The following is a 57,232-nucleotide window of genomic DNA, read 5'->3' on the forward strand; positions in this document are numbered from 1 at the left end:
GCAGGGCGAGCGGTCGTAGGCCAGCCCCGGGCACAGCACGAAATTGCGCGCCTGCCCGCTGCCGTCCGGCGCAGGGCCGTTGACTTCGATATGGTCGATTTCGCCGCCGTCGGCACCGGTGATCCCGGCGGCCTCCAGCGCCTGGCGGATCGCCTCGGTATAGGCAGTCAGCTCGCGTTGGTTGGCCAGTTCCAGCGCACAGGGCGACTGGTCGGTGATGTAGAACCAGTTGCCGCCCCAGGCGATGTCACCGCGCACCGTGCCATGGCCGGCGACCTCAACTTCAACGCCGGCCGCATGCCGGTAGCTTTCCACGTTGTCGACCGAGACGTTGCCGTCCGCGTCCAGCTCAATGCCGACGTTGCCCACCGGCGTTTCAATCAGATGCTGGCCCGGGCCGATCCGGCCGAGTTCGAGCAGCGTGCGGACCAGCCCGATGGTGCCGTGGCCGCACATGCCCAGATAGCCCACGTTGTTGAAGAAGATCACCCCGGCGACTGCCTTAGGGTCGCGCGGTGGCAGCAACAGCGCGCCGACCATGGTGTCCGAGCCCCGGGGTTCGCAGGCGATGGCGCTGCGCCAATGGTCGAACTCACGGCGGAAGCGCTCGCGCGAGGCGGCAAGGTCACCCTCGCCCAGGCTGGGGAAGCCGGAAATCACGACACGGGTCGGTTCGCCGGCGGTGTGGGAGTCGATCACGTCGATGGTGTGCATGGGATCGATGCTCCCACCCGGCCGGTCCCGACGACTAGCGCGGAATGGCGGTGGCAAATGCGGAAATCCGCACAATGCCCCGATGCCGCAGGAGCCGCGCTTTGCGCTAGGATCGGACCTACGTGCCCTCCAGCAGATCGCCAGTGGATTCGATGGACGTCAACCTTTCCGGCAAAGAAATGCAGTCGTTGTTCGATGAACTCCCTGAAGTGGTGTTCTTCATCAAGGACCAGGAGGGACGCTACACGCACTGCAACATGACCCTGGTGAGACGCCTCGGGCGCAAGCAGCGCAGCGACGTAATCGGCAGAACGCCACTGGAGCTTTTCCCGCTGCCATTGGGTGGCAGCTACACCATCCAGGACCGCCGCGTGCTGTGTGGCGAGGTGATCGACAACCAGTTGGAAGTGCATCTTTACCCCAACCGCATGCCCGGGTGGTGCCTCACCTTCAAGCGGCCCGTGTGCAACAGCGAAGACGTGTCCGGTGTGATCGGCATCTCCCGCGACCTGGGGCAGCCGGACAACAAGCACTCCGCGTTCGAGCGCCTGAACCGGGTGCTGGAGCACATGCAGAACCACTATGACGAGCAGCTGCGGGTGCAGGCCCTGGCCAATCTGGCAGAGCTTTCCGTGGCGCAGCTGGAGCGGCACTTCCGCCGCGTGTTCCAGGTGACGCCGCAGCAGCTGCTGACCAAGCTGAGAATCGAAGCGGCGATGCGGCTGCTGCATGGTGAGGAAAGCATCGCCAGCATCGGACAGCAGTGCGGATTCGCCGACCAGAGCGCGTTTGCACGCCAGTTCAAGGCAACCGTAGGGATGTCCCCCCGCGACTACCGAGGCATCAAAGGCAAGCTGTAACCGGCGCACGCCCCGCGCACGCACACGATCCCCCGTAGGGACACGCCATGCGTGTCCACACCATCCCTCACCAGGCGTAGACGCCCTGCGTGGCTGGCTTTCCCCATGAACCTTCCCCACCCCTGATCCGACTACTCCATCAACACATGACAGGAGAGCGCCGGTGGATGCCCCGGGCCAAGCCCCCAACCCACAAGACACCCTGGTCGTCATCCGCTGCCAACTAGGCGAACGGACAGCCTTCAACGATCTCATCTCCCGCTGGACCCCATCCCTCCACCGCTACGCCCTGAAGCTGGCCCAGGACCGCGACCTCGCCGACGACCTGGTCCAAGACGTCTGGCTGAAAGTCCTCCGAGGCCTGGGCCGCCTCCGCGAACCCGAGCGCTTCCGCCCTTGGCTGTTCGGCATAGCACACCGCACCTTCGTCGACCGTCTCCGCATTCGGTACACGCAGCCCGCAGACGCGAATGTGGATCTGAATGCCCTGCCCGATCCAAATGCAGGTGACGATCCGTTTGCGTTGCAGTTGGCCGTTCACCAAGGGCTGGACGCGCTCCCTGTCATCGAACGCGAAGTTCTCACGCTGTTCTATCTGGAAGACATGCCACACGCCGACATCGCGACGGCACTCGCCATCCCCATTGGCACCGTGAAATCACGGCTGCATCGCGCCAGAACGTTGCTGCGTAACCACCTGACTGCACTGGAGACCACCTGATGAACACGACGACTGACCATGCTGAATTGGAAGTCCGGCTTCGCGCGCTTACCCAGCGGACCTTGTCTTCGCCCGCACGATACTTCCATGTGGCTGTGCTGGTACTTGCGCTGATCATGTGTTCGCTGCTCGGCGCTTTGTTGGTCACTGAGACTGACCTGCCTGGGCGGACGCAACTGGCCTTCTCGGCCCTGCTGGCGCTTGGAATGGGTTGGGTCCTGTATGCCGGGTGGGTACTGACCCGCAGGAACACGCTGCTGGTGCATCAGCAGGTGGTGGCCGGGTGGATGGCAGTGGGTGGAACCGGTGCGTTCTTCATCTGTAGTGCGGTTGCTGCGTGGATCGCTACTGACGCGTTGGCGATGGCAGCGGTCGGGGCGGCTGCAACCCTGCTGGGCGGGGCTGTGTGGCTGCTGGCCCGATCGACTCATCGCTTGGGGGAGTTGAAAGCACTGCGCCGGACAATGGAGCGGACGTGAGCATTTTACGTCACTGAACTTGACTGGCCCTGCCCACCGAGACAATGCTGTGATCCGGCCTGAAATCGGGCAACTTGCACTTCGACCTCCCGAGGCAAGTTCATCCTAGGATCGAAATGGGGACCAGGACAATCACACAGCTTTTGTACAGCGCAGTCGGAGCGGCGGCGGTTTCCGCGTGCTCCGTCGCTCCCACAACCTTGTCACCTACACAAGAGTCTTTCAGCATGCCAACGAGCTCGCACACGGATTCTCAATCCCAGAACCCTACCGCAGAGTTCCTGCTGTTGCGGCTGATCGACCTCATCAAGCAAAGCAGGTCGATTCAGGACCTCACGCCTGACCGCGTTTCAGCAGTCATGCAGCAATCGGTCACGTTTTTCACGCCTGATCGATTTGGCTACAGGGGTCCACTCACTGCGGACTGGCGCTTCACTTTGGATGTTAGAACCGTCAACTCTGTAACCGAACGACTTGATCTTGACTTCATCGATAGAACTCCAAGCAGATCGGCACCCGCCACCGAAATATGCCAGATCGATTTCGACCGCTTTGCATCCGAGATGGCGAAAGCTGGATTCTCCCGAACAACAATCAACGGAGAACACGGCATCGTGGTGTACGACCGCTTCGATCGGCCAAACCTGAGCATCAAGGTTTCCACCAGAGGTGAGGCGCCCGAGCCTCTGGAGAAGGCACAGCACAGCTGTGTGCAACTAGTAACGGTCCAATAGGGAAATCATGATGACCACGTTGTCTCCACGAGCACAGGCCGTGCTGGAGCAGTTCGGGCAACAACCTGGGGTAACGCCTGATCAGATATCGAATCTGCAGCGCGTCATTCGCAACTCTCCACCTCTTGCCGTGCAGATCGAGGCCGCAATCTCAGAAGGCCACCTTCGACAATTCGCATTGCTCCCACACGGATCAAACGCCGGGGGAACCTACGACGGCTCGACGAAAACCATCAACCTACCCGCCTCAATCCTCTCCACACAAGCCTCCAACGGAGTACACGATTCGGCTGAGCTGGCCTTCGTGCTGGGACACGAAATTCAGCACGGCTTCAATTACTCCGCGACATCACAAGCGTATCAGCAGTTTGGTCTCGACGTACGGTCTACGGCATCCTCCACTCATGACTACACAGATGCAATCGGAGCCTTGATTGCCAGCAATCGACGAGATGAGGCCTCCGCTCAGATAGCTGGCTGGAACGCGTTGGTTGGGCTGATCAAGACTGAAAGACCTGATGCTGGTTTCAGCGATATCTACAATGCAAGTCGCCGAGCCGGTGATTTCGTAGAAATCATTGACGACCCGCAGAGACCGCATGTGCCTCGCTCCAACCTTTCCTTTGAACCGGATCTAACACTCAGGGCTTCGAGTGTTAATTTGGAGGGTATGGGTCAGAACTATTTCGACAAGTCTGGCGAGATAAGTCGCCTCGGATACCACGGTCGATCGGACTATCCCAATTACTACGGCGCTTACGCCGTAGGCGTTGTCAGCCGATTGGAAGCCGCCAATGCTCAGCCAGGAGCCCCTCCTCGGATGACGATCAATATGGATCGTCTGGGATTGAGCGAACAGCTACTGGAAGAAAACGGCATTCATCTTGGCTCCGGAGAACCCCGCCCGCAGCCGTACTGGGACACCAGCACAACACCCCCGACGCTGCATCATTTTGATCATACGCACACGACGCACACCCATATACCGATCGCAGCACAGGAGCACATGGCGCGGCAGAACGAGCCGCAGGAACACCTGAACAACGTTCCACAAGTTCAAGCAGAGACCGGTGCTTATAGCCTGACTCCCATGGATCAGCGCTTGCACGATCAGATTCGGGCCGGCGTGGAGGCGCTTGATGCTCGAAACGGACGAAGCTTCGATGATACGAGCGAGAGGTTGACGGCCAGTCTTCTTGTGCTTGCGAAGGAACGAGGGCTTGATCGGGTGGACCATGTGCTTCTCAGCAATCAGACCAAGGACTTCCCAGCTGCACACAACATTTTTCTGGTCAAAGGCGAGCTCGGTGATCCTGCTGCCCAGCGTGCGGTGATGGCAACAAGCGAAGCTGCGGTGAAGTCGATCCAGCAGAGTCATGCAGAGATTGAGGCAATCAATCAGCGGCAAGCTGCAGCGCCTGAGCCTTCCCAGGCAAGGGAACAGGATCTGTCCCAGGCAGCCCCGAGCATGAGCCGATAGATGAGTGATACGTAAAACGTCCCTTTTCGGGGCGCTTTGCGTATCCGCTTGACGAGCTGACGGTTGGTCGGCAGCCCGGGATTGTGAGGCGCATCCATGCGCCTCACCCTTGGCCTGCGGCCAAGGGCCAGCCATTCGGCTGTCCGGATTCGCTCCGGGCGAATCCGTCGAACCCGCGCGGGGTCGGCACCCATCTCTCTCCGCCAGATACGCAAAACGCCCCTTTCGGGGCGCTTGGCGTATCTGGCGGAGAGAGTGGGATTCGAACCCACGGAAGGTTTGACCCTTCGCCGGTTTTCAAGACCGGTGCCTTAAACCGCTCGGCCATCTCTCCGTTCGGGCGGGCATTCTCGCATTTCCGGGGCAACTTTGCGCGCCCCGGTGGCGCAATCAGCCTGCATCCACCGCCAGAGCCCCCAGGGCGCTGGCCTTGATCTTCTCCTTGGCCCGCTCGCAGGCTCCACCGCAGTCCAGGCGCGAAGCCTCCAACTGGGGCGGCAGGTGCTCGGCCAGGAAGTCGATGAACACCCGCACTGCCGGCAGCAGGCCGCGGCGCGAGGCGAAGACGGCGTGGCAGATGCCCTGCGGCAGCGACCAGTCCGGCAGCACCACTTCCAGCTCGCCGTTGCGCACGGCTTCAGCGCAGACGGTTTCCGGCAGCATGGTGATGCCGAAGCCGTCCTTGACCATGCTCTGCAGCAGCGGGAAGTCGAAACCGGCCACGCGCGGCTGCAGGTCCACGCGGCGCACTGCGCCTTCGGGGCCGTGCAGTTCCCAGCGCTGACGGGCTTCGTCTTCGCTGATGCTCAGGGTGACGTGGTTGGCCAGCTCATCCGGGTCCTTGGGGCGGCCGGCGCGGTCCAGGTATTTGGGGCTGGCAACCAGCAGTTCCTGCACCTGGCCGAAGCTGCGCATCACCAGGCTGCCGTCGTCATCCAGGCGCGAACGCACGCGCAGGGCCACGTCGTAGCCTTCATTGATGATGTCGACGCGGCGGTTGCTGATGTTCAGCTGCAGCCGCACCTTCGGGTACTGGGCGAGGAACTTCGGCAGCAGCTTGGGTAACTGCATCTGCGCCAGCGACACCGGCACACTGGCGCGGACCACGCCGCGCGGCTCGGCGCTGAGGCGGTCGACCACCTCGCGCGCGGCCTGGGCTTCGGCCAGCATGGTCTGGGCATGGCGGTGCACGCTGGTGCCAACGTCAGTGACCGCGAAGCGGCGCGTGGAGCGCTGCAGCAGGCGCACGCCCAGGTCGGTTTCCAGCTGGCTGATGCGGCGGCTCAGGCGGGACTTCGGGATGCCCAAGGCGCGTTCGGCAGCGGCAAAACCGCCGTGGTCCACCACCATGGCAAAGTAATAGAGGTCGTTCAGGTCGTGCATGACGGCAGTTCCACTCATAGAACAATACGTGGCATTCAACCACCTTTATTCCAAATTGGCAACAACCTATCGTTCTCTCCGTCGGCGGCTAGACCGCCTCCTTCCAGAATATAGGTAACTGCCATGAAGCTTCTGCACCTCGACGCCAGCGTCCTTGGCGACAACTCGGTTTCCCGTCAGCTGTCGTCGGCTGTTGTCGCACGATTCAATGAGACGGTCGAATCGCTGGATGTGACCTACCGCGACCTGGACCAGAACCCGATCCCGCACCTGACCAGCCGTTCGCTGGCCCAGACGGATGCCGCCGAGGCAACCGAAGCCGAAGTCATCATGCAGCAGTTCCTGGCCGCGGACGTGATCGTTATCGGCGCACCGATGTACAACTTCAGCATTCCGTCAACGCTGAAGGCCTGGATTGACCGCGTGGCGGTGGCCGGGCGCACCTTCAAGTACACCGAAAACGGCCCGGTGGGCCTGGCCGGTGGCAAGCGGGTGATCATCGCCAGCGCACGTGGCGGCATCTATACCGATTCGCCGGCTGATTTCCAGGAACCGTTCCTGCGCCAGGTGTTCGCGTTCATGGGCATCAATGACGTGGAATTCGTGCGCGCTGAAGGCATTGCCTACTCGCCGAAGCACCGCGAAGACGCCATTGCGGCGGCGCTGGCCAACCTGCCGGCGGCGGAATTTGAAGAAGTGGCTGAGGCCTGACGTCTCCCCACGGCAGGCGTTGGTCCTCGTCGGACGCCCTGTCGGGGCCGGAACTCCCCTCCCCCTTCCGGCCCACCCTGCGGCCCCGCTTTTGGCGGGGCCGTTTCTTTGTGTACCGACCAACGGTCGGTACCTACCGCGTTACCCGGGTCGGTACCTGCCGCGTTACCCGGGTCGGTACATTCCGCGTTACGCGATGGTGTCCACACCGCCCATGTAAGGCTTCAGCACATCCGGCACGGTAATGCTGCCATCTGCGTTCTGATAATTCTCCATCACCGCAATCATCGCGCGGCCCACCGCCACGCCCGAACCATTGAGCGTGTGCAGCAGCTCCGGCTTGCCGGTTTCCGGGTTGCGCCAGCGGGCCTGCATGCGGCGGGCCTGGAAGTCACCGCAGTTGGAGCACGACGAAATCTCGCGGTAAGTGTCCTGCGAGGGCAGCCACACTTCCAGGTCGTAGGTCTTGATCGCAGAGAAGCCCATGTCGCCGGTGCACAGCAGCACCTTGCGATATGGCAGGCCCAGCTTTTCCAGCACCACTTCGGCGGCGCGGGTCATGCGCTGGTGCTCGGCTTCACTGTCGGCGGGCGCACACACGGTGACCAGTTCCACCTTCTCGAACTGGTGCTGGCGGATCATGCCGCGCACGTCGCGACCACCGCTGCCGGCTTCGGCACGGAAGCACAGCGAATGGGCGGTCATGCGCTGCGGCAGGTTTTCGGCATCGACGATTTCGTCGCGCACGATGTTCGTCAGCGACACTTCCGAGGTCGGAATCAGGTAACGCGGCGACTCGCCCACGGCGGTCTTGAACAGGTCGTCCTCGAACTTGGGCAGCTGGCCGGTACCGCGCAGCGATTCCGGATTCACCAGCACCGGCACGTTGGTTTCATCGAAACCGTGTTCACCGGTGTGCAGATCAAGCATGAACTGGGCCAGCGCACGGTGCAGGCGGGCGATGGGGCCGCGCAGCACGGTGAAGCGCGAGCCGGACAGCTTGGCACCGGCTTCGGCGTCCAGGCGCTGGTGGCGCGCGCCCAGTTCGACGTGGTCGAGCACCGGGAAGTCGAAGCTGCGCGGGGTGCCCCAGCGGTGCTGTTCGACGTTTTCGCTTTCGTCCTTGCCCAGCGGCACGTCATCGGCCGGTACGTTGGGAATGCCCTGGGCGATGGCTTCGATCTTCTCGCGCAGCTCGTCCAGGGCCACTTCCGAGGCCTTCAGCTCATCGGCGAAGGCGGCCACCTCGGCCATGATCGCCGAGACGTCTTCGCCCTTGGCCTTGGCCTGGCCGATGGCCTTGGAGCGGCTGTTGCGCAGGCTCTGCAGTTCCTGGGTGCGCACCTGGATGCGCTTGCGGTCGGCCTCCAGAGACGCCAGCCCGGACACGTCCAGCTCGAAGCCGCGCGAGCTGCGCAGGCGGTCGGCAAGGTCGGCGGGGTTCTGGCGCAGCAGGGCTGGATCGAGCATGGCAGTCGGTTGGTTACAGGGTTGGAGAGGGATTATCGCCTGTTATGCACTTTTCTGCCGCCCGGTTCATATCCGGCGTGGCAGAATCGGGGTGTTCACACCGGTATGGCCCATGTCTGCGTCCCGTTCCTCCTCTGGCAAGACCCTGACTCTGCACCTGCCCCCCCACAGCCTGAAGATCGCGGGCATCGCCTTTGGCGTGGGCATCCTGCTGTTCGTGGCAGTGTGGGCCGGCAACCGCAAGAAGGACTTCTACACCGCTGGCCCGACCCCGACCCCGCAGCAGGTGGCCGAGGTGGAGCCCCTGCCCGAGCCCTTGGCGGCAGCCGCCGGCTCCAGCGACATGCCGGATGCCAAGCCCCTGCCAGCCGAGGAAGAAAAGCCGCAGCTGGTGGAAACCGCGCCCCCGCCGCCGGCCGAAGCCCCTGCCCCGTTGCCCGAGACCGCCGCACCGCAGCCCATGGCCGCAGGCGACCGTCCGCAGCCGATCGCCGACCAGTCACCGCCGCCGACCTACCCGCCCGCCGCGCTGCGCCGTGGCGACAGCGGCAGCGTCGTCGTGCGTGTGGATGTGGACGCGACCGGCATGCCGTTCAACGCCACCATCGTGCAACGCAGTGGCTCGCGCGATCTCGACCGTGCCGCCGTTGATGCGGTACGCCGCTGGCGCTTCATGCCGGCACAGAGCAACGGCCAGGCGGTGCCCAGCAGCATTGAAGTGCCGTTTGATTTCAAAGCGCAATGAAATTGCGCGGGTAGGTGCCCACCGTTGGTGGGCACACGTTTGAATGCGTAACGACCAACGGTCGTTACCACCGATTCATCGCCGCGTCATGCCCATGTGCAGGCGCGGCTCATCTAGCTGAACCTCACCGGGAATGCAGTCGCCGCGTTGACGTCGTGGTGACACTCACGCAACCGGAACCGGGCAAGACTGCGGACGTCAACTCGACACGAGGAGTCCGCCATGAGTGTTACCCATGCCCACGACATGCACAGCTCGCCGCAGCAGCAGCGCGACATCACCGATGATCCGTCGCGCCGCCGCGCTTCTCCCTGGCTGTGGATGGCGCTGATTGTGGCGATGTTTGCCGCTGCCCTGGTGTGGCTGCGCTATGCCAACCCCACAGACACGATGAGCGCACCGGTGGGCCAGCGCATGCTGCCGGCGACTGAAACCCCGGTGGCCACGACCCCTGCGCCGGCCGCACAGCGCCAAGCCGCACCGGCCACCAGTGAGCGTCGTGCAGTGACCGCCGTGCGCAACCGTGATGCGCGTCCGCTGGCCAGCAATGCCAAGCCGGATTACCCCGCCAGTGCGCTGCGTAATGGCTCGGAAGGCAGCGTGGTGGCCAGCCTGAACGTGGATACCCGCGGCCACGTGACCGATGCCAGCATCGTGCAGCGCACCGGTTCGCGTGACCGTGATCTGGATCGTGCAGTGCTGAGCACCGTGCGTGACTGGAAGTTCGAGCCGGCCATGCAGAACGGTCGTGCCGTAGCCAGCGTGGTGCGCGTGCCGGTGGACTTCCGCACGCAGCGTTGATCTGACACAAAACGTTGAATGAGAAACGGGGCCGTCGGCCCCGTTTTTCATTCGCGTCCGTAGCGACGGGCCATGCCCGTCGAACCGGTCACGCCACGGCCAACCCAAACCCCGCCCCGGTCGCCAGCCCATCGAAATCCGGGAACGACGTCGCCACATTGGCAATGTCATTCACCCGCACTTCGCCGCTGCTGAGCTGGCCGGCAATCGCAAACGCCATCGCGATGCGGTGATCGCCGTGGCTTTCGATGGTGCCGCTGCCGAGCACGCCGCCGCCGTGAATGGTGGCCCCGTCTTCGGTTTCATCCACCTGCACGCCCAGCGCGCGCAGACCCGTGGCCATCGCAGCCAGACGATCCGATTCTTTCACCCGCAGCTCGGCCGCACCGGTCACCACGGTGTTGCCCTGCGCAGCGGCAGCGGCGACGAACAGCGCCGGGAACTCGTCGATCATGTCCGGCACCAGCGCCTCGGGAATCTGCGCACCGCGCAGCGGCGCGTAACGCACCACCAGGTCGGCCACCGCTTCCCCACCCTGCTCGGCATGGTTTTCCTCGGTGATATCCGCACCCATCAAGCGCAGCGCTGACAACAGGCCGGTGCGACGCGGGTTCAGGCCAACCTGACGCAGGCGCAGTTCCGAACCCGGAATGATGCTGGCCGCGACCAGGAAGAATGCCGCCGACGAAAAGTCCGCCGGCACCGCAATATCGGTGGCCCGCAGGCGCTGGCCACCGCGCAGGCGCGCCTTGCCGGGCGAGAATTCAATGTCCACCCCGAACGCACGCAGCATGCGCTCGCTGTAGTCACGGGTGGGATGCGGTTCGGTCACGGCCGTTTCGCCCTGGGCATACAGTCCTGCCAGCAGCACGGCTGACTTGACCTGCGCGCTGGCCACCGGCGACACGAAATCGATGCCGTGCAGCACCTGCCCGCCGTGTACGCGCAGCGGCGGCGTGCCGTCTGCTTCGGTGTCGATCTTCGCGCCCATCTGCGCCAGCGGGCCGGTGACACGGCGCATCGGGCGACGCGACAGCGATTCATCGCCCACCATCACCGAATCAAACGGCTGTGCGGCCAGCAGGCCCGCCAGCAGGCGCATCCCGGTACCGGCGTTGCCGCAGTCCAGCGGCGCGGACGGAGCCTTCAGGCCATCCACGCCCACGCCATGCACCACGCGCTGCGACGGTGACGGGGTTTCAATGCGCACCCCCAGCTGACTGAAAATCGCCGCGGTGGCGCGGGTGTCTTCGCCTTCCAGGAAGCCGTCGATGTGCGACACGCCGTCGGCCAGCGCAGCAAACATCACCGCGCGATGGGACACGGATTTGTCGCCGGGAATGGTCAGGCTGCCCTGCAGGGGCTGGCCCTTGTGGGCGATCCAGGAAGCGGAAGCGGTCATCGAAGAATCCTGTAAGGCCGCCCCGATGGGCGGCAGTCGTGCGTAGTTCGGAATAGGCGAAAGATCAGGGCACAGCGACCGGGTACGAGCCCAGCACCTTGATCTGCGCCGAATGCGCCTTGAGTTCGGCCAGCGCGGCCTGCATCGCTTCGTCTTCGACATGGCCAGCCAGGTCGATGAAGAAGCCATATTCCCACTTGGCGTTGTGCGACGGACGCGACTCGATGCGGTTCATGCTGATGCCGTGGCGGGCAAACGGGCTGAGCACGTCGAACAGCGCACCCGGCTTGTCGTGGATGAACACCAGCACCGAGGTGCGGTCGTGGCCGGAGCCGGGGAAGATGTTGCGGCCGATCACCAGGAAGCGCGTGGTGTTGTCGGCATCATTCTGGATCGGCTTGGTGACGACCTTCTTCAGGCCGTACACATGCCCTGCGCTTTCCCCGCCAATGGCGGCGGCGTCATCGGCATTGCGGGCGCGGCGCGCGCCTTCGGCATTGCTGGATACCGGAATCTTCTCGGCCTTGGGCAGGTTGGCACGCAGCCACGACGAGGTCTGCATGAACGACTGCGGGTGACCGTACACGCGCTCGACATCTTCCAGCCGGCCGCTGCGCGACATCAGGTACTGCTGCACGCGCAGTTCCACTTCGCCACAGATCTTCAGATTGGAAGTGAGGAACATGTCCAGGGTGATCTGGATGGTGCCCTGCCCGGAGTTTTCCACCGGCACCACGCCGAAATCGGCGTTGCCCGCTTCCACTTCCTGGAACACCTCTTCAATGCTGGCCAGCGGCAGGCCCAGCGCCGAGCGACCGAAGTGCTTGAGCACGGCCTGCTGGCTGAAGGTGCCTTCCGGGCCGAGGTAGCCGATCTTCAGCGGCTCCTGCTGGGCCAGACAGGCCGACATGATTTCGCGGAACACGTGCACCAGCAGTTCGTCGCTGAGCGGCCCTTCGTTGCGGTCCACCACCATGCGCAGCACCTGCGCTTCGCGCTCGGGGCGGTAGTAATCCACGGCGGCGGCCAGCTTGCCCTTGGCCTTGCCGACCTGGTGGGCGAACTGCGCGCGCTCGGCGATCAGCGACTGGATGCTGCGGTCGATCTGATCGATCTTGGCGCGCACATCCGAAAGCACCGGCGCAGCAATGGCGGGAGAGGTCTCAGCCTTAGCCTTCTTCGCCGGTTTGGCGGCGGCCTTGGGCTTGGCGGGTTTGTTGGCCATATCGGCTCCAGGTAAAAACGAATGCGTCAGCCGTTGCGCTGCTGGAAATCGCGCATGAAGGCCACCAAGGCCTGCGCGCCTTCCACCGGCATGGCGTTGTACAAAGAAGCACGGATGCCGCCCACGGCCTTGTGGCCCTTCAGCGCCAGCAGGCCGGCCGCCTTGGACTCGCTCACGAACCGTGCGGTGAGGGTGTCATCCGGCAGGAAGAACGGAATGTTCATGCGCGAACGCACCGCCGGCACCACCTCGTTGCGGTAAAAACCGCTAGAGGTATCGATGGCGTCGTACACCAGCGCAGCCTTGGTCGCGTTGCGGCGGGCGAATTCCTGCACCCCGCCCTGCGCCAGCATCCATTGGAACATCAGCCCGGCCAGATACCAGTTCCAGGTCGGCGGCGTGTTGAGCATGGAGTCACGCGCCACGTGCGAGCGGTAATTGAAGATGTCCGCGCGCGGCTGGCCGGCACGTTCCAGCAGGTCGCGGCGCACGATCACCACCGACACGCCGACCGGGCCCAGGTTCTTCTGTGCACCGGCGTAGATCAGGCCATAGCGCGAGACGTCGATCGGCTCGCTTGCGATGGACGAACTGAAGTCCGCGAACAGCGGCACGTTACCCACGTCGGGCGTGTCGCGGAACTCCACGCCATGAATGGTTTCATTGGCGGTGATGTGCACGAAGGCGGCATCGGGCGACAGCTGCCAGCTGCTGCGTGCGGGAATGTCGTGGAAGCCGCCGGCTTCGCTGCTGGCCGCCACATGCGGGTTGACGTAATGGCCGACCTGCTTGATCGCGGTTTTGCCCCAATGGCCGTTCACCACGTAATCGCAGGTCTGGCCGGGCGCGGCAAAATTCAGCGCCAGCAGCGCCTGCTGGGTGGTGGCACCGCCGGCCAGGAACATCACCGCATAGTCATCCGGAATGCTCATCAGGGTGCGCAGGTCGGCTTCGGCCTGGGCCGCGACCGCCATGAATTCCGGGCCACGGTGGCTCATCTCGACGATGGAAGCCCCGGCACCGTTCCATTCCAACATTTCCGCCTGCGCCTGGCGCAGGACCGATTCCGGCAGGGTTGCGGGGCCGGCACTGAAATTGAACGCGCGCGTCATGTCACACCTATGGGGCAAGACCCCTAGTATGCCGCAGCGCACCAGCGTTTAGGCCTTGCCGCACAAGGCGAAATTGGTTGCGTTTGAATCTATCGCGCGCCCCGCGCCGCACGACCAACGGTCGTGCGCTACCGGTGGCCGGAACGTCCGGTGCATTCGGAGCGGTGGCCGGAACATCCGGTGCATTCGGAAATGCCGGTAGGTGACGACCGTTGGTCGTCACGGCGTCACCGCGCGCCAAACAACAGCAAGAGGCTGATCACCCCGCCCAACAACAACGCACTGCCCAGCAACCACGGCCAGCGACTCACCCGGCGCGGCACCGCAGGTGCTTCTACCGCAGCCACCGGCTCCAGGTCGTCCTCTTCCTCGCTCACCACCCGCTTGCTGCTGTCGTGCGGCACTTCCAGCACGAAGCGGTGCTGGGTGTCGAACACCAGCTGGTCGCCAGGTTGCAGCCAGCAGTGGCGGACGCTGACGCCATTGACCCGGGTCGATTCGCCGGAGCCCAGGTCGCGCAGCAGCAGGCGCTCACCATGCCGCTCCAGCCGGGCGTGCTGCTCGGCAAAGGCCGGATCATCAATCAGGATGTCCGACTCCGCACCGCGCCCGATCACCCGTGGGCGGTCCAGGGTGAAGCTGCGGCCATGATGCTGGCCGCCGACGCCGCGCAGCAGGCGCGGATCCTCGCCCTGTTCGTCGCTGCGCGCCGGCGCATGCTGCAAGGCCTCGCACGGCCCCTGGATCAGCATCTCCACGCCGTCGGCGTAGACCGCGTCACCCGGACGCAGCAGTGCCATGCGCCGCACCGGCCGCCCGTTGACGTGAATGCCGCGCATGCCGTTGGCCACCTGCAGCCACAGGCCGCGGTCATCCAGGCAGAACTGGGCCAGCAACAGCGTGCCGACCGCCTCGCCGCCGAGCCGGACACTGCCGGAAGCGTGGCGCACGATCCGTTGCACCCCGGGCCGCAGTGGCTGGTCGGGGTGTTGGCGTTGGGTGAAGTGAACTAGCAGGTTCTGCACGCGGCGCAGCCTATCAGGTTGCCTGTCCGGGAAGAAGAAGTGTGACGCGCCTCTTGGCGGGATGGCTGACCCTGCGCACAATGCAGACCCTTCCCCGCCACCTGCCAGGAGCACACATGTCCAGGATCGATATCACTCATGCCCACAGCCTCAGCGGCGATGCCGCCCGTCAGGCCATCGACGCCATGGCCGCCAAGCTGACCGAGAAGTTCCAGGTGCGCAGCAGCTGGGCCGGCGACGTCCTGAGCCTCAACGGCTCCGGCGTGGACGGCGCGATCAAGCTGGTGCCGGGCGCGGTCAATGTAGTGGCTGAGCTGAGCTTCCCGGTCTCGATGATGAAAGGCATGGTGGAAGACCAGATCAAGAGCGTGCTGAAGGAAAAGCTGGGCTGAACCAGCGCAGCGCCGTCACGCCATTCAACGGTGGGGCTGGCTAGGATCAAGGGGTGGCCACTCACAGGAATCGCCCCATGACCTCACACGACGACTTCGATGACCGCAGCACCGATGAAAAGCCTTCGCTGCAGGACCAGGCCGAGCGCTTCTCGCGCAAGCTGAGCGACTCGGCCCAGCAGGTCTGGCTGGCTGGCTTGGGCGCGTTCGGTCGCGCGCAGGCAGAGGGCAGCCGCTTCTTCGACAACCTGGTCAAGGAAGGCGAAGCCATCGACGCCCGCAACCGCGAGCGCAACGGCGATGCCCCGCGCTGGCGTGACAATGTGGAAGAGCAGCTTGGCGAGGCCCGCGAGAAGGCCGCCGGCACCTGGGACAAGGTCGAGAAGGCCTTCGATGACCGCGTCCAGGGCGTGCTCAAGCGCCTGCACATTCCCACCGGCGAAGACGTGGCGGCCTTGAATGCGCGGATCGACGCGCTCAACGCCCGCCTGAACCGGGCCGAAGCCCGTGCGGCCTCGCCCAGTGACGATCCGGCCCCGGGTTCGCATCAGTCGCCGGGCGGTGCCTGAGCGGCAACCGTACGCCGACGGATTGAATTGTTGCAAAGCAGCAGAAGTTTGTTGACAATCGAACTCGACCCGCCAATCCCAGTGCTTGCCGATTGTTCCCTCCCCTCTCGGCTCCGGATTGGCGGGTTTTTGTTGCCTGCCGAAAAGCGCGGCACAAAGTGAGACATTCGTCACCCGGAGTGCCGAAGCCGGTCAAAAAAAACTGAAAACGACACCACGCAGACAGATGCGGGCGCATATACACTGTCCCGACGCACTCCGTGTTCATTCTCTAGCACCTCATGTTCTCCTGGATTCTGGCTCTGCTGTTGGCCCTCGTCGTCTGGTCCCTGGCGACCGCCTACTTCTGGCTGGTCAAACGCCGCCGCAAGGAGGTCAAGCTCGGGCTGAACGCCTTGGCGGGCATGCATTGGCGGGACTTTTCCGAAATCGTCAAACGGGCCATGCGCGAACAGCGCGGCCTGGTCGACGTGCACGACGAAGACGAAGACCACCGCGAGCCGCGCAGCGACTTCCTGATGGAAGACCCGCAGCACAAGCGCTGGCTGCTGGCCTGCAAGCATGGGCTGGCTTATCGGATCGGCCCGGCGGCGGTGAACGAGCTGGGCACCGCCGCACGTCTGGCCGGGGCCAAGGGCGGCATCCTGATCACTGAAGGCCAGGTCCAGCGTGACGGCCGTGCCGCGGCTGAAAAGCAGGGCGTCGAGGTGCTGGACGGCCAGCTGCTGTGGCCGATGCTGATTCCCTACCTGCCCGGCGACATGGAGTCGGCGGTGAAGAAGGCGGCGCGGCGTGAGGCCGTGCGGCGCATTTCCATTGCCGCGCTGGGGTCGCTGACGCTCGGGCTGCTGGTGGGGATGAGCTACCTGACCACGCGCGTGGACAAGACCCCGGCGGCTCCGGCTCCGACGCAGGCGAGCGCGCCTGCGGCTGCAGCGCCGGCCGCCACCGCCCCTGCCGCCTCCCCGGTCACTGCAGCGCCCGCTTCGGCTCCGCCTACGGCAGCCGCCGCGACCCCGGCACCTGCGGCCCAGCCTCCTGGCCCCCCCGCGCCCGGCAGCATCCTCGGCACCGACGGTGACCCGGATGCGGCCACCCTGGCCCAGTACCGACGAGAGCTGGCGCAGAACGTAGGCAAGCAGACCGGCGTGCTGAGCGCGTTCTGGCAGACCAGCCAGACCCTGGCGGTGAACCGCAGTGAGGAGATTGATGCGGTGTGGCCGCTGATCTGTACGGAAGTGAAGCGCTATCCCGCGCTGCGCACGGTGCGCGTACAGCTCAACCCGCGCCCGGGTACGGAAGAGCCGGTGCGGTGGAGGCAGTGCGCCACGTCGTGATGGTCGTTGCCGGGCGTGGCCCGGCACTACGCCGGCCCGCCATTACGTTGAATCGCGCGGTTACGTAGAGCGGGGCTTGCCCCGCTGCCGTTCGCGCGCCAAGAGCAGCCGGGCAAGCCCGGCTCTACGTAAATCCCGGGTTATCCGGACGCACCGCCCGATCGTCAACGCGCCCCAGGCGCAAACCGCGCCACCAGATCCCACGCATCGCCCAGAAACATCTGCTTGACCCGGGTAATCGGCAGTTCGCCGCGCCAGGTATGGCGGTCGATCACCAGGCACGCCGTGCCGGCCTTTACTTTCAGCAACGCGGCCGCCGGGGCATCCGCCCCCCACGCACTGATGCGATGCTGCGCCCGCGTCCACGACACGTTCTGCAGCAGCCAGCTGCCGGGTGCCATCACCGCGAAATCCACCTGCAGCGCTTCCGGCACCCCCTCAGGATTGATCAACCGGTGCTCCAGTGCGAACGGCTGGCCGTCGGCCAAGTGCAGGCAGCGGATCGCCAACAGCATGCGTCCGCCGGATAACGCCATCTCGTCTTCGTTGCCCGGGTCCGCGCGGCGATGCGCCCGGTCCAGCAACTGGTACCCGTAGGTATGCCCACGCGCGCCGACCGCCATGGCGATGTCGGGAATTTCCAGCGCCACCTGCTCAAGATGCGGCGGCTGCCGCGCCACGAATGATCCGGCGCGGCGGCGACGCTCGATCATGCCGCTTTCGGCCAAGGCGGTCAGCACCTTGTTCACCGTCATGCGCGAGCAGCCGTACTGCTCCATCAACTCGTGTTCGTACGGAATGCGGAAACCCGGCTGCCACTGCCCACTGAGGATGCGGCCTTCCAGATCCTCACGGATACGCTGGTTGAGAGTGGGTGCTTTCTTGCCCGTCACGCGGAAATCCTGATCAATCGAGTCACGGGGCGGGTGTTCAATGTGCGGCCTTCAGCACGCCCTGCAGCGCGGACGCAAAGCGTGCAGCCACCACGTCACGGTGCAGATGACGCCCCTGCCGGACCCATTGCCGGCCGCCACGCCACACCGAGCGCACCGCTCCATTACGTGCGGCGAACACCCAGCTGTCAAGCCAGGCGTCGCCCTCGCGCGCGATCAGCGCCGGATGCTGCGGGTCCAGTTCGACCACATCGGCCGGCGCACCTGCCTGCAGACCATGGCCGACGCCCAGTGCCTGCGCCGCGCCCTGCAGCGCCTGCTGGAACAACCAGCGGCCACTGGAAACGCCCTCCTGCGGGGCCAGCACATTACGACCGCGCAGTTGCAGACGCTGACCATATTCCAGCAGACGCAGCTCTTCCGCCGCGTCGATCAACACATTGGAATCCGAGCCGACCCCGAAGCGCCCGCCGCCCTGCGCGAACGCCGGCATCGGGAACAGCCCGTCGCCCAGGTTGGCCTCGGTGATCGGGCACAAGCCCACCACCGCCTGGCTGGCCAGCATGCGCTGCACTTCGTCGGCATCCACATGGGTGGCGTGCACCAGGCACCAGCGCGCATCGACCGGCGCATGTTCGTACAGCCAGCGCACCGGGCGCAGGCCGCTCCAGGCCACGCAGGCGTCCACTTCGCGGGTCTGCTCGGCAATGTGGATATGCACCGGGCCGGTGTTGAGCGGCAGCAGTGCGGCCAGCTCCTCACCCGTCACCGCACGCAGGCTGTGCGGGGCGATGCCCAGCACCGCATCGTCCTGCCCGCGCAGGGCCTGCCGGCAGCCGGCCAGCAGGTCGGCAAAACCGTCCACGTCATGGATCAACCGGCGCTGCGCCGGATTCGGCGGCGCACCGCCAAAATCGGCATGCGCGTAGAACACCGGCAGCAGGGTCAGGCCGATGCCACTGCCCTGCGCCGCCGCCGCCACGCGCGCGGCCATCTCGGCACGATTCGCATACGGCGCGCCGTCGGCGGCGTGGTGCAGATAGTGGAACTCGCCGACGCGGGTGAAGCCCGATTCCAGCATTTCCACATAAGCCTGTTCGGCAATGGCCTGCACCGCCTCCGGCTGCAGGTGCGCCAGGAAGCGGTACATCAGCTCGCGCCAGCTCCAGAAGCTGTCGCCGCTGCGCCCACCGATCTCGGTCAGGCCAGCCATGCCACGCTGGAAGGCGTGGCTGTGCAGGTTGCCCAGCCCGGGCAGCGCGATGGACAGGGCGATATCGCCGTCCTGCGCCGGCACCCCGGGCGTGACCTCCTGCAAGGTGTTGCCGTGGCCGACAATGCGCACATCGCGGGCCCAGCCCTGCGGCAGCAGCGCATGCTCGGCATGGAAGGCGACGGTGGAAGCGGTGGTTTCAGGCATCACTGGACATCCCGGAAGCGTCGCCTATATTGTATAGACATATGAGCTGATGTGGTGGCTGCCGTGCACTGTGACACCGTTTGGACCCACGCCAACCTGATGACGCTGGAAGGCTCCGGCCTGGGCATCATCGAAAACGGGGTGATTGCCGCCCACCAGGGCCGCATCGTGCACGTGGGCGCGGCCGGCACCGACGCCCATCTGCAGCCTGCCCGCCGCATCGACGCCGGCGGTCGCTGGATCAGTCCCGGGCTGATCGATTGCCACACCCACCTGGTCTACGCCGGTAACCGTGCCGGCGAGTTCGAGCAGCGCCTGCAGGGGGTGAGCTATGCCGACATCGCCCGCGCCGGCGGTGGCATTGTCTCCACCGTGCGCGCCACCCGCGCCGCCAGCGATGCCGAACTGCTGGCGCAAAGCCTGCCACGGCTCGACGCGATGCTGGCCGAGGGCCTGACCACGATCGAGATCAAGTCCGGTTATGGGCTGACCCTGGAAGACGAAACCAAGCAGCTGCGCGTGGCGCGGCAGCTGGCTGAAACGCGTGCGGTGGAGGTGGTGCCCACCTTCCTCGGCGCGCACGCGGTGCCGCCCGGTCGTGATGCGCAGGAGTACATCGACGAGGTCTGCACGGTAATGATCCCCGCCATGGCCGCGCAGCAGCTGGCCGAAGCGGTGGACGTCTTCTGCGAGAACATCGCCTTCAGTCCCGCCCAGGCCGAGCAGGTGTTCGTGGCCGCGCGCCAGCACGGGCTGGCAGTGAAGATCCACGCCGAACAGCTCAGCAACCAGCACGGCGCGGCGCTGGCCGCTCGCTACGGCGCGCTGTCGGCGGATCATATCGAACACCTCGACGACGACGGCATTGCCGCCATGCGCACCGCCGGCACCGTGGCCGTGTTGCTGCCCGGTGCGTTCTACTTCACCCGCGACACCACCCTGCCCCCGCTGGACGCGCTGCGCGCCGCCGGCGTGCCGCTGGCACTGGCCACCGACAGCAATCCCGGCACCTCGCCGCTGACCAGCCCGCTGCTGGCAATGAACATGGCCGCCACCCTGTTCCGCATGACTGTCGACGAATGCATCGCCGGCTTCACCCGCGAAGCCGCGCGCGCGCTGGGCCGCGCCGACCGTATCGGTCGGCTGGCGGTCGGCATGGACTGCAATCTGGCGGTGTGGGACATCCAGGCTCCGGCCGACCTGGTGTACCGCATCGGTTTCAATCCCCTGCACGCGCGCGTCATGCGCGGTGAACCTGTCTGAGCAACGCTGTGATGTCTGGAGATTCCATGAGCAACACCCTGACCCTTTCCCCGGGCCACGTCACGCTGGAACAGTGGCGCGCCATCTACGCCGGCGCGCAGGTGCGCCTGGACCCGGCCAGTGCCGAGGCGGTCGCGCGCAGCGCGCAGACCGTGGCCGACATCGTCGCCAAGGGCGAGCCGGTGTATGGCATCAATACGGGCTTCGGCAAGCTGGCCAGCGTGCGCATCGAACGCGATGACCTGGCCACTCTGCAGCGCAATATCGTGCTGTCGCACGCCGCGGGCGTCGGTGAGCCGATGCCGGCCCCGGTGGTGCGGCTGATGATGGCACTGAAGCTGACCAGCCTCGCCCAGGGCGCGTCCGGCATCCGTCCGGAAACGCTGGCGCTGCTGGAAGCCTTCCTGCAGCACGACATCGTGCCGCTGATTCCGTGCCAGGGTTCGGTCGGTGCGTCCGGCGACCTGGCTCCGCTTTCGCATCTGGCCAGCGTGATGATCGGTGTGGGCGAAGCGTTTGTCGGTGGCGAACGCCTGCCGGCTGCCGACGCCCTCGCCCGCTTGAACCTGCAGCCGCTGGTGCTGGGCGCGAAGGAAGGCCTGGCCCTGCTCAATGGCACCCAGTACTCCACCGCGTACGCGCTGGCTGGCCTGTTCGAGATCAGTACGGTGTTCCATGCGGCGCTGGTCGCCGGTGCGCTCTCGGTGGAAGCGGCCAAGGGTTCGGACACGCCGTTCGATCCGCGCATCCATCAGATCCGCGGTCAGCGCGGGCAGATCGCCACCGCCGCCGCGCTGCGCGCGCTAATGCAGGGCTCGGCCATCCGCGAATCGCACCGCGACAACGACGTGCGCGTGCAGGACCCGTACTGCCTGCGCTGCCAGCCGCAGGTGATGGGTGCCGCTTTCGACGTGATGCGTCAGGCTGCGACCACACTGACTATTGAAGCCAACGGCGTGTCGGACAACCCGCTGGTGTTCACCGACACCAACGAAGCACTGTCCGGCGGCAACTTCCACGCCGAGCCGGTGGCCTTCGCCGCCGACATGCTGGCCATGGCAGTGTGCGAGATCGGCTCGATCAGCGAGCGCCGCACCGCGATGCTGGTGGACCCGGCGCTGTCCGGCCTGCCGGCCTTCCTCACCCCGAAGCCCGGGCTCAACTCCGGCTTCATGATTCCGCAGGTCACCGCCGCTGCACTGGTGTCGGAAAACAAGCAGCGCGCCTACCCGGCCAGCGTGGATTCCATTCCCACCTCGGCCAACCAGGAAGACCATGTCTCGATGGCCGCGCATGGCGCGCGCCGTCTGCTGGCCATGGCCGAAAACGCGGCGAATGTCGTCGGCATTGAACTGCTGGCCGCCGCGCAGGGCTGCGACTTCCACGCCCCGCTGCGCTCCAGCGACGCCCTCGAAGCCGTGCGCCAGCGCCTGCGCGCGCAGGTGCCCACGCTGCAGGACGACCGCTACTTCCACCCCGACATGCTGGCCGCCACCGAACTGGTGCGCAGCGGCGCACTGGCCGAGGGGCTGGGCGAGCTGCTGCCCGCCGTGGAGCCGCTGGCATGACCGGGCATCCGGACTGGCTGCAGGTGCATCGCGGCGATGCACCGCTGATCGTCAGCTTCCCGCATACCGGCACCGACGTGCCGGACGCGCTGGCCGATCGCTTCTGGTCGCCGTGGCTGGCACGCCGTGACGCCGACTGGTGGGTGCATGAGCTGTACGACTTCGCCCGGGCGATGGGTGCCACCACGGTTCGCTCGGCGATCTCGCGCTCGGTGATCGACCTCAATCGCGATCCCAGCGGGGCATCGCTGTACCCGGGCCAGAACACCACCGGCCTGTGCCCGCTGACCACGTTCGACAACCAGTCGCTGTACCGCGACGGGCAGGAACCGGACGCCGGGGAAATCGCGCAGCGCCGTGCGCAGTATTTCGATCCGTACCACGCCGCGCTGGCCGGTGAGATCTCGCGCCTGCGCGCGCTGCATGGCACCGTGGTGGTGTACGACGCGCACTCGATCCGCTCGCATATTCCGCATCTGTTCGACGGCGAGCTGCCGCAGTTCAACCTCGGCACCGCCGGCCCGTCCGGTGCGGTTGATACCAGCTGCGACAACGCGCTGGCCGACGTGGTGGAAAACATCTGTGCGTTCAGCGGCATGCCGCACGTGCGCAACGGCCGCTTCAAGGGCGGCTGGATCACCCGCCACTACAGCGACATTCCGGCCGGCGTGCACAGCCTGCAGATGGAGCTGGCCTGCCGCGGCTACATGCACGAACCCACCGACGTGGACGTGCACAGCTGGCCCACCCCGCTCGACCCCGACCACGCCGCACCGCTGCGCCACACGCTGCAGCAGGTGCTCAACGCCTGCCTTGAATTCGCGAACGCCCGGAGTGCTGCATGAGCCGTCACGATTCCACCCGCACCATCATCGCCCCCACCGGCACCACCCTCAGCGCCAAGAGCTGGCTGACCGAAGCGCCGCTGCGCATGCTGATGAACAACCTGCACCCGGACGTGGCCGAGCGCCCGCAGGAGCTGGTGGTGTACGGCGGCATCGGCCGCGCCGCACGCGACTGGGCCAGCTTCGATGCCATCGTCGAAACCCTGAAGCGGCTGGACGACGACCAGACCCTGCTGGTGCAGTCGGGCAAGCCGGTCGGCGTGTTCCGCACCCATGCCGATGCGCCTCGCGTGCTGATCGCCAATTCCAACCTGGTGCCGCGCTGGGCCAACTGGGACCACTTCAACGAGCTCGATAAGAAGGGCCTGGCCATGTACGGCCAGATGACCGCGGGCAGCTGGATCTACATCGGCGCGCAGGGCATCGTGCAGGGCACCTACGAAACCTTCGTGGAAATGGGCCGCCAGCACTTCGGCGGCGACCTGGCCGGCAAGTGGCTGTTCACCGGCGGCCTGGGCGGCATGGGCGGCGCACAGCCGCTGGCGGCGGTGATGGCAGGCGCGTCGTGCCTTGCTGTGGAATGCCGCCAGAGCAGCATCGACATGCGTCTGCGCACCGGTTACCTGGATACCTGGACCGACAACCTGGACGAAGCATTACGCCTGATCGAGGAATCGTGCGCGGCCAAGAAGCCGCTGTCGGTCGGTCTGGTCGGCAATGTCGCCGACGTGCTGGCCGAACTGCTGGCGCGTGGCGTCAAGCCGGACCTGCTGACCGACCAGACCTCCGCACACGACCCGGTGAACGGCTACCTGCCGCAGGGTTGGACCGTGGAGGAATGGGATGCCAAGCGGGTGAGCGCACCCAAGGAAGTGGAAAAAGCCGCGCGCGCGTCGATGGCCAACCACATCCGCGCCATGCTCGGCTTCCATGCGCTGGGCGTGCCTACCGTGGACTACGGCAACAACCTGCGCCAGATGGCGCTGGAAGAAGGCGTGGCCAACGCGTTCGACTTCCCCGGCTTCGTGCCGGCGTATATCCGCCCGCTGTTCTGCCGCGGCATCGGCCCGTTCCGCTGGGCCGCGCTCAGCGGCGACCCGGAAGACATCGCCAAGACCGACGCGAAGGTCAAGGAACTGATTCCGGACAACCCGCACCTGCACCGCTGGCTGGACATGGCCGCCGAGAAGATCAAGTTCCAGGGCCTGCCCGCGCGCATCTGCTGGGTCGGCCTCGGCGACCGCGACCGGCTGGGCCTGGCCTTCAACGAGATGGTGGCCAATGGTGAGCTGAAAGCCCCGGTGGTGATCGGCCGCGACCATCTGGACAGCGGCAGCGTCGCTTCGCCGAACCGCGAGACCGAGGCCATGGCCGACGGCTCTGACGCTGTGTCCGACTGGCCGCTGCTCAACGCCCTGCTCAACACCGCCAGCGGTGCCACCTGGGTGTCGCTGCACCATGGGGGCGGGGTCGGCATGGGCTTCTCGCAGCACGCCGGCATGGTGATTGTCTGCGACGGCACGGAAGCGGCCGCCAAGCGGATCGCGCGGGTGCTGTGGAACGACCCGGCCACCGGCGTGATGCGGCATGCGGATGCGGGGTATGAGATTGCCATCGAGTGCGCGAAGGAAAAGAAGCTGGACCTGCCCGGGATTCTGGGTTGATCCGGTAATTGCCCATACGCCCGCGCCGGGTGACGGCGCGGGCGCAACCTGTTAACTTGCGCGACCTCATCGCGGTTGACAGCACTTTCTGCCATCCGCGGCCCCGTTCCGCCTTGATGTCAGACGCATGCCCTCTTACCGTTCGCTGCACCGCCCCACCCTGTCCCTGCTGGCCCTGGCCGTTGCCGCCACCCTGACCCACCCCGCCCTGGCCGCCCCGGCCGATGCGCCGACTACCCTCGATGCGGTGAAGGTCACCGCCGCCAGTGACGTCGAACAGGCCCGCGCCGCACTCAAGCGCGTCCCGGGTGCCGGCAATGTGGTCGATCTGTCCCGCGCCAATGGCCGCCTGGCCAGCAGCGCCGACGTGCTGGCCTACCAGCCGGGCATCAGCGCGCAGTCGCCGGGCAACGAAGGCACCAAGGTCTCGATCCGCGGCTCCGGCATCAACCGTGGCCCGGGCGCACATGCTTCCGGCATCTCCGTGTCACTGGATGGACTGCCGCTGACCGGCCCAGGGGGCACCCCCTACGAACTGCTGGAGCCGCTGTGGCTGAGCCGCGCCGAAGTGCTGCGCGGTGCCAATGGCATCGAACGCGGCGCGCTGGCGCTCGGCGGCGCGATCAACTACGTCAGCCGCAGCGGGCGCGATTCGGCCGGGCTGGAAGTGCAGTACGAAGCCGGCAGCCGGGGTTACCAGAAGCGCAGCGTCGGCTATGGCGGCGTCAGCGGTGACCTGGATTACTACCTGGCCTACACCGACAGCGAGTACGACGGCTACCAGTACCACTCGGCCGGCGACGGCAAGGGCGCGATGGCCAACCTCGGCTGGCAGATCACCCCACAGTTGGAAACGCGCTTCTTCGTGCGGTATCGCGAAACCAACCACGAGACGCCCGGACGCCTCACCCGCGAGCAGATTCGTCACGATCCGCGCGCAGCGAACCCGGCCAACCTCGCCATCGACGCACGTCGCCCGCAGCCGGGCAGCACCTGGCTGGGAAACATGACCACCTGGCAGATCGATGCGGATTCGTCGCTGCAGGCCGGGCTGGTGTACCACAAGTACCCGATGGACTTGAACGAGAGCCTGTACCGGCAGCAGCTGGATTACAGCAACCTCAACGCCACGCTGGACTACCGTCGCCGTCGTGCGCTGTTCGGCCATGACAGCGTCACCACCGTGGGCCTGCGCGTGACCCACGATCTGGATGCGGATGTGCGCGAGACGCTGCGCTATGCCAACAACGGCTATGCCGCTGGCACCCATACGCGCGATTTCTCGCACCACGGCACGGATACCACCGTGCACGCCAGCAACGAACTCAGCCTCAACGACCGTTTGCGCCTGCAGACCGGGCTGGCGCTGATCAACACGCGTCGTGATGTGCAGGTGACCTGGCCGTATACGCCTGAGCGCCTGCATGACAGCCAGTGGGATTACGCCCCGCGTGTGGGCTTCACCTGGCAGCAGACCCCGGCAACGCAGTGGTTCGGCAACCTGAGCCGTTCGGTGGAACCGGCGCACCCGTGGTCGATGATCTGGGGCTCGAACCTGTACTTCCCGGCGGGCAACGGTGCTTCCACGGGACGCCAGCGTGCGCCGGTGGAACTGGACAATCAGACCGCCACCACGCTGGAGCTCGGTGCGCGTGGCGACAGTTCACTGGGGCACTGGGAGCTGACCGGCTATTACGCACATGTGCGGCATGAACTGCTGACCGTGGAAGTGCTGCCGGTGCCGAACCTGTTCTTGGCCGAGAACAACGCCAGCCCGACCGTGCATCGCGGCATCGAGGCCGGGTTGGACAGCACGCTGTGGGAAGGCCCGGGCGGTCGCCTTGGGCTGCGTCAGGCGTATACGTTCAATGATTTCCGCTACCGCGATGATGTGCGGTTCGGGTCCAACCGTTTGCCTGGGTTGCCGCGCCATGCATATCAGGCTGAGCTGCGTTATGACCACCCGACCGGCTGGTATGCGGCGGTGAATACCGATGCGGCGTCGAAGATGGCGGTGGATTACGCCAACAGCTTCTGGGCGGACAGCCGCGCGGTGTTTGGCACACGCGTGGGCTTTGATGCACCGAGTGGGCGCTGGCAGTTGTGGGCGGAGATGCGCAATATCGGCGACCGCCACTATGCGGCGACGGTGACGCCGGGGTATGACGACGCCGGGCGCGATGTGGCGCGTTCGACGCCGGGTGAGGGGCGGAGCGTGTATGCCGGGGTGCGTTGGCGGTTTGATTGACCACTTGGTGGCACACCCGGGTATGTGGATGACTTCATGGGCCTGCTTTGGTGGGGTCGGTCGATAGGCGACCGCCGATAACAACCATTTCTGCTTTAACGCATGACCTTTGAACGGGAGGCGCTTCTCCGTTCGGGGTCATGCCCCACCGTGCCAATCATCGTTATCGGCGGTCGACTGTCGTGCGACCCTACCGCTGCAATCCGAACGTTGCAGTCCCAACGGGGCAATCCGAACGGTGCCATGCGAACGGTGCAATACGGGGGCGTGACCCCACGATGCCGCCCTACGCTTCCGGCCCCACCTCCACCCGGAACCATTCGGCAAACACCTCATCGCCCATCCACGCATTCTTCCGGTTCACCTCGAACATCACCGCCTCGTCTCTCTTCGCCCGCGCCAGCCGCTCCGGGTCACCACTGCAGCGGGCAGCATCCAGCTCGTGCTGCGCCTCTGCGAGGAACCGGGACAGGCGGTCATCAATCGCCCACACCGCCATTTCGATGCGCGGCCGACGCGTGGTTCGCGCAACGGTAACGCCATGCAAGGCCAACTGCAGGCGTTCGAGGTGCTCCGGGTAATCCTTTAACTGCGTACGCAGGCTGCGGGGAATTGGTGGAAGTGTGCTGCGCTTCTGGGGTAGCGCAGGAGGCTTGGGGTAACCGGGCAGCAGACGTCGGATGTACGACTTCACCATAGGCCCCACTCGCTGCCGTCCTGCACTTCCAATCCTGTTGGATCCACACTGACCGGTAGCGGCACGATGCGTTCCTTCGGATGCGGCACTTGCAGCTCCGCCTTCTCCAGATCAAAGCGCGTCTGCAGGTTCATCCAGAACCACGGTGAGGTGTTGAAGTAGCAGCCCAGCCGGTGGGCCGTGTCGGCGGTGATGGCGGTTGCACCCCGGGTAATCCCCGCGATGCGCGTGCTGGATACGTGGATGGCGCAGGCCAATGCACGATTGGAGAGGCGGCGCGGCCGCATGAAGTCGTCGCGCAGGATTTCCCCAGGATGTAGCGGCGGCGTTGGTTCGCTGGATGGTGTGGAGCTCATAGTGTTCTCTGCAAACGCGGGCGGTGGGTTGGAGGTAGCGTCGGTCGACAGACGACCGCCGATAACAACCATCGCTGCTGTAACGCATGACCATCGAACGGGGATGCGCTTCTCCGTTCCAGGTCATGCCCTACCGCGCCAATCACCGTTATCGGCGGTCGTCTGTCGAGCGACCCTACCGGCGGGTTTCCGGTGCGGTGCAAAACTCCGGTGTGAGGTGCAACGAAACGCTCAATCACGCCCAAACCCCGGGCTGGCCCAGCCTTCCCTTCGCGCTCGCTGCACTTCATCCTCTTCGCCATACGCCGGCTCCGGCTGACCAATCCCCAACTCATACGCCACATCATCAGACGCCTCCCGAAACGCGTTACTCCACAGCGTGAGATCCACCGCATTCGGATTCTCGCCCAGCTCCACCACGCGCTCCATGAACATCCGGATGGCTTCCGCGGGTGCGTAATGCTCCCGCATCACCACGCCCTTGAACCGGCAACGGAGGTCATCCTCCACCTTCGCCCTAACCCAGACCGGCTTCCTCATCGGCGTGCCCTCCGCCGGCGGCGTGGCTGTGGATGATGGCGATACTCGCGCACCTGCGTGTAATGCACCTCGCGCAGCACTTCGGTCGGAATGTGTAGCATGCGGAAGCCGGGCGGATACACCGGCGTGGAGATGATGCGTTCGCCATCAAACTCCACCTTGAACCAGGTGCCCTTGCCCAGTCCCATGTAACGCAGCCAGCGGCCGCGCATCATCATGTACTCGACCCCACCGAGGTCATCGTCGTAAGGCGGCGGCGGTGGTGTGGGTGGCGTGCCACCACATATCGCGCATCGATGCGCGGGTGCTGCGTTGTTGAACTCGTCTTCGGGTGTGACCAACCGTTGCGGTTGCATGGCAAACCTCCTGCAGAGTGCGACCCCTGCCGGAATGGCGAGGGGTCGGGAGGTTAGAACCGCGAGAACAAAAGAAGAACGGCGGGCATATTCCCCCTTCTCAGGGGTGTTTTATTAGCCACCCTCCCGACGCAGGACGTACATTCCAACGCAGGACAACATGTTCTTTGTTCTCGGAGATTCTACGCTCCGGGGCCTACCCTGCAGGAAACAATCACCGAAAAAAACAGGCAATTGCGAAAGGATGGTGTCGTGTTTCGCGCGCACGATCAAATGGTGCGACGCATTTGGCGCGGTGTCATTTCGAAACGCGTGTGGCAGTAAGGCACAGTGTTCGGCGGTGATGCAGGTGATGCGCGGTGGTGGATCTTTGATTGTGTGATGTGCGTGCGCGTTTCGTTGCGTGTGACGCTGCGCGTTCGTGCCGTGTGCGTCACGGGTGCGTGGGAAGGGGCGTGCTTCGATCAGGCGTTCATGCGTTAAAGAGTGTTGGCCATTTCACGGCGAGGGACTGTCAGGAATTTTGTGTTCGGGCATAACATGTTGAAAAGGATCATGTATGCCACCCAAGAAAATGACCGCCAAGGCCGCTGCCCGTCAGCTGCCTACCCTGCCTGCCGAGCTCGTTGAGCAGCTTGCCAACGGAGCGACGACCGCGGGCGAGATCCTGGACATCACCACAGCCCTGAAAAAGGCCTTGATTGAGCGGGCACTGAAGGGCGAGCTGGGCCATCACCTGGGGTACCCACCCGGAAGCGAGCGACCGGAATCGACCGGCAATCAGCGAAATGGAACGTCCAGCAAAACCGTTCTGACTGAGGATGGCCCCCTGCGACTGGACGTTCCCCGGGACCGGGATGGCAGCTTCCAGCCCATCCTGATTCCCAAGCACGAGCGGCGTTTCACTGGTTTTGACGACAAGATCGTCGCGATGTACGCGCGCGGAATGAGCGTCCGCGACATCCGCGCGTTTCTGTCTGAACAGTATGGAACAGACGTGTCGGCGGACTTCATCAGCTCGGTGACCGACGAGGTTCTGGAAGAGATTTCGGCGTGGCAGACGCGTCCGCTGGAGCTGATGTATCCGGTGGTGTTCTTTGATGCCCTGCGCGTCAAGGTGCGTGACGAGGGCGTAGTGCGCAACAAAGCGATCTATCTGGCATTAGGCGTTCTACCTGATGGAAGTCGCGACATCCTGGGCATCTGGATCGAGAACACAGAAGGGGCCAAGTTCTGGATGAAGGTCTTCAACGACCTCAAGACGCGCGGCGTGGAGGACGTACTGATAGCGGTGACCGATGGCCTTAAAGGCATGCCCGAGGCGCTGGCGGCGGTCTACCCAGCGACCACTCTCCAGACCTGCATCGTGCATCTCATCCGCAACAGCTTGGACTACGCCGGCTGGAAGGATCGAAGGGCTCTCGCAGCCGAGCTGAAGCCCATCTACCAGGCCATCAATGCAGAGTCCGCCGAACAGGCCCTGGAAGCGCTGGAGGCCTCGCCGCTGGGCAAACGCTACCCCTCGGCGCCCCAGGCATGGCGACGGTCATGGGACCGCGTCATACCCTTCTTCGCGTTTCCACCTGAGATCCGTCGTGTCATCTACACCACCAACGCCATCGAGAGCGTTAATGCGCAGCTGCGGAAGGTCATCAAAACCCGAGGGCATTTTCCAACTGACGAGGCGGCGATCAAGCTGATCTGGCTGGGGCTGCGCAACATCACGGCCAACTGGGGAGGCACCAGCCACGGCTGGAAGAACGCGATGAACCAATTTGCCGTACTTTACGGGGACCGATTTATCCGGAGCCCGTACTAAGAAGCCGGGCTGTCACAGGGCAGCCCACGTCGCCCGAACACAAAAATACGGACACTCTCCACGGCGATCGTCTGTCGACCGATCCCACCAAAGCAGCAAGCAATCCCAGCCCCCCAAATCGCCCGCCCAGTAAAACTACGGGTGCCCCGCGCCCCCAACCGTCGGACACTACGCACTCTCTTCCAGCGAACGGGGTGCCCCATGAAGACGCTGCTTCCCTGCGTGTGCGGTTGCCTGATCCTGCTTTCCCCGGCCTACGCACAACAGATGGCCACTACCGCTGCCGAACGCTTCGCCACCCTGGACCGCAACGCCGATGGCGAGGTCAGCAAGGACGAGTACGACGGCACCACCCTGTTCCAGGCGCTGGATGCCGACAACAACAATCGGGTCTCGGTAGAGGAAGTGCAGGCATTCCTCGGACCGGACCGCGACGGTCAGCTCACCGCCGCCGATCGGATCCGCGTGGCGGACTTCAACGGCGACGGTGAGCTGAGCGATGAAGAGGTACGTCGCGTGGTGGAGATGCGCTTCCAGTCACTGGATACCGACCACGACGAAGTCCTCACCCTGTCCGAACTGCAGTCCGGGTTCTGGCGTCCGCGCTGAGGCTCAGAGCTTCACGTCGGAATCGCCTGCTGACGGCTGAGCGATGCCACGCGCAGGTAGTGCAGGAACTTGCCGATGAACACACCGGTGAAGCCACCGGACACCACCAGGTGGGCAATGCGGAACACGGTGTCGTCGGCCAGCGCCGGAGCTGTGGCCAGCGCGGCTTCGAAGGCGTACTTGACGATGAAGGTCAGGATCAGCAGCGGCAGCAGCGAGTAATCAGCGGTGCGGTGCAGGTGGCCATCGATGGCGTCGAAGCTGATGCTCTGGCGGCGAACCAGCAGCCAGCCAATGCCGGCACCGATGGCGATGCCCAGCAGCCACACGCCCCAGGCTTCGATGCTGGCACCGTAGCGGTGATGCAGGCTCCACAGGCCCCATACGGTGAAAATGGCCGGCACTACGGCCAGCCGGGCCAGCGAGGTTTTCGAGGGTTTCAGCGCGTCGATGCCGCGCCAGAGCAGGAAGGCCAGGATTGCCCAGACCCAGATCGGGGTGTGGGACGCGAACTGTTGGATCGTATGCATGCGGTCGAACTCCTTCGGTAAGAAAGAACGAAACACAACGGGGGGCTGACAGCACGCCCCCGCGTACCGTCGGATACGAAATGCTGCGTCGAACGCATGGCGCGAGGGCCGTCATGTCGCCACGCCACCTCCCCGGCGGCGGGCCGAAACTGGATCGTAGGTCTGGGGGGTGGGTGGATGCAAGCACCCGCGTTGGTTACACCAACTCCAGCAGCTGGGCACTGACCCTGTCGAACGGTTCGATGCTCTGCGTGGCGCGGCACATCGCAACCGCGCCTTCCACGCTTGCAATGATCAGCGTTGCCAACGTTGCGGCCTGCGCCGGTGCGTGCCCTGCTCTCTCCAGCGCCTCGCCCAGCCGCGCTTCCCAACGCGCAAACACCTCGGCGGCGGCATCGCGCACTTCATGCGCCACCGCATCCACCGGCTCCTCCACCGACGCCGCCAGCACCGGGCAGCCGGCTTGGAACTGCGCACGCAGCAAACGCTCGCGCCACATCGCCAGGAACTGCCGCAGTCCGTCCGCCGCACCGACCTGCAGCACCCGCTCCAACAAGGCATCCACCTTGTCACCGGCCTGCCGCGTGGCCTTGGCCAGCAGTTCCTGCTTGCCTCCCGGGAAATGGTGATACGTCGAACCCAACGGCGCGTCAGCCAGCTTGCTCACCTCGCGGATGCTGGTGGCATTGAGCCCTACCCGCGCCAGCATGTCTTCGGCCGCGCTGACCACGCGTTGCGGTGCATCGCTATGACGGGGAGACATGCCGGGGCTCCTTGCTAAGACGGGTGTCATAGATTAGCGTACGCCAGACTATTACACCTGTCATAGAACGTATGAATCTGTGGTTCCGCCTGTTGCTTCTGATGATGCAGAGCCTGTTCCGGCCGAAGCTGACTGCCCCATTCGGGGTGTCGCGCCTGCAGTTCCGGGTGCTGCCCAATGACCTGGACAGCAACCTGCATATGACCAATGGGCGTTACTGGAACATCTTCGACCTGGGCCGGCTGGACCTGATCCTGCGCATGGGCCTGGGCCGGGTTGCCCTTCGCGAGAAGTGGGCCCCGATTGTGGGGGCCGGCACCATCCAGTTCCGTCGCGAGCTCAAGCCGTTCCAGCGGTTTACGTTGGAAACGCGGTTGGCCGGCTGGGTCGGCACACGGGTGATCATGGAGCAGCGGGTGTTGCTGGGCGAGGAGAAAATCGCCACGCGTGCGCTGCTGGTGACCGGGATTTACGACCGGCGTAATCGGCGGTTTGTGGGGATGTCGCAGATGATGGCCGCGATTGGGGCGGAAGATGTGCCGTCGCCGCCGTTGAGCAAGGCGGCGGAGGCGTTGCTGGCGGCGGATGCGGCGTTGAAGGTGGATGACGCGGATTGACCGCCTGCTCTTCGCGGGATGGGATGTGCCCGTAGAGCCGGGCTTGCCCGGCTGCTCTTCGCCGGAAGGATCGCGCCAACGGCAGCCGGGCAAGCCCGGCTCTACGGTCATGCATTGCGCGAAGAGCAGACCGGCAAACCCGCCACACTCTCAAGGTCACCCACGCCCAGGGAGATGTGATGCAACATCATGGGGCGCTTCTGCCTTTGGCCGCAGATGCATCCTGCTCATTGAGCGCCATGTAATCCTTGCCCCCCACATACAGCACATACTCGAACGTCTGCTGCATGCCGCTGTAGTCGCCGCCCTGGCGCGTGTCGTAGTTGGCACCAACACTCAGGGTGTGACGTCCGCGCGGCAATGGCTTCAGCAGCAGCCAGTAGCCGTCTGCCGCTGCCAGTGTGGAGTCCTCGTCGTCAGGATCCATGCGGAAACACCCCTCACTGCTTACCCGCCGTTTGCTCACATCGTCCAGCAGCTTACCGTCCAGCACGACCACCGCGCTGAGCAGGTTGTCGTTGTTGACGGCTGCGCCGTCCTGCAGCGAAGCGCAGGTGGCGCTCTCATCAACCCCGTAGCTGATCATGTTGATCACCGGCAACAGCAGGTGCTTGCCTTCGGGAATCACGCATTCCCGCTTCGGCTGGAATCGACCGTTGGTGCCGGCCAAAAACCAGACCGGGCCTGACTGGCCTACCTGGCAGAACCGGCCATCGGGATCGAGATACGGTGCCACCCATTGGTCGTCTGCCCAGCGCCACCAGCGGGCGGTCCACTCGGCCAAAGTTACGCCGTCGACCGTTTGGACCATCGGAACCGTGACTGGCGGCTCCTTGGCGCAGGCTGTCGTTCCCATTCCAGACAACGCCAGCAGCAGCATCTTTCCCAAGTGCCATCCTTTGCTTCTGTGCATTCCGTGCTCTCCTGTTGGAGGCATACAGTACCAGCATCCAATGCATGGGGGTCTGCCGACGCATCAGCGTAGAGCCAGGCTTGCCCGGCTGCTGTTGGCGCGATTTGTCCCGCGAAAAGCAGCCGGGCAAGCCCGGCTCTACGGTCGTTACGGCGAGGGGCCGTACGACGGCGGCACGGTTGCACTACCCCACTGCGGGTTGTGCTCGCTGCCCACAGTGAAGTCCAGGCTTCCACCCTTCTGCACGAAGCTCGCCGGCAGCCAGCTTTCCTCACTGACCTTGCCGTTGACCTTCAACCCCTGCACAAACGGCGCATCCATCGCCGCCCCCTCGGCGGTAATGGTGATCTTCGCACCCGGCCGCTCAATCACCGCTTCCGGGAACAGCGGGCTGCCAATCACCAGATCCGCACGGCCGGGGTACACCGGGTACAGCCCCAGCGCCGACCACACGTACCACGACGACATCTGCCCAAGGTCATCATTGCCCGGCATGCCTTCCGGCGCATTGGTCCAGATCTGCTTCATCGCCTGGCGCACGGTGGCCTGGGTCTTCCACGGCTGGCCAACGAAGTTGTACAGCCACGGTGCGGCAATCGAGGGTTCGTTATCCAACTCGGCGTGCAGCGGGCCGGACTTGGTCACCGCCCAGCTACCATCTTCCTTGCGGAAGAACGCATCGAGCCGCTGGATCGCTGCCTCGCGCCCGCCCAGCACCGCAATCAATCCGGCCGGGTCGAACGGCACCATCCACAGATACTGCGCGCCGCTGCCTTCAACGAACTCCTCATCGGACGCCGGATCAAACTTCGGCCAGCTGCCATCGGCGTTGCGCGGCTGGATGTAACCGGCCTGCGCGGTCGCCTTCGGGTTGTACAGGTTTCGCCACCAGCCGGAGCGTTCGCGGAACAGCGTCGCTCCCGCCTTATCGCCAGCAGCGGTGGCCAGCTCGGCCAGACCGAAATCAGCCGCGGCCATTTCCAGCGTGTCCGATGCGGTGCCCCAGCCCGGTGCGCCCACCGGCATGTACTTGAGCTTCATCCACTGGTCGAGACCCGGGCGCTGGCCCACGCACAGCACCGGGCAGCCGCGCCGGCTGAGGTCTCGCTCGGTGGGAACAGTGGCGGCCTTTTTCAGCGAAGCGTAGGCACGGGCGAGATCGAACGTGCGCCCACCGAAGGCATGGATGGCCGCCACCGACGGCGGCGACGGATCGCCGTTCATCACCCCGGTCGGGCCGGTCAGGTGCGTCCAACGATCCCACACGCCGCCATTCTGGTCGGCCTGATTGAGCAGCGACTGCGCGATGTCCGAACCCACCTGTGGCTGCAGCAGGGTCACCAGCTGCAACTGCGAGCGGTACACGTCCCAGCCCGAGTAGTTGGCGTACTGCGCTTTCTGGCCTTTGGACAGGGTGTGCACCTTGCCGTTGATGCCGCGATAGCGGCCGTCGCCGTCACTGAACAGATTCGGGGCCAGCAGCGTGTGGTACAGCGCGGTGTAGAACACGGTGCGCTCGTCCGGGGTGCCGCCGCTGATCTTCACCTGCCCCAGCTGGCGGTTCCAGGCAGCACGCGCGGCCGCCTGGGTGGCGGCCAGCGTGGTGCCCACCGGGCTTTCGCGGCGCAGATTGGCGCGCGCGCCGGCCTCGTCCACGTAGGAAATGCCGATGCGCGCTGTGACCACCGGGCTGCGCTTGGCATCGAAGCTGATCCAGCCACCGGCCCCCTTCCCTACCGGCGGATGGCCCTGGGTACCGTAGGTGGTGCCGCCACCGCCTTGGCGCGCACCTTTCTGCACGTCTTCATCGCGCCAGGTGCCACCCACTTCGAACGGCTGATCGAACTCGGCCACGAAGTGCAGCGTGTAATAGCTTTCGCGGCGGTCTTCGGCGAGGTAACCGCAGAAGTTGCCGGAGGTCACCGTGCCGCGCACGGTGCGCGTGGACGGGTCGATCACGATGGTGGAATCACTGCTGCCCACTTCGCTGTCGGAGGTGCGGAACAGCAGGTTGGCCGGCTTGTCCGCCGGGAAGGTGAACTGGCCCACCGCTGTGCGATCGGTTGCACCCAGCGCGACGGTGACCCCGTTATCGAGGGTGAGCTGATACGCACCAGGGCTGGCCGTTTCACGCTTGTGATCCAGGCCACTGGCGTAGCGCAGGCCGGCCTGCACCGACGAGGGCGACATCTCCACTGCCGTGGTGACCGGCATGATCGGGACGTCACCGCTGGCCCCGGTGCAGCCGGTGCCGTTGACGTGGGTCAGGCTGAAGCCGCGTACGCCGTTGCCGCGCCATTCGTAGCCACCGGGCGCGGCGATGGCAAAGCGCTTGCCGGGCAGCGGGGTCATTTCAGGACTGAAGGCGACCATGCCGAACGGCATCTGCGGGCCGGGGTACACATTGCCCGCGTTGGTGGTGCCGATGAACGGATTGACCTCGGCAGCGAGGTCAGCGGCCTGCAGGGTGCAGGGGGTGGCGGTGAGGACCAGCGAAGCAGCAACCAGCATCGTACGGTGCACTACGGACTCCCTTGTGGGTCAGGCCACGCAGGGCGCGGCGACCGTTCGAGTCTAGCCGAGCCCGTTGGCCCCGTAGCATGTCGTTGGTCACGAATTTCGACCGATCTAAACCGGGATTTTCTTAATGCGCCTTCACGGTCTCGCCGGTATCCACAATGCCGCCCTCGATGCTCTCCTTGGGGGCCTTCACCCGCGCCATGAAGTCGGCCAGCATCACCGACCGGCAGTGCTCAACGCTCTGCCCGTCCCGCTCGGCGAACATGCGCGCGGCGTGCTCGAACAGGTCCGACAGCAGTTCACCGAAGTCTTCCGCGCCACCGCTGAGGTCGGAATTGAGGGTGACGTGCAACTCTTCGTGCGCGGCCCACAGGCGCATGATCTCGAACGCCTCCGGGTCGCTGAGAACGCCGTCGGGGATACGCAGTTCGTCCGTGTACATCAGGAATCTCCAGAAGAGTGAGGTTAAGGGCTACTCGCCCTGATAAACGTCGTGGACCAGCGAGATCTTCAGCGCCGCCAGCCGCGCCAGCGTGTCCGGCGGTATCTCGATAGTGAAGTTACGATTGCTGTGCGAACTGAACCAGATCGTATTGCGTCCGTCGCGGGCGAGTTCAAGCAGGAAGTCCGAGTGCGGCTCCAGTACTTCCAGGATGTCCACCAGCGCGTCGTCCACCGACCGTTCGTGCGATGAGCACCAGCGCATGTCGAATGGATCGCAGGACCAGTAGCTCTGGGAGTGCACGCCTTCCAGACGCCGGCCTTTCGGGGTGAAACGGGGTTCGCCCGCCTTCGCCTTGTTTTTGGGTGTCATGCCCAGGGTCTGGCTGACCTGTTCCGGATCCACTGAGGGGTGATACAGGCGGATGTCCAGAATGTAGGTGTATTCGTTCATCGACCGGTCCTTGATCCATGGGCGGGGGCATCGCCGAAATCGAGCCCCTCGCCACGGTAAGATGGCGTCGCTTGTTCCGTCAATGGATGCCCCGTGCGTACTGTCCACGCGCTTCGTTACATCACCCCGCTTCGCGAAGGGGGTTCCCTGCCCGCCGTGGTCGAGACCGACGACGAGGGCATGGTGGTGCTCAAGTTCCGGGGTGCCGGCCAGGGCCCGAAGGCGCTGATCGCCGAGCTGATTGCCGGCGAACTGGCCCGGACGCTGGGCCTGCCGATTCCGGAGATCGTGTTCGTGGAGCTGGACCGCGAGTTCGCCCGCACCGAGCCCGACCCGGAAATCCAGGACCTGATCCGCGCCAGTGAGGGGCTGAACCTGGGCAGCGATTACCTGCCCGGTGCAATCAACTACGATCCGGCGGCGATGCCGGTGGATGCCGAGCTGGCCTCGCGGATCGTGTGGTTCGATGCCTTCACCAGCAATGTGGACCGCACCGCGCGTAATCCGAACCTGATGGTGTGGCATCGCAACCTGTACCTGATCGACCACGGCGCGGCGATGTATTTCCATCACGACTGGGCCAATGCGGGCGAGGCCTGCGAGAAGCCCTTCGCGCTGATCCGCGACCATGTGCTGCTGCCGTTCGCCACCCGGATTGCCGAGGTGGATGATGCGCTGGCCGCATTGCTGACCGATGCGGAAATCGAGCGCATTGTGGCACTGGTGCCGGACAGCTGGCTGGTGGATGAGCCATTCTTCGACAGCCCGGCGGCGTACCGCCAGGGTTACATCGACTATCTCAAGCGCCGGCTGCGTGCACGCGCCGCGTTCGTCCAGGAGGCCGTCCGTGCCCACGCTGCACACGTATGACTATGCGGTGATCCGCGTGGTGCCGCGGGTCGAACGCGAAGAGTTCATCAACGTCGGGGTGATCGTGTCCTGCCCGGGCGCGCGCCATCTGCAGGCGGCGATCGAGATAGATGTGGCGCGGATGCAGGCGTTCGCGCCGGGGTTGGATCTGGAGGCATTGCAGCCGTGGCTGGATGCGATTGTGGCGATCTGCCGTGGCGATGCAGGTGCCGGCCCGATTGCGCAGTTGCCGGCACGGGCGCGCTTCCATTTTCTGACCGCCAAGCGCAGTTCGATTGTGCAGATGTCGAGCACGCATGTGGGCCGCACGGCGGACCCGGAAGGTGTGGTGGAGCATTTGATGCGGAAGATGGTGCGCGTACCGACCATGTAGTGACGTGCCATGCGCGTCAACGCAGTTCCGGTTCACGCGCAATGCCACGACGTTGACACCCCTCCGGTTACGGTGGAACGGCTCTGCGAGACATCCGCCCGCCATCCCCCACCGGAGACTGACGTGACCTCACGACGCCACTTCCTTACCCTCGCTGCGGCCGGCGCCGCCCTTGCTGCTGCGTCGCCCCTGATGGCGCAGAGCTCCCCTGCCCCGGGCAGCGTGCTGCCCACACGGGGCACACCGCGCGCCAATACCGCGCTGGCCACCAATACACCGCGCCCCGGTGGCCGCTTTCGTCCGCTGACCCGGCTGGGCCTGGGTGGCGCACCGCTCGGGGGCAGCCTCGCCCCCACCACTGACGAGGCCGCACATGCAACGATGGCCGCGGCCTGGGCGGCTGGCATACGCACGTTTGATACATCACCTTGGTACGGCCTGGGATTGAGCGAACGGCGCATGGGCCGCGAACTGCACAACCATCCCGCTGCCGATTACACGCTGTCGAGCAAGACCGGACGCCTGCTCACCGGCACTGCGGGTCCGCTGCAGAAAACGAACTGGCATGACCCCGCTCCGTTCCGTTATGCCTACGACTACTCTGCCGCCGGCACGCGCCGCTCGGTGGAAGACAGTCTCAACCGGCTCGGGGTATCGCAGCTGGATATCGTGCTGATCCACGATCTTTCGCCGGAAAACAAAGACCTGGGCATGCCGTGGGAGCAGCGCTTCGCCGAGGCCGCAAAAGGCGCAATGCCCGAGCTGACCCGCATGCGCGAAGAAGGGCTGATCAAGGCCTGGGGCTTTGGTGTGAACCGCCCGCAGCCGGCACTGCGCGCGGTGGCCGAGGCGGATCCGGACATCATGCTGCTGGCCTGCCAGTATTCAATCCTGGATCACGAGGCGACGCTGCACGAAACGTTCCCGAAACTGGCCGAGAAAGGCGTGTCGGTGATGGTGGGTTCGCCGCTGCTGGCGGGGTATCTGACCGGGCGCGAGCGCTATCTGTATGGCAGTCCGATTCCGGAATGGGCACCCGCCAAACGCGCAAAGATCGCCGCAGTGTGCGAGCGCCATGGAATTGATCTGCGTACGGCGGCATTGCAGTTTGCCGATGCGCCGGAGGTGGTGTCGTCGATCATTCCCGGGGCGCGTACGCCCGAGCAGGTGCGGGCGAATGTGGCGTCGATGGGTATCGCGATTCCGGCCGATTTCTGGGCGGAGTTGAAGCAGGAGAAGTTGATTGCGGCGGATGCACCGGTCCCGGCGTCATTGGGGTAACGCGTAGGCCATTACGTAATCACCACGCGGTGTTCCCATCGCGTGGTGACCGGCGGCCACGATGACCACGTACTGGCGACCACCCTGCTGGTACACCATCGGTGTGGCCTGCCCGCCTGCGGGTAACGTGGTGCGCCACAGCTCCTTCCCGGTTTTCAGATCAATTGCGCGTAGCAGATCGTCGTTGGCGGCAGCGATGAAGATCAGCCCACCGGCAGTGACGACCGCCCCGCCCGCATTGGGTGCGCCGATCTCGATAGGCAGGTGCGAACGCAATCCAAACGGCCCGAGGCCGCGCGCGCTTCCGAACGGCCGCTCCCACAGCACCGCACCGCTGCGCAGCTCGACGGCGCGCAGCCCACCATAGGGCGGCTGCTTGCACGACAGCCCGGTGAACAACAGTCGCCAACCGGCGTTGCTGCGCCAGCCGTCCCCCGCAGCCGCCTGCACGCCGGCACCCGAAAACGGTGCGCCGCTCAGCCAGCCGGCCAGCCCGCTGTCCGCGTGCGAACCCTTTCGAAGGTAGTCCGGCAGATCGGTGTAGTTCGACACGATCACGCCGTGGCGGGGATCGACCGCTACCCCGCCCCAGTCCACGCCGCCATGCTGGCCGGGATAGGCGATGCGTGTATGTGCGCCGGGCTGCGCGGCGCGCCTGAACTGGATACGGCAGACCAGCTGGTCGAGCGGGGTCAGACCCCACATGTCACGCTCGTCGAGCGTGTGGGTGCGCTTCCGCTCACCGCTCACCGACGCCGGGACGGCCGCCGCTGGCGGGTCAAGCCGCTGACCGGTGCGCCGGTCCAGCACATACAGGTCGCCTTGCCGCGTGGGCAGCACCAGCGCAGGCACCTTGCCGGCGGCGGTGGGGAAATCCACCAACGAGGCCTGGGCCACGAGATCGTCATTCCAGGCGTCGCCCGGCAGCGCCTGCAACGTCCAGACCGGTTTACCGGTAGTCGTATCCAGCGCCACCAGCGATGTGGCCATGCGTGCATTGCCTTCGGCCGCTACGGCATCGCCCAGCGGCAGATACACCAGCCCCAGCTGCTCATCGCTGGTGGCCGTGGTCAGCAGGCGCGGCGTGCCGGGCGTGTAGGTTTTTCCTTGCGACGGACGCGTGGTACGTTCCGGGTCACCGAGATCCCACGCCCAGCGCAGCTTGCCGCTCTGCGCATCGAAGGCCTGGATCACGCCGGACGGCGCGCTGCCATCGGCCCGCTGCAGTCCTTGATGACCGGTGATGATCAGCCCACGGGCAATCGTCGGTGGCGCGATGATGGCGACCTGCCCCGGCACCACCTCACCCATGCCGAGGGTGATGTCGACCTGGCCGTTGTTGCCGAACTGCGCACAGGGGCGACCACTGGCGGCGTCCACCGCCACCAGTCGACCGTCCAGCGTGCCCTCGATGATGCGGGCGGCGCAGGGCGCGCGGCTGGACGTGCTGACGACCCCGCCGTCCTCGGCGGGCAGCGCCACCGGCACGGCCAGATCGGCGGCCACGTCAGACAACAGCGGATCGACCTGCGGCGCGGCGGGCACCTCGTAGTAGGCCACGCCGCGGCAGGCCGTGGTGGAGGGAATGGCGGTGTCACGCACCTTCGGGTCGAACCGCCAGCGCAGCGTGCCGGTGGTGGCGTCCAGCGCGATCAGCTGATTGCGCGCACTGCACAGATACAGCGTGTCCCCCACTTTCAACGGGGTGGTCTCCGCACCCCAGCGCCGGCGTGGGCGGTCACCGGTGCGGAATTCCCAGGCCGGGGCGAGCTGCGCGACGTTTTCCGGCGTGATCTGCTGCAGCGGTGAGTAACGGGTACCGGCGTTGCTGCGACCCCAGGCGGTCCAGTCGGCGGCGGCGGGGTCGTCAGCGGGTTGTGCGCTGACCTCGCGGGTGGGAGCCAGGCCGGCACTGGGCGCGGCCTCGGGGAACGCCTTGTCGCCGCTGGTTCCGCCGTGGGAGGCGAAGGCCAATCCCACCAACAGCAAGAGCCCCAGGCCGAGAACGCCGGCTGCAGTGCGTGACGCCCGGCGTGGGACGGGATTGCGCAGCGTGGGCAGCAACAAGGCAAGCACGAATGCCAGCACCGCGAAGGTGCCGATGCGTGGCAGCCAGCGCCAGTAGTCGCTGCCCGATTCCCAGACAGTCCAGAAAAATGTGGCGATGAACACGAAGAAGAACAGCCACGCGCCGAGGCTGCTGTTGGTCCAGAGCAACACGCCGCTGACCAGCAGCCCTGCGCCAGCCAGCACGTAGTAGGCGGAACCGCCGAGTTGGAACAGCCAGATGCCGAGGCTACCCAGCACCAGGCCAAGCAGGATGAACAGCAGCGACAGCACCGTGACCAGCGGATGGCGCGGCGCGGGCGTGCGGGATGTTTCGGACGGCGGTGCGGCGGACATCGGTGCTCTCCCCGGTACGGCAGAACCTTGGATCGCCGGGCCTCCCCGCCGTGGCGTTCCTTGTTGCGCTTATGCCAAAGATCGCGTGAATGTTTTGCGTTTTTTGAAGTGCAAAACGCGAAACGCCGGCGATCAAGCCGGCGTGTTGCGTTGCGTTGGGGCAGCCGGGCAAGCCCGGCTCTACCGTCAGGGTGCGGTGTCGCTGATGCCTTCAGTCGGCGTCGCGACGACATCCACTTCTTCCTCGTCATCCCCGATCGAGGCGTCCATGCGTTCCACTGCCTGGAGCTTCTCGTCCTTGGACAGACGGATCAGGGTGACGCCCTGGGTGTTACGGCCGACGCGCGAGATTTCCGAACCGCGCGTGCGCACCAGGGTGCCGCCGTCGGAGATCAGCAGCACCTCGTCGCGGGCACCCATCAGCACCGCGCTGACCAGCTTGCCGTTGCGCTCGGTGGTCTGGATGCCGATCACGCCCTGGGTGCCACGACCCTTGCGCGGGTAGTCCGGCAGCGGGGTGCGCTTGCCGTAGCCGTTCTCGGTGGCGGTCAGGATGTACAGCTTGTTGTCGTCGTCGCCGCCTTCGATCACGGCTTCGCCGTTCTCGCCGGTGGTCTCTTCGACCGCACTTTCGTCCTCGTTCTCGTCTTCCAGACCGCCGGCCGACTCGGCCACGATCAGGCTGACCACTTCCTCGCCCTTGACCATCTTGATGCCGCGCACGCCGGTGGCGGTGCGGCCCATGGAACGGACCTTGTCTTCACCGAAGCGCACGGTCTTGCCGTTGGAGGCGAACAGCAGGATGTCGCGCTCGCCGTCGGTGAGGCCGACGCCGACCAGGGCATCGCCCTCGTCCAGGTTGATGGCGATCTTGCCGCGCGCCAGACGGAACGCGAACTCGCTGAGCGGGGTCTTCTTGACCGTGCCGTTGCGGGTGGCGAAGAACACGAACTGGCCTTCGGCGTATTCACGCACCGGCAGCACGGCCTGCACCCGCTCACCGGATTCCAGCGGAATCCAGTTGATGATCGGACGGCCACGCGCATTGGAACCGGCTTCGGGCAACTGGTGCACCGGCAGCCAGAACACCTTGCCCGAGCTGGTGAAGGTCAGCAGGGTGTCATGCGTGTTGACCAGCCACAGCTGCTCGATGAAATCCTCTTCCTTGGTCGCCGCCGCACTGCGGCCACGGCCGCCACGACGCTGCGCGCGGTAGGCGCTGACCGGCTGGCGCTTGACGTAGCCGGCGTGCGACAGGGTGACCACCACGTCTTCCGGGGCGATCAGGTCGAGAATATCCAGGTCTTCTTCGCTGTGGCGGATTTCGCTGCGACGCTCGTCGCCGAATTCCACCTTGATGCTGATCAGCTCTTCGCGGATGACCTGCAGCAGACGGTCGGGATCTTCCAGGATGTGGATCAGCCCGGCGATCACTTCCAGCAGCTGCTTGTATTCCTCGGTCAGGCGGTCCTGCTCCAGCCCGGTCAGGCGGTGCAGGCGCATTTCCAGGATCTGGGTGGCCTGGATCTCGGTCAGCTGGTAGCCGCCCTCGATCAGGCCCACGCCCTTGGGCAGGTCTTCCGGACGCGAGGCTTCGGCACCGGCCGCGCCCAGCATCGAACCGACCAGGCCCGGCTCCCACAGCCGCGCCAGCATGCGCTCGCGGGCTTCGTTGGGGTTCGGCGAGGTCTTGATCAGTTCGATCATCTCGTCGATGTTGGCCAGCGCAACGGTCAGGCCTTCCAGCACGTGGGCACGGGCGCGCGCCTTGCGCAGCTCGAACACGGTGCGGCGGGTGACCACTTCACGGCGGTGGCGGACGAAGGCCTCGAGCATCTGCTTGAGGTTCATCAGCTGCGGGCGGCCGTCGACCAGCGCCACCATGTTGATGCCGAACACCGACTCCATCTGGGTCTGCTGGTAGAGGTTGTTCAGCACAACCTCGGCCGACTCGCCGCGCTTGATTTCGATGTAGATGCGCATGCCGTCCTTGTCGGACTCATCGCGCAGCTCGCTGATGCCTTCGAGCTTCTTTTCCTTGACCAGCTCGGCGATCTTCTCGATCAACCGGGCCTTGTTCACCTGGTACGGAATCTCGGTGACGATGATCGATTCGCGGCCGTTGTCGGCCACTTCGATGTCGGCCTTGGCGCGGATGCGCACGCGGCCACGGCCGGTACGGTAGCCGGCGACGATGCCAGCGGTGCCGTTGATGATGCCGGCGGTCGGGAAGTCCGGACCGGGGATGTGCTCCATCAGGCCGTCAACGTCGATCTCGGGGTTGTCGATCAGCGCGATGCACGCGTTGATGGACTCGGTGAGATTGTGCGGCGGGATGTTGGTGGCCATGCCCACCGCGATGCCGGCCGAACCGTTGACCAGCAGGTTCGGGAACCGGGTCGGCATGACCGAGGGTTCCAGTTCCTTTTCATCGTAGTTGGGCACGAAATCGACGGTTTCCTTGTCGATATCGGCCATCAGCTCGTGGGTGAGCCGCGACATGCGCGCTTCGGTGTAACGCATTGCCGCGGCGGAGTCGCCGTCGACCGAACCGAAGTTACCCTGCCCGTCCACCAGCATGTACCGCAGCGAGAACGGCTGCGCCAGGCGCACCAGGGTGTCGTACACCGACTGGTCACCGTGCGGATGGTACTTACCGATGACGTCACCGACGATACGCGCCGACTTGAAGTAAGGCTTGTTGCTGTGCGCGTTGAGTTCGTTCATCGCGAACAGCACGCGGCGATGCACCGGCTTGAGGCCGTCGCGCGCATCTGGCAGCGCGCGCCCCACGATCACGCTCATGGCGTAATCGAGGTAGCTCTTGCGCATCTCGTCTTCCAGGTTGACCTGGATGATTTCCTTGGCGGTTTCTGCCATTCGGGTTCCGTTGTCTGGTAGCGGTCCAGTCCGCCGCGGGTGGCCCTTTCGGGGTGGCCGCTGCGGAATCTCGATTAACCGATGGATGCTACCACAACGGGGGGTTTTTTGCCCGGGTTTATGGGGGTTTTGCGCGAAGAAATCAGATACTTACGGGTTGCCGGCCAGCGGCCGGCACTACCGGGGCTATCAGCCGAACGCGGCTTGCATGTTGGCGACGGTCGGATTCAGGATCACGCCCTTCTCGGTCACGATGGCGTCGATCAGTTCGCCCGGGGTGACGTCGAATACCGGGTTCCAGGCGGCAATGCCTTCGGCCACCGTGCGGGTGCCGCCGACACCGTACAGTTCGCCCGGATCGCGCTGCTCGATCTCGATCTGCTCGCCATCGTCGGTGTCCATGTCCACCGTGGAGGACGGGGCCACCACCATGAACTTCACTCCGTGGTGCCGGGCGGCAATGGCCAGCTGGTAGGTACCGATCTTGTTGGCAGTGTCGCCATTGGCACAGATGCGGTCGGCACCGACGATCACCCACTGCACCGCGCCGGTCTTCATCAGGTGCGAGGCGGCCGAATCGGCAATCAGGGTGGCATCGATGCCGTCCTGCTGCAGCTCCCACACGGTCAAACGTGCGCCCTGCAGCCACGGCCGGGTTTCACCGGCGAACACCTTGGCGATGCGGTGCTGGGCCATGCCGGCCCGGATCACGCCCAATGCGGTACCGAAACCAGCGGTGGCCAGCGAGCCGGTGTTGCAATGGGTGAGCACGCCGCTGCCTGCGTCGATCAGGCCTGCACCCAATGCGCCCATGTGGCGGTTGGCAGCCAGATCTTCATCGGCGATGGCCTGCGCCTCGCGCACCAGCACGTCGCGCCAGTCACTGCCGGCCGGCTGCAGCGCGCGGCGCATGCGGGCCAGCGCCCAGGCCAGGTTCACGGCGGTGGGCCGTGACGCATTCAGACGCTGCAGCGCCGGCTCCAGCTTGGCCAGTGCATCGGCACCGTCATCGGCCTGCACCTCGCGCGCGGCCAGCACCACGCCCCAGGCGGCGGCAATGCCGATCGCCGGCGCACCGCGCACAGTCAGCGCATGAATGGCGGCCGCCACTTCATCGCTCGTGCGGCATTCCACGTGTTCCACCACGAACGGCAGCTTGCGCTGGTCGAGCAGTTGGAGGGAATCGCCGGTCCACAGGATCGGCCGGATGTGGTCGTAGCGGGCGTAATCGATATCGGGGGATGCGTTCATGCCCCCATTGTAACGCCGGCTCAATTCACCAGAAACTCGGCGCGGCAGCCGTTGTCGACCCAGACCCCACGGGCGTCCCAGCCCCAGCTGCGCCCTTCTTCGCAGGGGCTGCCAGACAGCTGCTTGCGCAACTGTGCGCCCTGGCTGATGCCGGCCCCGCAGAAACGCCGCTGCCGCGAGCGCGACTCACAGACCACCACGCGCGGCACGTTGACGAAGCCACTGCCATCTTCCGCGCCGACTTCGAAGTCGCCCTGGCAACCGCGGGTGACCCAGATCTCATTGCGTTTTGCGCCCCAGCTGTGGCCTTCCCGGCACGGCATGGACGACAGCTGGCGCAGCAGGCGCACAGGAGCACCCTGCAGCATCACCGGGCAGTTCTGCGGGCGGCCATTGGATTCGCACCGGACCACCCGGCGCACCTTGCGTTCACCCAGCGAGGGTGCACCCTTGGGCAGGCGCGCACGGAACTCGGCGCGGCAGCCCAGCGTGACCCAGACCCCGGAGCGGTCGGTGCCCCACTCTGAACCGCGCACGCAGCTGTTGTCGGAAAGCTGGCGTACCAGATCCACGCCGTACTCCACCGGCATGTCGCAGTGCACCGAGCCCATGTCCTTCGATTCGCAGCGCACCACCTGCCCGGCGTAGCCGGCTTCAGCAGCGGCGACACGATCAGGCATCAGGCCAGCGCACAGCGCCAGGCCCAGCCATGACAAGGTCCATCGCAGCGATGACGACGGTACGGCAGCAACATCCAGCTTCATCAACTCCATCCCCGCCGCCACAGTCCTGGCACATCGCCACCTTCCAACATCGGGTGTGATCAGAGCATCATCGTGAAGACCGCGCAAGATCCGACGTCGTTAACGACTCAGGCGTGGGCGAAATCGAAGGCGAGCACGTCGGCAATGCGCCCGGTGCGGTTCATTGCCATCAGCAGGCGATCCACACCCACGGCCACACCGGCGCAGTCAGGCAGCGTCGGCAAGGCGGCCAGCAGGTGTTCGTCCAGGGCCGGCAACACCGCGCCACGGGCGCTGCGCACGGCGTGGTCACGCACGAAGCGGGCGCGCTGTTCGACGGCGTCGTTCAGCTCGTGATAGCCGTTGGCCAGTTCCACCGCCCCCAGATACAACTCAAAGCGTTCAGCCAGTGGCGGCGTGCCCGGGCGGATCCGCGCCAGAGCAGCCTGGCTGGCCGGCCAGTCATGCACCACGGTCAGGGTGTCATCGCGGAAATGCGGCTGGATGCAGTGGGTCATCAGCAGATCCAGCCAGTCGTCGCGGGTCAGGCCGTCGGCGTCGATGCGCACGTCGGCCAGTGGGGCCTGCAGCTGCTCCAGCGTCGCCGCGAACGGATCCACCCCGACCTGCTGGATGTACAGACCGCGGTAGTCGACGACGGTCAGCGACGCTTCGCGCTGCACCAGCGCCAGCGCGGCCCGCACCAGCGCCACGGTTTCCTCCACCAGCTGATGATGGTTCCAGCCGATCCGGTACCACTCCAGCATGGTGAACTCGGGGTTGTGCCGCCCGCCGGCTTCGCCGTTGCGGAATACACGGCCGAGTTCGTAGCAGTCGCCCACGCCGGCCGCCAGCAGCCGCTTCAGCGGATATTCCGGCGAGGTGCGCAGCCAGCGCAGCGCGCTGCCGGCACTGACATGACCACTGAAACGGGTCTGGAAGCTTTCGATGTTGGGCTCGGTGTTGCCGGCTTGCGACAGGATCGGGGTTTCCACTTCCAGCACATCGCGTTCGGCGAAGAAGGACCGGATCAGCGCATTCAGTGCGGCACGCTGGCGCAGCGCGGCGATCATCCGCGTGCGTCCCGCAGGCGTTCGGCCAGCGGCAGCGACAGCAGCCCACGGGTCTCATCCACATAGCCGGTGGCCAGATAAAGACGACGCGCCAGTTCGTTGTGGTGGTTCACTTCCAGCCGCATCCGTTCGACGCCGCGTGCATTGGCACGCTGCTCCAGGATCGCCAGCGCCTGCTCGCCCCGCCCGCGTCCGCGCGCGGCGTGGCTGAGATACAGCTCGTCCAGCAGCACGAAATGGCCGACCTGCTCCAGGCTGAAGCCCAAGGCCAGTGCGCCGTGCCCCACCACCTCGCCCGCTTCGTTGAGCCACAACAGGACCTCGCCGTTGCGCGGGTCGGTCAATAAAGCATCCAGCGCACGGCGCACCCGCGCCTCGTCGAACACCAGCTGGTCTTCGGCGTAGAACTCACGCATCAGGGCGACCACCCGTTCGGTGTCGGCAACGGTGGCAACGCGGAAATCAAGGGGAGCAGTCTGCATGGTCATTCCCGCGCAAGGAACGCGACCAGACGATCTTCGTCCCAGACATCGATGCCCAGCTCGGTGGCCTTGGTCAGTTTGGAACCGGCTTCCGTACCGGCCACCACGAATGACGTCTTCTTTGACACGCTGCCGGACACCTTGGCCCCCAGCGCTTCGAGACGTTCCTTGGCCACGTCGCGGCTCATCTGTGCCAGCGTGCCGGTCAGCACCACGGTCTGGCCGTCGAGCGGACCGGCCACGATATCCGCCAGTTCCGGTGCTTTTTCCAGCAATGCACGGCGCTGCGCATCGGCTTCTACCAGCATCGCGCCCTGCCCGTTCGTCTCCAGCCAGGCATTCAGCCCCAGCGCGACTTCATTGGGCAGGCCGGCGGCAGTCAGCTGTACCGGCTCGGCATCCAGCAGCGATTGCGCGTCGGGCAGCGTGGCGGTCAGTTTTTCCGCACGCAGGCGGGTGATGCCGGGAATCTCGGCCTCCACCAGCAGCTGCGCGAAATCCAGACCGTCGCGCAGTCTGGCGCTGGGCGGATGGGTGTCGCTGATGCGTACGTTGCCGATGTTGATCAGTGCGTCGATGGCGTCCTGGTTGCCCTTCTGCTCGAAGAAGTGCCCCAGCGAACGCGCCACCTCACCGCCGATGTCCGGCACGCGCTTGAACAGCGGCCATGGCAGATGGCGGATCAGCTCGAGATCGCCGAACCACACCGCCAGTGCCTTCGCGGTGCTTTCGCCCACGTGTTCAATGCCCAGTGCGAACAACAGACGCTCGAGCGTGGTGGTGCGGCTGGTATCGATGGCGGCGATCAGGTTGTCGGCCCACTTGGTGGCGATTTTCTTCGTGTTCCACTCGAAGTCGGTCGCCATGGCCAGCGCCTGCGCGCGCCAGCCTTCATCGGCGGCGTCCAGGGCAAGCACACGGCGCAGATAGTCACCACTGCCTTCGCGCGGCAGGTGCACACCGATCTGGTCGGCCAGCGCCTGCGGCGACTCGGCGTCCAGCACCAGCTTCAGGTGCAGCAGCTGGTCGCGGGTCAGGCGGTACAGGTCGGCCACGCCGCGCACGATGCCGGCATCAACCAGGGTTTCAATGTACTTCCCGCCCAGGCCGTCGATGTCCATCGCGCGGCGCGAGGCAAAGTGGGCAATGGCTTCCTTGCGCTGCGCCGGGCAGCTCAGTTCACCCGAGCAGCGCCACACCGCCGCGCCCTCTTCCTGCACGATTTCCGAGCCACACACCGGGCAGTGCGTCGGCATCTGCCAGGCCGTCGTGCCTTCCGGGCGACGGTCGGGAATGATGCTCACCACTTCGGGAATCACGTCGCCGGCGCGGCGAACGATCACCGTGTCGCCCACACGCACATCCAGACGCTTGATCTGGTCGGCGTTGTGCAGGGTGGCATTGGCCACCACCACCCCGGCCACCGCCACCGGCTTCAGCCGCGCCACTGGCGTGGCCGCACCGGTACGGCCGATCTGGATTTCAATCGCTTCCACCGTGGTGGTCTGTTCCTGGGCCGGGAACTTGTGCGCGATGGCCCAGCGCGGCGCGCGCGAGACAAAGCCCATCTGTTCCTGGCCGGCGCGATCGTCCAGCTTGTAAACCACGCCGTCGATGTCGAAGGCCAGGCCGTCACGGCGCGCGCCGATGTCGCGGTAGTAAGCCAGCAGACCGTCGCGGCCCTCCACCACCTGGCACAGGTCGCTGACCGGGAAACCCCAGGCCTTGAGCTGGGCCAGAGTGCCGGAATGGGTGGGCGGCAGTTCGCCGCCACTGACCTCACCCAGCCCGTAAGCGTAGAAACTCAGTTTGCGCTGCGCGCTGATCTTCGGGTCCAGCTGGCGCAGCGAACCGGCGGCACCATTGCGCGGATTGGCCAGCACCTTGCCGCCGTGCAGGCGGGCGTTAGCGTTGTAGGCCTCGAAATCGGCGCGGGCCATGTAGACCTCGCCGCGTACTTCCAGCACGTCGGGCCAGCCCTCGCCCTGCAGCTGGGCTGGAATGACCTTGATCTGACGCAGATTGGCGGTCACGTCCTCACCGGTGCTGCCGTCGCCACGTGTGGCCCCCTGCACGAACTGGCCGTTCTCATAGCGCAGGCTGATCGCGAGGCCATCCATCTTGGGCTCGGCCGAGAACAGCAGCGCATCGCGGCGCAGGCGCTCGCGGATGCGGCGCACGAAATCGTCCACCTCCTCGTCGCTGAACGCATTGCCCAGCGACAGCATCGGCACCGCGTGGCGCACTTCGGCAAACCGCGACGAGGCCTTGCCGCCCACCCGCTGGGTCGGCGAATCGGTGGCCGCCAGCTCGGGGTGTGCCTGCTCCAATGCCTCCAGTTCGCGGACCAGTACGTCGTATTCGGCGTCGGGAATCAGCTGCTCGTCGCGCTCGTAGTAGGCCTTGCCGGCCTCATCGATCTGGCGACGCAGGTCCTGGGCACGTTCGGCGGGGCTGGGGCTCATGCGGGCGGATGTCGTGACTGGGCATTGAATTCTAGGCGCTGCGCCTGTTGCCGGCCACCCGCAGGCAGGTTCCGACCGGTTCGGAAAAACCTGACCTGCGCGCGGGCACGGACCTGCTTGTCGGCCTGCGCGCGCGGTGCCAGCATGCGTGAATTGTCCTGCCTACGGTATTCAGCCCATGTCGTCGAGCGTGCACTCACGTCGTTCCTTCCTGCAGCTGGCTGGCACCGGCCTGGCGGTATCCGGGCTGGGCCTGGTACCGATGGCGCAGGCGGCCACCCTGCCCGCGCCCGCGGCTCCCGGTGCGGCCGGTCCGGTGTTGTTGAACTTCAACGAATGCCCGTATGGACCTGCGCCGGCCGCGCAGGCTGCCGTGCGCGACATCGTGCCGGGCAGCGGGCGATACCTGTTCGCACTGGCTGGCGACGTGCGCGACACCTTCGCCGCGCAGGAGCAGATCGCCCCGGACCGGGTACGGCTGTACCCCGGCTCCAGCGAACCCCTGAACCGGGCCGCCGTGGTCTGGACCTCGGCCACGGCCGGACTGGTGGTGGCCGACCCCACCTTCGAAAGCCTGGGCGATCTGGCCGCAGCGCGCGGGGCCACAGTGGAGCGGGTGCCGCTGCGTGCCGACGGCGCGCACGATCTGCGCGCGATGGTCGCCGCCGCCCAGCGCATCAACGCCGGCCTGTTGTACTTGTGCAATCCGAACAATCCCACCGGCTCGATCACGCCGGCCGAGGACATCGCCTGGCTGCTGGCCCACAAGCCGGCGCAGACCCGGGTGCTGGTCGATGAGGCTTACATCCAGTACAGCGACCAGCCCTCGCTGATCGGTCAGGTGATGCAGCGCGACGATGTGATCGTGCTGCGTACCTTCTCCAAGCTGTACGGCATGGCCGGGCTGCGCCTGGGCGTGGCAGCGGCGCATCCGGACCGCCTGCGTGAGCTGGCCAGCCTGGGCGACAATCCCGTGCCGGTGACCGCGCTGGCGGCCGCGCTGGCCAGCCTGCGTGATCCTGGGTTGGTGGCGCAGCGCAAGGCGCAGAACGCGCAGGTCCGGCAGGCCACGGTTGCGTGGCTGGGCAAGCGTGGGTTTTCGTCCGTGCCGTCGGAAGCAAATTGTTTCGTGGTGGACGTGCAGCGCGATGGCAAGGCGTTTGTGGCGGCGATGGCCGAACGCGGGGTCATCATCGGCCGCAGTTGGCCGATCTGGCCGCAGCGGGTGCGGGTGACCGTGGGGACCGAGGCGGAGATGGAGGCGTTTCGTGCGGCGTTTGCGGCGGTGACGGCAAAAGCGTAACGACCAACGGTCGTTACCTACCGGCGGTAGCGCCCGACCGTTTGGTAGCGCCCGACCGTTTGGTAGCGCCCGACCGTTTGGTAGCGCCCGACCGTTTGGTAGCGCCCGACCGTTGGTCGGGCGGCGCGTTGGTTCACCAACGCGGTGCCTTCGTAAGGGGCGGCGCCTGGTGCTGGCGATCATACGCCCGCAACTCATCCCGGATATGCGCAATCCGCTGCCGGCCCAGCGCGTTGCGGCTGTCATCCAGCACCACGCCATCCAGCAGTTCGCCCATGCGCTGCACGGTGGGCAGCATCTTTTCCCAGGCATCCAGCGCTGTCAGCGGGGCTGGCAGGGTCAGGAAGAAGGCAATGGCCGGGGTCTCCATCTCACGGATGGTGGCCATGTCGAAGCTGCCCGGCTTCATGATGCTGGCCATGGAGAAGATCGGACCGCGTTCGGGGTGCCCTTCCACCAGACGGTGGAACACGTTCATGTGACCGAACACCAGGCCGGTCTTTTCAGCCGCGACCACGATGTCCTCGCCACGCAGCTTCTCGCCGGCACGGGCGGCCACGAACAGGGACACGATCTTGTCGAAGTCCTGGGTGGCGCGCTTGCCGAGGTCGCTGGCCGGGCCGGCGTCCACGTCGGGCAGACCGAGTTCGGCCTGGGTCGCGCCTTCTTCAGCACTGAAACCGGCATCGCCGGTTTCGCCAGGCTGCTCGCCCAGCAGCGGCTCGCGGCGCTGGCCGGAGGTGCCTTCGCCCCCTTCCACACGACGCCCCTGGACCTTCTTCTTCGGCCGGCCGAACAGAAAAATGGCGACAACCAGGAGCACGCCGGCCACAAGAATGCCGATTCTGAGCAGTGCCACGTCGGACATGTGAAGGGTCTCCAGCTAAATACGTTCAGGTAAGCATGGCACGTCAGGCCGCGCCCGCCAATCGTGCCGCTTCTTCCAGGTCCACGCTGACCAGTCGGCTGACCCCCGGTTCGCGCATGGTGACGCCCGACAACTGGTGGGCTGCCTCCATGGTCGCCTTGTTGTGGCTCACGAACAGGAACTGCACCTTTTCGCTCATTTCCTTGACCATGTTGGCGAGGCGGCCGACGTTGGCTTCGTCCAGCGGTGCGTCCACTTCGTCCAGCAGGCAGAACGGCGCGGGGTTGAGCTGGAAGATCGCAAACACCAGCGCCACTGCGGTCATCGCCTTCTCGCCACCGGACAGCAGCGAGATGCTGGACACGCGTTTGCCCGGCGGGCGCGCCATGATCGCAACACCGGTGTCGAGCAGGTCTTCACCGGTCAGTTCCAGATAGGCGTGGCCGCCGCCGAACAGGCGCGGGTACAGCTGCTGCACGCCGGCGTTGACCCGGTCAAAGGTGTCCTTGAAGCGGCCACGGGTTTCGCGGTCGATCTTGCGGATGGCGTCTTCAAGGGTTTCCAGCGCGGTGCACAGGTCGGTGTTCTGCGCGTCCAGATAGTCCGAACGCTGCGAGGCTTCGCCGTATTCCTGGATGGCGGCCAGATTGACCGGCTCCAGTCGGCGCATGCGGCCGTCAATCTGGTGCACGGCCTGCTCCCAGTCGCTGATGCGCGCCTCTTCGGGCAGCGTGTTGATCACGTCCTGCAGCACGAAGCCGGCCTTTTCCACCGAGGCAGTGAGCTGCTCGGCGCTCAGCACCAGCGCCTGCTGGTCGAGCTTGCGCTGGGAAATGCGTTCACGCTGGGCCAGGGCCTGCTCGTCGCGCTGATGGCGGGTCTGTTCGAAGGTGCGCAGTTCGGCGTCGATGCCTTCCAGCAAGGTGCGGGCCTCGCCCAGCACGCGGTCGGCGCGGACACGCTCGCCGAGGGCATTCTGGTGCTCGGCCTCAAGTGCGGTAACAGGGGTATCGCCGTCGTCCAGCTGCGCGTGCAGCTCGCCCAGGCGCGAATCGAGCTGGCCGCGCTGGGTGCTCATGCGTTCCAGCGCCTGCCCCAGCGACGTGAGCTGGGCGCGCTGCGATTCCAGAGTGAGGGCGAGCGAATGCGAGCGCTCGCGCACCGTGCGCGCGGCTTCGCGGGCCTGATCGCGGGCGTCACTGAGCTGGCGACGTTCACCTTCCAGCGCCTGACGCACGGATTCAAGGTCACCCATGCTGCTGACCGCGTCATCGAGACGGGCGCGCGCTTCGCGCACCTGCTCACGTCCGGTGTCGAGGGTTTCAATCAGCTGGGCGAGTTCGCCTTCGATGCGATCGATGCGGGTACGCGCGGCCTCGACCTTGCCCTGCTGGCTCTGCAGCTGGCCACCCAGCTCGGAGACACTGCGGTGGGCCAGATACAGCTGGCGCTGGGCATCTTCGCGCTGCTGTTCGCCGGCCAGCAGCTGGTCACGGAACGCGGCGAGCTGTTCTTCGAGGGTGGCTTCGCGTTCCTGCAGGGCGTCGATCTGTTCGCGCAGGGTGACGATTTCGCGTTCGCGCAGCAGTGCACCCTGCTTGGCAGCGCCGGAGCGCGACACGCGCACCCAGCCCTCGCCCAGGCGTTCGCCGCCACGGGTGATCACCGAATCGCCGTCGGCGAGTGTGGCCTGCAGCGCGCGCGCCTGTTCCAGATCGTCGGCGGCATGCAGGCGGGCCAGCAGGCGGCGGATGGCGGTCGGGCCCTGCACCTTGGCGGCCAGCGAGGTTGGAGCCACGGCGAGCGGCTCCTGCTCGGCGCTGACCAGGGCGATACGGCCCTCGCCCAGCTCGGCCAGTGCGCCAACCAGCTGTTCGGGAGCGTCGACCAGCACGCCTTCGATCAGCTGACCGAGTGCGCTTTCCACGGCGTTTTCCCAGCCGCTGTCGACGGTGAGACGCTCGCCAACGCGGGCACCGGAGTCCAGCCCGTGCTGCTTGAGCCAGGCCACGGCAGCGCCCTGCTCCTGGCCGAGGGCCGCCTGCTGCAGGGTTTCCAGCGACGACAGGCGACCACGCGCGGCCTGGGCCTGCTTGCGGATGTCGGCGAGTTCACTCTGGCCAGTGCGCTGGCGCTCCTGCAGGCCCGCCACGGCTTCCTTGCGGGACTCCACGGCTTCAGTCAGCCCATCCAGCGCGGCCTTCTGGGTTTCGTGCTGCAGGTGCAGCTCTTCAAACGCTTCGGCCAGGGCATCCAGATCCAGCCCGGTGCGCTCGGCAGCCAAGGCTTCGCGGCGGCGGTCGGCTTCCAGCACCTGACGGTCGAGGTAATCGACGCGGGTGCGTTCCACTTCGCCGGCGCGCGAGGCTTCGGACGTGCTGCGGGTATGGGCTTCCCAGCGCGCCTGCCAGTCAGACAGCCGGCTTTCGGCGTCGCGCAGGGCTTCCTGCTTGATCTCGTTTTCTTCCTGCAGCTGCTCCAGCTGCGGCTCGGCCTGTTCAACGGCTTCGCGCAACACGATCAGCTTGGCTTCGTCGCCGCTGATGTGCTGACCGAGGTCAGCCAGCGCCTGCTGGGTTTCATCGCGCGCCTTGTGCAGGCGCTGCGACATTTCCTTCTGGTGCTGGATCTGCTGTTCGAGCCGGGCCAGGGTGCTGCCGACCTGATACACCTCGGCCTGGGCGGTGCTGAGGGCGTCAGCGGCTTCCTCACGGCGCACGCGACTGGTCTCGATGCGGGCTTCGGCATCGCGCTGCTCGGCAATGAATTGCTGCAGGCGGGTTTCTTCCTGCGACAGCGCCTCGCGCAGGCTGCCCAGGCGGCCGTCGAGATTGCGGAACTCCAGCGCCTTCCACTCGGCGTCCTTGACCTTGCGCTCTTCCTGCAGGGCCTGGTACTGCTCGGCCTGACGGGCCTGGCGCTTGAGGTGCTCGAGCTGTTTGCCGATTTCCTCGCGCAGGTCGTTCAAGCGGTCGAGGTTTTCGCGGGTGTGACGGATGCGGGTTTCGGTTTCCTTGCGGCGCTCCTTGTACTTGGAGATGCCAGCAGCTTCTTCCAGGTAGACGCGCAGGTCTTCGGGCCGGGCTTCGATGATCTGGCTGATCATGCCCTGCTCGATGATGGAGTAGCTGCGCGGGCCGAGGCCGGTGCCCAGGAACAGATCGGTGATGTCGCGCCGACGGCACTTGGTGCCGTTCAGATAATAGTTGCTGCTGCCATCGCGGCTGACCGTGCGCTTGACCGAGATCTCGTTGAACGAGGCATATTCGCCGGAGATGGTGTGGTCGGTATTGTCGAAAATGAGTTCGACGGTGGCCTGTGAGACGGGCTTGCGCGCGGACGAGCCGGAGAAAATGACGTCGGTCAGCGAATCGCCACGCAGCCGGCTGGCCGAGCTTTCGCCCATGACCCAGCGCACGGCGTCGATGATGTTGGACTTGCCACAGCCATTGGGCCCGACCACACCGGTCATGTTGGTGGGCAGATGCAGGGTGGTGGGATCAACGAACGACTTGAAGCCGGAGAGCTTGATCGTGGACAGACGCATGGCGTGGTTGGCTTTCC

The 57,232-nt window shown here is 65.6% G+C and carries 51 protein-coding genes and 1 tRNA gene (1 of these 52 only partly in view); 23 read left to right on the forward strand and 29 right to left on the reverse strand.

Annotation, left to right across the window (positions count from 1 at the left end):
* Positions 1 to 714 carry the 5' portion of a proline racemase family protein gene (locus tag PDM29_RS19770; RefSeq protein WP_311191727.1) on the reverse strand. Its footprint begins 243 nt before the window's first position, so the window shows 714 of its 957 coding nt (coding positions 1-714); its start codon is at positions 712 to 714; its stop codon lies beyond the left edge, outside the window.
* A 143-nt stretch (positions 715 to 857) separates the two neighbouring features.
* On the opposite strand from PDM29_RS19770, the gene PDM29_RS19775 reads away from it, so the two are divergent.
* From PDM29_RS19775 to PDM29_RS19795, 5 genes are all read left to right on the forward strand, one after another.
* On the forward strand, positions 858 to 1,574 hold the full coding sequence (locus PDM29_RS19775; RefSeq protein WP_311193843.1) for an AraC family transcriptional regulator: 717 nt from the start codon (positions 858 to 860) through the stop codon (positions 1,572 to 1,574).
* A gap of 163 nt (positions 1,575 to 1,737) precedes the next feature.
* Positions 1,738 to 2,295, forward strand: coding sequence for an RNA polymerase sigma factor (locus tag PDM29_RS19780; RefSeq protein ID WP_311191728.1), 558 nt, complete (start codon positions 1,738 to 1,740; stop codon positions 2,293 to 2,295).
* Entirely contained in the window at positions 2,295 to 2,774 is a 480-nt protein-coding gene (locus PDM29_RS19785) for a hypothetical protein (protein ID WP_311191729.1), read from the forward strand. Before PDM29_RS19780 ends, PDM29_RS19785 begins: the two co-directional genes overlap by 1 nt.
* A 227-nt stretch (positions 2,775 to 3,001) precedes the next feature.
* On the forward strand, positions 3,002 to 3,508 hold the full coding sequence (locus PDM29_RS19790; protein ID WP_311191730.1) for a hypothetical protein: 507 nt from the start codon (positions 3,002 to 3,004) through the stop codon (positions 3,506 to 3,508).
* Between the two features lie 10 nt (positions 3,509 to 3,518).
* Entirely contained in the window at positions 3,519 to 4,988 is a 1,470-nt protein-coding gene (locus PDM29_RS19795) for an XVIPCD domain-containing protein (RefSeq protein WP_311191731.1), read from the forward strand.
* Positions 4,989 to 5,232: 244 nt separating this feature from the next.
* Here PDM29_RS19795 and PDM29_RS19800 read toward each other — a convergent pair.
* Positions 5,233 to 5,322: transfer RNA gene (locus PDM29_RS19800), tRNA-Ser, on the reverse strand.
* 56 nt (positions 5,323 to 5,378) lie between these two features.
* Complete coding sequence (locus PDM29_RS19805; RefSeq protein WP_017357441.1) at positions 5,379 to 6,371, reverse strand: LysR family transcriptional regulator; 993 nt, start codon at positions 6,369 to 6,371, stop codon at positions 5,379 to 5,381.
* A gap of 123 nt (positions 6,372 to 6,494) precedes the next feature.
* On the opposite strand from PDM29_RS19805, the gene PDM29_RS19810 reads away from it, so the two are divergent.
* Positions 6,495 to 7,082 (forward strand): FMN-dependent NADH-azoreductase, encoded by a 588-nt coding sequence (locus PDM29_RS19810; protein ID WP_311191732.1) that lies wholly within the window; start codon positions 6,495 to 6,497, stop codon positions 7,080 to 7,082.
* A 189-nt stretch (positions 7,083 to 7,271) separates the two neighbouring features.
* Here PDM29_RS19810 and serS read toward each other — a convergent pair whose 3' ends face one another.
* Positions 7,272 to 8,552, reverse strand: coding sequence for a serine--tRNA ligase (gene serS, locus PDM29_RS19815; protein ID WP_311191733.1), 1,281 nt, complete (start codon positions 8,550 to 8,552; stop codon positions 7,272 to 7,274).
* A gap of 112 nt (positions 8,553 to 8,664) precedes the next feature.
* Between serS and PDM29_RS19820 the strand changes: the two genes are divergently transcribed.
* Positions 8,665 to 9,297: an energy transducer TonB gene (locus tag PDM29_RS19820; RefSeq protein ID WP_311191734.1), complete on the forward strand. Its 633-nt coding sequence runs from the start codon at positions 8,665 to 8,667 to the stop codon at positions 9,295 to 9,297.
* Positions 9,298 to 9,519: 222 nt separating this feature from the next.
* Positions 9,520 to 10,098: an energy transducer TonB gene (locus PDM29_RS19825; RefSeq protein ID WP_311191735.1), complete on the forward strand. Its 579-nt coding sequence runs from the start codon at positions 9,520 to 9,522 to the stop codon at positions 10,096 to 10,098.
* Positions 10,099 to 10,186: 88 nt separating this feature from the next.
* Here the strand turns inward: PDM29_RS19825 and aroA are convergent, their stop codons facing one another.
* From aroA to PDM29_RS19845, 4 genes are all read right to left on the reverse strand, one after another.
* Positions 10,187 to 11,500, reverse strand: coding sequence for a 3-phosphoshikimate 1-carboxyvinyltransferase (gene aroA, locus PDM29_RS19830; RefSeq protein WP_311191736.1), 1,314 nt, complete (start codon positions 11,498 to 11,500; stop codon positions 10,187 to 10,189).
* Between the two features lie 64 nt (positions 11,501 to 11,564).
* Entirely contained in the window at positions 11,565 to 12,725 is a 1,161-nt protein-coding gene (pheA, locus tag PDM29_RS19835; RefSeq protein ID WP_311191737.1) for a prephenate dehydratase, read from the reverse strand.
* Between the two features lie 26 nt (positions 12,726 to 12,751).
* Positions 12,752 to 13,837, reverse strand: a complete 1,086-nt coding sequence (serC, locus tag PDM29_RS19840) for a 3-phosphoserine/phosphohydroxythreonine transaminase (protein ID WP_311191738.1) — start codon at positions 13,835 to 13,837, stop codon at positions 12,752 to 12,754.
* 227 nt (positions 13,838 to 14,064) lie between these two features.
* The gene (locus tag PDM29_RS19845; protein WP_311191739.1) at positions 14,065 to 14,862 is read right to left on the reverse strand and encodes an FHA domain-containing protein; all 798 of its coding nucleotides are present in this window, start codon (positions 14,860 to 14,862) and stop codon (positions 14,065 to 14,067) included.
* A 116-nt stretch (positions 14,863 to 14,978) separates the two neighbouring features.
* Here PDM29_RS19845 and PDM29_RS19850 point away from each other — a divergent pair, with 116 nt between their 5' ends.
* From PDM29_RS19850 to PDM29_RS19860, 3 genes are all read left to right on the forward strand, one after another.
* The gene (locus PDM29_RS19850) at positions 14,979 to 15,254 is read left to right on the forward strand and encodes a polyhydroxyalkanoic acid system family protein (protein WP_311191740.1); all 276 of its coding nucleotides are present in this window, start codon (positions 14,979 to 14,981) and stop codon (positions 15,252 to 15,254) included.
* Between the two features lie 77 nt (positions 15,255 to 15,331).
* Positions 15,332 to 15,823, forward strand: coding sequence for a phasin family protein (locus tag PDM29_RS19855; protein WP_311191741.1), 492 nt, complete (start codon positions 15,332 to 15,334; stop codon positions 15,821 to 15,823).
* A gap of 281 nt (positions 15,824 to 16,104) precedes the next feature.
* Entirely contained in the window at positions 16,105 to 17,160 is a 1,056-nt protein-coding gene (locus tag PDM29_RS19860) for a restriction endonuclease (protein ID WP_311191742.1), read from the forward strand.
* Between the two features lie 164 nt (positions 17,161 to 17,324).
* On the opposite strand, the gene hutC is transcribed toward PDM29_RS19860, so the two are convergent.
* Positions 17,325 to 18,053, reverse strand: coding sequence for a histidine utilization transcriptional repressor HutC (gene hutC / locus PDM29_RS19865; protein ID WP_311191743.1), 729 nt, complete (start codon positions 18,051 to 18,053; stop codon positions 17,325 to 17,327).
* A gap of 37 nt (positions 18,054 to 18,090) precedes the next feature.
* Positions 18,091 to 19,473, reverse strand: coding sequence for a formimidoylglutamate deiminase (locus tag PDM29_RS19870; protein ID WP_311191744.1), 1,383 nt, complete (start codon positions 19,471 to 19,473; stop codon positions 18,091 to 18,093).
* 63 nt (positions 19,474 to 19,536) lie between these two features.
* Here PDM29_RS19870 and hutI point away from each other — a divergent pair, with 63 nt between their 5' ends.
* From hutI to PDM29_RS19895, 5 genes are all read left to right on the forward strand, one after another.
* The gene (gene hutI / locus PDM29_RS19875; protein ID WP_311191745.1) at positions 19,537 to 20,736 is read left to right on the forward strand and encodes an imidazolonepropionase; all 1,200 of its coding nucleotides are present in this window, start codon (positions 19,537 to 19,539) and stop codon (positions 20,734 to 20,736) included.
* A gap of 26 nt (positions 20,737 to 20,762) precedes the next feature.
* The gene (hutH, locus tag PDM29_RS19880) at positions 20,763 to 22,304 is read left to right on the forward strand and encodes a histidine ammonia-lyase (protein WP_311191746.1); all 1,542 of its coding nucleotides are present in this window, start codon (positions 20,763 to 20,765) and stop codon (positions 22,302 to 22,304) included.
* Positions 22,301 to 23,149 (forward strand): N-formylglutamate deformylase, encoded by an 849-nt coding sequence (hutG, locus tag PDM29_RS19885; RefSeq protein WP_311191747.1) that lies wholly within the window; start codon positions 22,301 to 22,303, stop codon positions 23,147 to 23,149. Before hutH ends, hutG begins: the two co-directional genes overlap by 4 nt.
* Entirely contained in the window at positions 23,146 to 24,813 is a 1,668-nt protein-coding gene (gene hutU, locus PDM29_RS19890; RefSeq protein WP_311191748.1) for a urocanate hydratase, read from the forward strand. The genes hutG and hutU overlap by 4 nt, the downstream gene beginning before the upstream one ends.
* Positions 24,814 to 24,940: 127 nt before the next feature.
* On the forward strand, positions 24,941 to 27,061 hold the full coding sequence (locus PDM29_RS19895) for a TonB-dependent receptor family protein (protein ID WP_311191749.1): 2,121 nt from the start codon (positions 24,941 to 24,943) through the stop codon (positions 27,059 to 27,061).
* A gap of 286 nt (positions 27,062 to 27,347) precedes the next feature.
* Here PDM29_RS19895 and PDM29_RS19900 read toward each other — a convergent pair whose 3' ends face one another.
* The 4 genes from PDM29_RS19900 to PDM29_RS19915 all read right to left on the reverse strand — a co-directional run bounded on the left by PDM29_RS19900 (position 27,348) and on the right by PDM29_RS19915 (position 29,010).
* The gene (locus PDM29_RS19900; RefSeq protein WP_311191750.1) at positions 27,348 to 27,758 is read right to left on the reverse strand and encodes a hypothetical protein; all 411 of its coding nucleotides are present in this window, start codon (positions 27,756 to 27,758) and stop codon (positions 27,348 to 27,350) included.
* Positions 27,752 to 28,114 carry a HigA family addiction module antitoxin gene (locus PDM29_RS19905; protein WP_311191751.1) on the reverse strand — a complete coding sequence of 121 codons (363 nt, stop codon included), beginning with the start codon at positions 28,112 to 28,114 and terminating at the stop codon, positions 27,752 to 27,754. The genes PDM29_RS19900 and PDM29_RS19905 overlap by 7 nt, the downstream gene beginning before the upstream one ends.
* A gap of 231 nt (positions 28,115 to 28,345) precedes the next feature.
* Positions 28,346 to 28,654: a hypothetical protein gene (locus PDM29_RS19910; RefSeq protein ID WP_311191752.1), complete on the reverse strand. Its 309-nt coding sequence runs from the start codon at positions 28,652 to 28,654 to the stop codon at positions 28,346 to 28,348.
* Complete coding sequence (locus tag PDM29_RS19915) at positions 28,651 to 29,010, reverse strand: hypothetical protein (protein WP_311191753.1); 360 nt, start codon at positions 29,008 to 29,010, stop codon at positions 28,651 to 28,653. Before PDM29_RS19915 ends, PDM29_RS19910 begins: the two co-directional genes overlap by 4 nt.
* A gap of 559 nt (positions 29,011 to 29,569) precedes the next feature.
* Here PDM29_RS19915 and PDM29_RS19920 point away from each other — a divergent pair.
* Both PDM29_RS19920 and PDM29_RS19925 read left to right on the forward strand, forming a co-directional pair.
* On the forward strand, positions 29,570 to 30,829 hold the full coding sequence (locus PDM29_RS19920; RefSeq protein ID WP_311190592.1) for an IS256 family transposase: 1,260 nt from the start codon (positions 29,570 to 29,572) through the stop codon (positions 30,827 to 30,829).
* A gap of 201 nt (positions 30,830 to 31,030) precedes the next feature.
* On the forward strand, positions 31,031 to 31,438 hold the full coding sequence (locus PDM29_RS19925; RefSeq protein ID WP_311191754.1) for an EF-hand domain-containing protein: 408 nt from the start codon (positions 31,031 to 31,033) through the stop codon (positions 31,436 to 31,438).
* Between the two features lie 11 nt (positions 31,439 to 31,449).
* Here PDM29_RS19925 and PDM29_RS19930 read toward each other — a convergent pair whose 3' ends face one another.
* Both PDM29_RS19930 and PDM29_RS19935 read right to left on the reverse strand, forming a co-directional pair.
* Positions 31,450 to 31,968 carry a DUF6622 family protein gene (locus PDM29_RS19930; RefSeq protein ID WP_311191755.1) on the reverse strand — a complete coding sequence of 173 codons (519 nt, stop codon included), beginning with the start codon at positions 31,966 to 31,968 and terminating at the stop codon, positions 31,450 to 31,452.
* Positions 31,969 to 32,164: 196 nt separating this feature from the next.
* Positions 32,165 to 32,731 (reverse strand): TetR/AcrR family transcriptional regulator, encoded by a 567-nt coding sequence (locus PDM29_RS19935; protein WP_311191756.1) that lies wholly within the window; start codon positions 32,729 to 32,731, stop codon positions 32,165 to 32,167.
* Between the two features lie 71 nt (positions 32,732 to 32,802).
* Here PDM29_RS19935 and PDM29_RS19940 point away from each other — a divergent pair, with 71 nt between their 5' ends.
* Positions 32,803 to 33,348, forward strand: a complete 546-nt coding sequence (locus PDM29_RS19940) for a thioesterase family protein (protein ID WP_311191757.1) — start codon at positions 32,803 to 32,805, stop codon at positions 33,346 to 33,348.
* 187 nt (positions 33,349 to 33,535) lie between these two features.
* Here PDM29_RS19940 and PDM29_RS19945 read toward each other — a convergent pair whose 3' ends face one another.
* The 4 genes from PDM29_RS19945 to PDM29_RS19960 form a co-directional block, all read right to left on the reverse strand.
* Positions 33,536 to 34,228: a hypothetical protein gene (locus PDM29_RS19945; protein ID WP_311191758.1), complete on the reverse strand. Its 693-nt coding sequence runs from the start codon at positions 34,226 to 34,228 to the stop codon at positions 33,536 to 33,538.
* Between the two features lie 180 nt (positions 34,229 to 34,408).
* Complete coding sequence (locus PDM29_RS19950; protein ID WP_311191759.1) at positions 34,409 to 36,784, reverse strand: GH92 family glycosyl hydrolase; 2,376 nt, start codon at positions 36,782 to 36,784, stop codon at positions 34,409 to 34,411.
* Between the two features lie 121 nt (positions 36,785 to 36,905).
* Positions 36,906 to 37,223 carry a DUF5076 domain-containing protein gene (locus PDM29_RS19955; RefSeq protein WP_311191760.1) on the reverse strand — a complete coding sequence of 106 codons (318 nt, stop codon included), beginning with the start codon at positions 37,221 to 37,223 and terminating at the stop codon, positions 36,906 to 36,908.
* 30 nt (positions 37,224 to 37,253) lie between these two features.
* On the reverse strand, positions 37,254 to 37,676 hold the full coding sequence (locus PDM29_RS19960; protein WP_311191761.1) for a DUF4279 domain-containing protein: 423 nt from the start codon (positions 37,674 to 37,676) through the stop codon (positions 37,254 to 37,256).
* A 93-nt stretch (positions 37,677 to 37,769) separates the two neighbouring features.
* Here PDM29_RS19960 and PDM29_RS19965 point away from each other — a divergent pair, with 93 nt between their 5' ends.
* The 3 genes from PDM29_RS19965 (at position 37,770) to PDM29_RS19975 (ending at position 40,200) form a co-directional block, all read left to right on the forward strand.
* Complete coding sequence (locus tag PDM29_RS19965; RefSeq protein WP_311191762.1) at positions 37,770 to 38,546, forward strand: HipA family kinase; 777 nt, start codon at positions 37,770 to 37,772, stop codon at positions 38,544 to 38,546.
* Positions 38,524 to 38,919 (forward strand): DUF3037 domain-containing protein, encoded by a 396-nt coding sequence (locus PDM29_RS19970; protein WP_311191763.1) that lies wholly within the window; start codon positions 38,524 to 38,526, stop codon positions 38,917 to 38,919. The genes PDM29_RS19965 and PDM29_RS19970 overlap by 23 nt, the downstream gene beginning before the upstream one ends.
* Positions 38,920 to 39,042: 123 nt before the next feature.
* The gene (locus PDM29_RS19975; RefSeq protein WP_311191764.1) at positions 39,043 to 40,200 is read left to right on the forward strand and encodes an aldo/keto reductase; all 1,158 of its coding nucleotides are present in this window, start codon (positions 39,043 to 39,045) and stop codon (positions 40,198 to 40,200) included.
* Here PDM29_RS19975 and PDM29_RS19980 read toward each other — a convergent pair.
* The 7 genes from PDM29_RS19980 to ligA all read right to left on the reverse strand — a co-directional run bounded on the left by PDM29_RS19980 (position 40,189) and on the right by ligA (position 51,497).
* Complete coding sequence (locus tag PDM29_RS19980) at positions 40,189 to 42,603, reverse strand: outer membrane protein assembly factor BamB family protein (RefSeq protein WP_311191765.1); 2,415 nt, start codon at positions 42,601 to 42,603, stop codon at positions 40,189 to 40,191. The two genes, PDM29_RS19975 and PDM29_RS19980, sit on opposite strands and share 12 nt — an antisense overlap.
* Before the next feature lie 186 nt (positions 42,604 to 42,789).
* On the reverse strand, positions 42,790 to 45,483 hold the full coding sequence (gyrA, locus tag PDM29_RS19985) for a DNA gyrase subunit A (protein ID WP_311191766.1): 2,694 nt from the start codon (positions 45,481 to 45,483) through the stop codon (positions 42,790 to 42,792).
* Positions 45,484 to 45,672: 189 nt separating this feature from the next.
* Positions 45,673 to 46,734 carry an S-methyl-5-thioribose-1-phosphate isomerase gene (mtnA, locus tag PDM29_RS19990; RefSeq protein ID WP_311191767.1) on the reverse strand — a complete coding sequence of 354 codons (1,062 nt, stop codon included), beginning with the start codon at positions 46,732 to 46,734 and terminating at the stop codon, positions 45,673 to 45,675.
* Positions 46,735 to 46,754: 20 nt separating this feature from the next.
* The gene (locus tag PDM29_RS19995; protein ID WP_311193844.1) at positions 46,755 to 47,414 is read right to left on the reverse strand and encodes a DUF3011 domain-containing protein; all 660 of its coding nucleotides are present in this window, start codon (positions 47,412 to 47,414) and stop codon (positions 46,755 to 46,757) included.
* A 191-nt stretch (positions 47,415 to 47,605) separates the two neighbouring features.
* The gene (gene epmA, locus PDM29_RS20000) at positions 47,606 to 48,550 is read right to left on the reverse strand and encodes an EF-P lysine aminoacylase EpmA (protein WP_311191768.1); all 945 of its coding nucleotides are present in this window, start codon (positions 48,548 to 48,550) and stop codon (positions 47,606 to 47,608) included.
* A complete protein-coding gene (locus tag PDM29_RS20005; protein WP_311191769.1) occupies positions 48,547 to 49,032 on the reverse strand; it encodes a GNAT family N-acetyltransferase in 486 nt (161 codons plus the stop codon). Before PDM29_RS20005 ends, epmA begins: the two co-directional genes overlap by 4 nt.
* Before the next feature lie 2 nt (positions 49,033 to 49,034).
* Positions 49,035 to 51,497, reverse strand: a complete 2,463-nt coding sequence (gene ligA / locus PDM29_RS20010) for an NAD-dependent DNA ligase LigA (protein ID WP_311191770.1) — start codon at positions 51,495 to 51,497, stop codon at positions 49,035 to 49,037.
* A 178-nt stretch (positions 51,498 to 51,675) separates the two neighbouring features.
* Between ligA and PDM29_RS20015 the strand changes: the two genes are divergently transcribed.
* On the forward strand, positions 51,676 to 52,800 hold the full coding sequence (locus PDM29_RS20015) for a pyridoxal phosphate-dependent aminotransferase (protein ID WP_311191771.1): 1,125 nt from the start codon (positions 51,676 to 51,678) through the stop codon (positions 52,798 to 52,800).
* A 133-nt stretch (positions 52,801 to 52,933) separates the two neighbouring features.
* Here PDM29_RS20015 and zipA read toward each other — a convergent pair whose 3' ends face one another.
* Together zipA and smc are read right to left on the reverse strand one after the other, a co-directional pair.
* Positions 52,934 to 53,668, reverse strand: coding sequence for a cell division protein ZipA (zipA, locus tag PDM29_RS20020; RefSeq protein ID WP_311191772.1), 735 nt, complete (start codon positions 53,666 to 53,668; stop codon positions 52,934 to 52,936).
* 43 nt (positions 53,669 to 53,711) lie between these two features.
* Positions 53,712 to 57,215 carry a chromosome segregation protein SMC gene (gene smc / locus PDM29_RS20025; protein ID WP_311191773.1) on the reverse strand — a complete coding sequence of 1,168 codons (3,504 nt, stop codon included), beginning with the start codon at positions 57,213 to 57,215 and terminating at the stop codon, positions 53,712 to 53,714.
* Positions 57,216 to 57,232 lie beyond the last annotated feature (17 nt).

This window comes from Stenotrophomonas oahuensis, assembly GCF_031834595.1.
GTDB lineage: Bacteria > Pseudomonadota > Gammaproteobacteria > Xanthomonadales > Xanthomonadaceae > Stenotrophomonas > Stenotrophomonas oahuensis.

Coding starts and splice junctions, on each gene's coding strand:
- PDM29_RS19785 (WP_311191729.1), top strand. CDS start 2,295: ATGAACACGACGACTGACCATGCTGAATTGGAAGTCCGGCTTCGCGCG.
- PDM29_RS19790 (WP_311191730.1), top strand. CDS start 3,002: ATGCCAACGAGCTCGCACACGGATTCTCAATCCCAGAACCCTACCGCA.
- PDM29_RS19795 (WP_311191731.1), top strand. CDS start 3,519: ATGACCACGTTGTCTCCACGAGCACAGGCCGTGCTGGAGCAGTTCGGG.
- PDM29_RS19805 (WP_017357441.1), bottom strand. CDS start 6,371: ATGCACGACCTGAACGACCTCTATTACTTTGCCATGGTGGTGGACCAC.
- PDM29_RS19810 (WP_311191732.1), top strand. CDS start 6,495: ATGAAGCTTCTGCACCTCGACGCCAGCGTCCTTGGCGACAACTCGGTT.
- serS (WP_311191733.1), bottom strand. CDS start 8,552: ATGCTCGATCCAGCCCTGCTGCGCCAGAACCCCGCCGACCTTGCCGAC.
- PDM29_RS19820 (WP_311191734.1), top strand. CDS start 8,665: ATGTCTGCGTCCCGTTCCTCCTCTGGCAAGACCCTGACTCTGCACCTG.
- PDM29_RS19825 (WP_311191735.1), top strand. CDS start 9,520: ATGAGTGTTACCCATGCCCACGACATGCACAGCTCGCCGCAGCAGCAG.
- aroA (WP_311191736.1), bottom strand. CDS start 11,500: ATGACCGCTTCCGCTTCCTGGATCGCCCACAAGGGCCAGCCCCTGCAG.
- pheA (WP_311191737.1), bottom strand. CDS start 12,725: ATGGCCAACAAACCCGCCAAGCCCAAGGCCGCCGCCAAACCGGCGAAG.
- serC (WP_311191738.1), bottom strand. CDS start 13,837: ATGACGCGCGCGTTCAATTTCAGTGCCGGCCCCGCAACCCTGCCGGAA.
- PDM29_RS19850 (WP_311191740.1), top strand. CDS start 14,979: ATGTCCAGGATCGATATCACTCATGCCCACAGCCTCAGCGGCGATGCC.
- PDM29_RS19855 (WP_311191741.1), top strand. CDS start 15,332: ATGACCTCACACGACGACTTCGATGACCGCAGCACCGATGAAAAGCCT.
- PDM29_RS19860 (WP_311191742.1), top strand. CDS start 16,105: ATGTTCTCCTGGATTCTGGCTCTGCTGTTGGCCCTCGTCGTCTGGTCC.
- PDM29_RS19870 (WP_311191744.1), bottom strand. CDS start 19,473: ATGCCTGAAACCACCGCTTCCACCGTCGCCTTCCATGCCGAGCATGCG.
- hutH (WP_311191746.1), top strand. CDS start 20,763: ATGAGCAACACCCTGACCCTTTCCCCGGGCCACGTCACGCTGGAACAG.
- hutG (WP_311191747.1), top strand. CDS start 22,301: ATGACCGGGCATCCGGACTGGCTGCAGGTGCATCGCGGCGATGCACCG.
- hutU (WP_311191748.1), top strand. CDS start 23,146: ATGAGCCGTCACGATTCCACCCGCACCATCATCGCCCCCACCGGCACC.
- PDM29_RS19895 (WP_311191749.1), top strand. CDS start 24,941: ATGCCCTCTTACCGTTCGCTGCACCGCCCCACCCTGTCCCTGCTGGCC.
- PDM29_RS19900 (WP_311191750.1), bottom strand. CDS start 27,758: ATGGTGAAGTCGTACATCCGACGTCTGCTGCCCGGTTACCCCAAGCCT.
- PDM29_RS19905 (WP_311191751.1), bottom strand. CDS start 28,114: ATGAGCTCCACACCATCCAGCGAACCAACGCCGCCGCTACATCCTGGG.
- PDM29_RS19910 (WP_311191752.1), bottom strand. CDS start 28,654: ATGAGGAAGCCGGTCTGGGTTAGGGCGAAGGTGGAGGATGACCTCCGT.
- PDM29_RS19915 (WP_311191753.1), bottom strand. CDS start 29,010: ATGCAACCGCAACGGTTGGTCACACCCGAAGACGAGTTCAACAACGCA.
- PDM29_RS19920 (WP_311190592.1), top strand. CDS start 29,570: ATGCCACCCAAGAAAATGACCGCCAAGGCCGCTGCCCGTCAGCTGCCT.
- PDM29_RS19925 (WP_311191754.1), top strand. CDS start 31,031: ATGAAGACGCTGCTTCCCTGCGTGTGCGGTTGCCTGATCCTGCTTTCC.
- PDM29_RS19930 (WP_311191755.1), bottom strand. CDS start 31,968: ATGCATACGATCCAACAGTTCGCGTCCCACACCCCGATCTGGGTCTGG.
- PDM29_RS19935 (WP_311191756.1), bottom strand. CDS start 32,731: ATGTCTCCCCGTCATAGCGATGCACCGCAACGCGTGGTCAGCGCGGCC.
- PDM29_RS19940 (WP_311191757.1), top strand. CDS start 32,803: ATGAATCTGTGGTTCCGCCTGTTGCTTCTGATGATGCAGAGCCTGTTC.
- PDM29_RS19945 (WP_311191758.1), bottom strand. CDS start 34,228: ATGCTGCTGCTGGCGTTGTCTGGAATGGGAACGACAGCCTGCGCCAAG.
- PDM29_RS19955 (WP_311191760.1), bottom strand. CDS start 37,223: ATGTACACGGACGAACTGCGTATCCCCGACGGCGTTCTCAGCGACCCG.
- PDM29_RS19960 (WP_311191761.1), bottom strand. CDS start 37,676: ATGAACGAATACACCTACATTCTGGACATCCGCCTGTATCACCCCTCA.
- PDM29_RS19980 (WP_311191765.1), bottom strand. CDS start 42,603: ATGTCCGCCGCACCGCCGTCCGAAACATCCCGCACGCCCGCGCCGCGC.
- gyrA (WP_311191766.1), bottom strand. CDS start 45,483: ATGGCAGAAACCGCCAAGGAAATCATCCAGGTCAACCTGGAAGACGAG.
- mtnA (WP_311191767.1), bottom strand. CDS start 46,734: ATGAACGCATCCCCCGATATCGATTACGCCCGCTACGACCACATCCGG.
- PDM29_RS19995 (WP_311193844.1), bottom strand. CDS start 47,414: ATGCCTGATCGTGTCGCCGCTGCTGAAGCCGGCTACGCCGGGCAGGTG.
- epmA (WP_311191768.1), bottom strand. CDS start 48,550: ATGATCGCCGCGCTGCGCCAGCGTGCCGCACTGAATGCGCTGATCCGG.
- PDM29_RS20005 (WP_311191769.1), bottom strand. CDS start 49,032: ATGCAGACTGCTCCCCTTGATTTCCGCGTTGCCACCGTTGCCGACACC.
- ligA (WP_311191770.1), bottom strand. CDS start 51,497: ATGAGCCCCAGCCCCGCCGAACGTGCCCAGGACCTGCGTCGCCAGATC.
- PDM29_RS20015 (WP_311191771.1), top strand. CDS start 51,676: ATGTCGTCGAGCGTGCACTCACGTCGTTCCTTCCTGCAGCTGGCTGGC.
- zipA (WP_311191772.1), bottom strand. CDS start 53,668: ATGTCCGACGTGGCACTGCTCAGAATCGGCATTCTTGTGGCCGGCGTG.
- smc (WP_311191773.1), bottom strand. CDS start 57,215: ATGCGTCTGTCCACGATCAAGCTCTCCGGCTTCAAGTCGTTCGTTGAT.